The sequence below is a fragment of the Paraclostridium sp. MRS3W1 genome, from assembly GCF_032465715.1.
Classification (GTDB): domain Bacteria; phylum Bacillota; class Clostridia; order Peptostreptococcales; family Peptostreptococcaceae; genus Paraclostridium; species Paraclostridium dentum.
The window spans coordinates 1-50370 of sequence record NZ_JAWDJM010000194.1 but is presented as its reverse complement, the minus strand read 5'-3'; the positions used below and the strand labels follow the sequence as shown (position 1 = coordinate 50370).

At 29.4% G+C, this 50370-nt stretch carries 52 protein-coding genes and 2 riboswitches; of the genes, 48 read left to right on the top strand and 4 right to left on the bottom strand.

From position 1 onward, the window contains the following. A partial coding sequence (locus RWY47_RS17440) for a 2-oxoacid:acceptor oxidoreductase family protein (protein WP_316030380.1) occupies positions 1-218 on the top strand: 218 nt, incomplete at its 5' end. Positions 219-221: 3 nt separating this feature from the next. Beyond that, positions 222-1313 carry a butyrate kinase gene (gene buk / locus RWY47_RS17435; protein WP_150843252.1) on the top strand — a complete coding sequence of 364 codons (1092 nt, stop codon included), beginning with the start codon at positions 222-224 and terminating at the stop codon, positions 1311-1313. 165 nt (positions 1314-1478) lie between these two features. Here buk and RWY47_RS17430 read toward each other — a convergent pair whose 3' ends face one another. Both RWY47_RS17430 and RWY47_RS17425 read right to left on the bottom strand, forming a co-directional pair. After that, entirely contained in the window at positions 1479-1784 is a 306-nt protein-coding gene (locus tag RWY47_RS17430) for a DUF1540 domain-containing protein (RefSeq protein ID WP_150843251.1), read from the bottom strand. Between the two features lie 91 nt (positions 1785-1875). Then, positions 1876-2304: a hypothetical protein gene (locus tag RWY47_RS17425; RefSeq protein ID WP_021429669.1), complete on the bottom strand. Its 429-nt coding sequence runs from the start codon at positions 2302-2304 to the stop codon at positions 1876-1878. Between the two features lie 155 nt (positions 2305-2459). Here RWY47_RS17425 and RWY47_RS17420 point away from each other — a divergent pair, with 155 nt between their 5' ends. From RWY47_RS17420 to RWY47_RS17370, 11 genes are all read left to right on the top strand, one after another. After that, positions 2460-3458, top strand: coding sequence for an ion channel (locus RWY47_RS17420; protein ID WP_021429612.1), 999 nt, complete (start codon positions 2460-2462; stop codon positions 3456-3458). A gap of 148 nt (positions 3459-3606) precedes the next feature. Further along, positions 3607-3861 (top strand): thioredoxin-like (seleno)protein SaoT, encoded by a 255-nt coding sequence (gene saoT, locus RWY47_RS17415; RefSeq protein WP_257439636.1) that lies wholly within the window; start codon positions 3607-3609, stop codon positions 3859-3861. A gap of 11 nt (positions 3862-3872) precedes the next feature. After that, on the top strand, positions 3873-4952 hold the full coding sequence (gene saoE / locus RWY47_RS17410; RefSeq protein ID WP_150843249.1) for an efflux transporter SaoE: 1080 nt from the start codon (positions 3873-3875) through the stop codon (positions 4950-4952). After that, the gene (gene saoC, locus RWY47_RS17405) at positions 4942-5406 is read left to right on the top strand and encodes a Cys-Cys-COOH (seleno)protein SaoC (protein WP_224170668.1); all 465 of its coding nucleotides are present in this window, start codon (positions 4942-4944) and stop codon (positions 5404-5406) included. Before saoE ends, saoC begins: the two co-directional genes overlap by 11 nt. A gap of 29 nt (positions 5407-5435) precedes the next feature. Further along, complete coding sequence (gene saoX / locus RWY47_RS17400; protein ID WP_150843247.1) at positions 5436-6548, top strand: ABC transporter substrate-binding subunit SaoX; 1113 nt, start codon at positions 5436-5438, stop codon at positions 6546-6548. Beyond that, the gene (gene saoB, locus RWY47_RS17395; protein WP_264319128.1) at positions 6535-7329 is read left to right on the top strand and encodes an ABC transporter substrate-binding (seleno)protein SaoB; all 795 of its coding nucleotides are present in this window, start codon (positions 6535-6537) and stop codon (positions 7327-7329) included. The genes saoX and saoB overlap by 14 nt, the downstream gene beginning before the upstream one ends. Continuing rightward, positions 7296-8102: an ABC transporter permease subunit SaoP gene (saoP, locus tag RWY47_RS17390; protein WP_416389362.1), complete on the top strand. Its 807-nt coding sequence runs from the start codon at positions 7296-7298 to the stop codon at positions 8100-8102. The genes saoB and saoP overlap by 34 nt, the downstream gene beginning before the upstream one ends. After that, complete coding sequence (saoA, locus tag RWY47_RS17385) at positions 8102-8854, top strand: ABC transporter ATP-binding protein SaoA (protein WP_021429742.1); 753 nt, start codon at positions 8102-8104, stop codon at positions 8852-8854. The genes saoP and saoA overlap by 1 nt, the downstream gene beginning before the upstream one ends. A gap of 7 nt (positions 8855-8861) precedes the next feature. After that, positions 8862-9488: a MerB-like organometallic lyase SaoL gene (gene saoL, locus RWY47_RS17380; protein WP_264319129.1), complete on the top strand. Its 627-nt coding sequence runs from the start codon at positions 8862-8864 to the stop codon at positions 9486-9488. A 173-nt stretch (positions 9489-9661) separates the two neighbouring features. Then, complete coding sequence (locus tag RWY47_RS17375; protein ID WP_021433753.1) at positions 9662-10189, top strand: VanZ family protein; 528 nt, start codon at positions 9662-9664, stop codon at positions 10187-10189. Positions 10190-10442: 253 nt separating this feature from the next. Further along, positions 10443-11252, top strand: a complete 810-nt coding sequence (locus RWY47_RS17370; protein WP_168930433.1) for a chemotaxis protein CheW — start codon at positions 10443-10445, stop codon at positions 11250-11252. An 82-nt stretch (positions 11253-11334) separates the two neighbouring features. Here RWY47_RS17370 and RWY47_RS17365 read toward each other — a convergent pair whose 3' ends face one another. Then, positions 11335-11901: a CD3073 family putative ECF transporter S component gene (locus RWY47_RS17365; protein ID WP_150843239.1), complete on the bottom strand. Its 567-nt coding sequence runs from the start codon at positions 11899-11901 to the stop codon at positions 11335-11337. 176 nt (positions 11902-12077) lie between these two features. Here RWY47_RS17365 and RWY47_RS17360 point away from each other — a divergent pair, with 176 nt between their 5' ends. Continuing rightward, positions 12078-12611, top strand: a complete 534-nt coding sequence (locus tag RWY47_RS17360; protein ID WP_150843238.1) for a CD3072 family TudS-related putative desulfidase — start codon at positions 12078-12080, stop codon at positions 12609-12611. 89 nt (positions 12612-12700) lie between these two features. Here RWY47_RS17360 and yidA read toward each other — a convergent pair whose 3' ends face one another. Then, positions 12701-13510, bottom strand: coding sequence for a sugar-phosphatase (gene yidA, locus RWY47_RS17355; protein ID WP_142729838.1), 810 nt, complete (start codon positions 13508-13510; stop codon positions 12701-12703). Between the two features lie 235 nt (positions 13511-13745). On the opposite strand from yidA, the gene RWY47_RS17350 reads away from it, so the two are divergent. From RWY47_RS17350 to RWY47_RS17185, 34 genes are all read left to right on the top strand, one after another. Beyond that, on the top strand, positions 13746-15440 hold the full coding sequence (locus tag RWY47_RS17350; protein ID WP_168930435.1) for a M3 family oligoendopeptidase: 1695 nt from the start codon (positions 13746-13748) through the stop codon (positions 15438-15440). Positions 15441-15677: 237 nt separating this feature from the next. Beyond that, positions 15678-16616, top strand: coding sequence for an iron-hydroxamate ABC transporter substrate-binding protein (locus RWY47_RS17345; RefSeq protein ID WP_150843236.1), 939 nt, complete (start codon positions 15678-15680; stop codon positions 16614-16616). A gap of 81 nt (positions 16617-16697) precedes the next feature. Next, a complete protein-coding gene (locus tag RWY47_RS17340) occupies positions 16698-17708 on the top strand; it encodes a FecCD family ABC transporter permease (RefSeq protein ID WP_150843235.1) in 1011 nt (336 codons plus the stop codon). 1 nt (position 17709) lies between these two features. Then, positions 17710-18726: a FecCD family ABC transporter permease gene (locus RWY47_RS17335; protein ID WP_224170671.1), complete on the top strand. Its 1017-nt coding sequence runs from the start codon at positions 17710-17712 to the stop codon at positions 18724-18726. A gap of 15 nt (positions 18727-18741) precedes the next feature. Continuing rightward, positions 18742-19533, top strand: coding sequence for an ABC transporter ATP-binding protein (locus tag RWY47_RS17330; RefSeq protein ID WP_150843233.1), 792 nt, complete (start codon positions 18742-18744; stop codon positions 19531-19533). A 267-nt stretch (positions 19534-19800) separates the two neighbouring features. Continuing rightward, positions 19801-19921, top strand: a riboswitch (glycine riboswitch). Positions 19922-20016: 95 nt separating this feature from the next. Continuing rightward, on the top strand, positions 20017-20388 hold the full coding sequence (locus tag RWY47_RS17325; RefSeq protein WP_021429544.1) for a GrdX family protein: 372 nt from the start codon (positions 20017-20019) through the stop codon (positions 20386-20388). A gap of 42 nt (positions 20389-20430) precedes the next feature. Continuing rightward, positions 20431-21393: a thioredoxin-disulfide reductase gene (gene trxB / locus RWY47_RS17320; RefSeq protein ID WP_021433742.1), complete on the top strand. Its 963-nt coding sequence runs from the start codon at positions 20431-20433 to the stop codon at positions 21391-21393. A gap of 144 nt (positions 21394-21537) precedes the next feature. Next, entirely contained in the window at positions 21538-21855 is a 318-nt protein-coding gene (trxA, locus tag RWY47_RS17315) for a thioredoxin TrxA (protein WP_021429589.1), read from the top strand. Positions 21856-21920: 65 nt separating this feature from the next. After that, a complete protein-coding gene (locus tag RWY47_RS17310; protein ID WP_021433741.1) occupies positions 21921-23207 on the top strand; it encodes a glycine/sarcosine/betaine reductase component B subunit in 1287 nt (428 codons plus the stop codon). Positions 23208-23449: 242 nt separating this feature from the next. Continuing rightward, positions 23450-23929 carry a glycine/sarcosine/betaine reductase complex selenoprotein A gene (grdA, locus tag RWY47_RS17305; protein ID WP_077175940.1) on the top strand — a complete coding sequence of 160 codons (480 nt, stop codon included), beginning with the start codon at positions 23450-23452 and terminating at the stop codon, positions 23927-23929. A gap of 26 nt (positions 23930-23955) precedes the next feature. After that, a complete protein-coding gene (gene grdB / locus RWY47_RS17300; protein ID WP_168930440.1) occupies positions 23956-25299 on the top strand; it encodes a glycine reductase complex selenoprotein B in 1344 nt (447 codons plus the stop codon). 132 nt (positions 25300-25431) lie between these two features. Beyond that, positions 25432-26967: a glycine/sarcosine/betaine reductase complex component C subunit beta gene (gene grdC / locus RWY47_RS17295; protein WP_021433739.1), complete on the top strand. Its 1536-nt coding sequence runs from the start codon at positions 25432-25434 to the stop codon at positions 26965-26967. 54 nt (positions 26968-27021) lie between these two features. Further along, the gene (gene grdD / locus RWY47_RS17290; RefSeq protein WP_035115250.1) at positions 27022-28170 is read left to right on the top strand and encodes a glycine/sarcosine/betaine reductase complex component C subunit alpha; all 1149 of its coding nucleotides are present in this window, start codon (positions 27022-27024) and stop codon (positions 28168-28170) included. Positions 28171-28672: 502 nt separating this feature from the next. Then, positions 28673-28756: riboswitch (cyclic di-GMP riboswitch) on the top strand. Between the two features lie 138 nt (positions 28757-28894). Continuing rightward, positions 28895-29515, top strand: coding sequence for a BsaA family SipW-dependent biofilm matrix protein (locus RWY47_RS17285; RefSeq protein ID WP_224170672.1), 621 nt, complete (start codon positions 28895-28897; stop codon positions 29513-29515). Positions 29516-29538: 23 nt separating this feature from the next. After that, the gene (locus RWY47_RS17280; protein WP_150843231.1) at positions 29539-30114 is read left to right on the top strand and encodes a signal peptidase I; all 576 of its coding nucleotides are present in this window, start codon (positions 29539-29541) and stop codon (positions 30112-30114) included. Between the two features lie 65 nt (positions 30115-30179). Beyond that, positions 30180-30881, top strand: a complete 702-nt coding sequence (locus RWY47_RS17275) for a BsaA family SipW-dependent biofilm matrix protein (protein ID WP_150843230.1) — start codon at positions 30180-30182, stop codon at positions 30879-30881. Positions 30882-30915: 34 nt separating this feature from the next. Beyond that, on the top strand, positions 30916-31647 hold the full coding sequence (locus tag RWY47_RS17270) for an LPXTG cell wall anchor domain-containing protein (protein ID WP_224170673.1): 732 nt from the start codon (positions 30916-30918) through the stop codon (positions 31645-31647). A gap of 34 nt (positions 31648-31681) precedes the next feature. Beyond that, positions 31682-34078: a vWA domain-containing protein gene (locus RWY47_RS17265; RefSeq protein WP_224170674.1), complete on the top strand. Its 2397-nt coding sequence runs from the start codon at positions 31682-31684 to the stop codon at positions 34076-34078. 336 nt (positions 34079-34414) lie between these two features. Then, on the top strand, positions 34415-35098 hold the full coding sequence (locus RWY47_RS17260) for a PepSY domain-containing protein (protein WP_224170675.1): 684 nt from the start codon (positions 34415-34417) through the stop codon (positions 35096-35098). Between the two features lie 24 nt (positions 35099-35122). After that, positions 35123-35782, top strand: a complete 660-nt coding sequence (locus RWY47_RS17255) for a response regulator transcription factor (RefSeq protein ID WP_220796664.1) — start codon at positions 35123-35125, stop codon at positions 35780-35782. Beyond that, positions 35779-37140: a sensor histidine kinase gene (locus RWY47_RS17250; RefSeq protein WP_224170676.1), complete on the top strand. Its 1362-nt coding sequence runs from the start codon at positions 35779-35781 to the stop codon at positions 37138-37140. Before RWY47_RS17255 ends, RWY47_RS17250 begins: the two co-directional genes overlap by 4 nt. A gap of 121 nt (positions 37141-37261) precedes the next feature. Continuing rightward, a complete protein-coding gene (locus RWY47_RS17245; protein ID WP_035115236.1) occupies positions 37262-38173 on the top strand; it encodes an LCP family protein in 912 nt (303 codons plus the stop codon). A 294-nt stretch (positions 38174-38467) separates the two neighbouring features. Then, positions 38468-39187, top strand: a complete 720-nt coding sequence (locus tag RWY47_RS17240) for a YveK family protein (protein WP_224170677.1) — start codon at positions 38468-38470, stop codon at positions 39185-39187. Then, the gene (locus tag RWY47_RS17235) at positions 39165-39839 is read left to right on the top strand and encodes a CpsD/CapB family tyrosine-protein kinase (protein ID WP_224170678.1); all 675 of its coding nucleotides are present in this window, start codon (positions 39165-39167) and stop codon (positions 39837-39839) included. Before RWY47_RS17240 ends, RWY47_RS17235 begins: the two co-directional genes overlap by 23 nt. A gap of 123 nt (positions 39840-39962) precedes the next feature. Continuing rightward, positions 39963-40664, top strand: coding sequence for a hypothetical protein (locus RWY47_RS17230; RefSeq protein WP_224170679.1), 702 nt, complete (start codon positions 39963-39965; stop codon positions 40662-40664). Between the two features lie 19 nt (positions 40665-40683). Beyond that, positions 40684-41499, top strand: coding sequence for a stalk domain-containing protein (locus RWY47_RS17225; protein ID WP_224170680.1), 816 nt, complete (start codon positions 40684-40686; stop codon positions 41497-41499). 197 nt (positions 41500-41696) lie between these two features. After that, positions 41697-42389: a YveK family protein gene (locus RWY47_RS17220; protein ID WP_224170681.1), complete on the top strand. Its 693-nt coding sequence runs from the start codon at positions 41697-41699 to the stop codon at positions 42387-42389. Continuing rightward, positions 42358-43104 carry a CpsD/CapB family tyrosine-protein kinase gene (locus tag RWY47_RS17215; protein ID WP_224170682.1) on the top strand — a complete coding sequence of 249 codons (747 nt, stop codon included), beginning with the start codon at positions 42358-42360 and terminating at the stop codon, positions 43102-43104. Before RWY47_RS17220 ends, RWY47_RS17215 begins: the two co-directional genes overlap by 32 nt. Before the next feature lie 182 nt (positions 43105-43286). Further along, positions 43287-45191, top strand: coding sequence for a polysaccharide biosynthesis protein (locus tag RWY47_RS17210; RefSeq protein ID WP_224170683.1), 1905 nt, complete (start codon positions 43287-43289; stop codon positions 45189-45191). A 3-nt stretch (positions 45192-45194) separates the two neighbouring features. Further along, entirely contained in the window at positions 45195-46394 is a 1200-nt protein-coding gene (locus RWY47_RS17205; RefSeq protein ID WP_224170684.1) for a DegT/DnrJ/EryC1/StrS family aminotransferase, read from the top strand. Positions 46395-46424: 30 nt separating this feature from the next. Next, positions 46425-47039 carry a sugar transferase gene (locus RWY47_RS17200; protein ID WP_224170685.1) on the top strand — a complete coding sequence of 205 codons (615 nt, stop codon included), beginning with the start codon at positions 46425-46427 and terminating at the stop codon, positions 47037-47039. A gap of 15 nt (positions 47040-47054) precedes the next feature. Further along, positions 47055-47912, top strand: coding sequence for a GNAT family N-acetyltransferase (locus tag RWY47_RS17195; protein ID WP_224170686.1), 858 nt, complete (start codon positions 47055-47057; stop codon positions 47910-47912). Positions 47913-47952: 40 nt separating this feature from the next. Continuing rightward, the gene (locus tag RWY47_RS17190; protein ID WP_224170687.1) at positions 47953-49077 is read left to right on the top strand and encodes a glycosyltransferase family 4 protein; all 1125 of its coding nucleotides are present in this window, start codon (positions 47953-47955) and stop codon (positions 49075-49077) included. Between the two features lie 44 nt (positions 49078-49121). Next, complete coding sequence (locus tag RWY47_RS17185; protein WP_224170688.1) at positions 49122-50153, top strand: glycosyltransferase; 1032 nt, start codon at positions 49122-49124, stop codon at positions 50151-50153. Positions 50154-50370: the final 217 nt, after the last annotated feature.

Here is a 50370-nt window from a genome sequence, read left to right as displayed (position 1 = left end):
TTAGAGTAGGAGCTAAATTGATAAATGCATCAAAGAGTGCTATTGAACTTGGAAACCCAAAAACAATGAATATAATTTTACTTGGAAGCTTAGTTAAATCTATGAACCTTGAACATATTGACTGGAATCAAATTATAAGTGATAATGTAAAAAAGGAGTTTGTAGACATAAATATAGAAGCATTTAAAGTAGGAATGAATTTAGTCAAAGGGGAGTAGTTTATGGGGTATAAAATATTAGCGATTAATCCAGGTTCAACATCTACTAAAATTGCAGTATATGAAGATGAAAATATGCTTTTTTCGAAAAGTATAAATCATAGTGCAAATGAATTAGAAAAGTATAATAGTATAACTGATCAGTTTGAAATGAGAAAAGAAAGCATTTTAAACATCCTCCAGGAAAACGATTTTAAGAAAGAGGAGTTAGATTCTATAGTTGGAAGAGGAGGGATACTTCCGCCTGTAAAATCAGGAGCTTATTTAGTAAATGATGCTATGGTAGATAGGCTAAAGAATAAACCTATAATAGAACATGCATCAAACTTAGGAGCGCTTATTTCTTATGAAATAGCTAAAGAAATAGGAGTAAATGCATATATATACGATAGTGTAGCAGTTGATGAATTAGATGATGTAGCTAGAGTATTAGGGTTTCCAGAAATAAAGAGAAACTGCTTGAGCCATGCATTAAATTCAAGAGCTATGGCTATTAAATTTTCAAAGGAAAACAATAGAGATTATAAAGATATGAATTTAATAGTAGCACATCTTGGAGGAGGAATAACTATAGCTGCACATAAAAATGGGCACATGGTAGATGTAGTATCTGATGACGAGGGTCCATTTTCTCCAGAAAGAAGTGGAAGAATACCTGTTAAAAAGGTTGTAGATATGTGCTTTAGTGGTAAATATACTCAAAAAGAAATGCTGAAAAAAATTAGAGGAAAAGGTGGAATAGTAGGCCATTTAAATACTGTAGACATTAGAGAAGTTGAACAAATGATCGAAAACGGTGATGAAAAAGCTAAATTAATATATGAGGCTTTAATTTACCAAGTTGCAAAGGGAATCGGGGAGTTATCTACAGTTTTAGATGGTGATGTGGATGCAATCATTTTAACTGGAGGAATTGCATACTCTAAAAATTTAACTAAAAAACTAAGTGATAAAGTAAGATTTATTGCACCAGTAACTGTACTAGCAGGAGAAAATGAGTTAGAAGCTCTTTCTTATGGAGCGTTAAGAATTTTAAAAGAGGAAGAGAATTATAGAGAGTATGAAGAACTAATAGAAGATCTAAGTTTTAATTAAAATAAAAAGAGCTGACTAATATATAAAACGCTTAAGATAACTTTGTATGATTTGCTCCATGAAAGCAAAATGCGCTTTCAAAATGTCGCTAAATCATATACAGTTATCATCAGCTATATATTATAATCAGCTCTTTTTTATTTTGTAAATAATATTGTGTAGGGACTATTTAGTTACAAAAGTTTCGCAAGATGCATCATCCATATTTATATGAATAGAGTCAGCATTACAATCTCCACTGTGATTGTACTTACAGTTAGTAGCAGCACAAGATATAGAGCTTGTTTGAGCAACTGTTGAATCTTGAACACTATTAGAGAATGAGCTAGATTCTTTATTCTCATAAGTCGAACAAGTTGTTTCGCAAGTAGTATCAGCTGACTTACCATCAACTTTTATTCCAGATGCGTAACATGCTCCAACTTTATTATAAGTACAACTTGTAGCTGAACAGCTTATAGGATTTGACATATAAATACCTCCAAAATAAAATAAATTCATAGTCAGTTGACTATGAATTTATTATTTGTTTATTTTAAAAAAATATTAGTAGTATATAAATTTAATTTCTTAAACAATTTTCACAAAGCACATTTACATCATCGAAAGTTTCTCGACCGAAGTTATCATTTATATGATAAACATTTAAATTGTCACTACATCCACACTTAGAACATTCATAGTCGTAAAAATCTAAAGTTTTTTCTTTAAATAATTTCCAATGTAGCGAGTTTAAGTAAGATGCATAATCAACTTGAATAGATGACTCTAAAAATTTTAAATATAGCGTATCTAAATCAACATGATTTAAATTAGTATATTCTGGGCTAAAATCATTGCATGAATCTCCATTTAAAGGAGTACTATTTGAAAGCACACATTTTATATCATAAGTAAAATCATCATTAGGACCCTCTAAAGAAAGATGATTACAGTAGGAGCAACATTTTTTCGGTAGTTTTTCCTCTAAAACTTTTATCTTTGTATTCATAAATTTATCCTCCCCCAAATGGTTATTTGTACAAGTATATTAAGAAAAGTAGGACATTATGATAAAAATGATATGACAAAAATTTTATTTCAAAGGATTCTCAAAATATTAAACCGAAATAGTTAATATTATAAAATTATTTTTGGAGAATAAATATGAAAACTATTGAGTTTAATAAATTAAGAAAAGTTGCTAACCACGAAGTTAATAATAGGCTTAATGACAAAAATATAAAAGATATAAGTTCTTATGAATTTAATAAATATATAAAAATAGATGAGATTTTAGATTTAAAAGTTGTTAAAAACACAAAGTTTGAAAGCAGAAAGATAAAGGATATGCAATTTGAAAATATAGAATTTATAAATTGTAGTTTTGAAAATAGTGTATTCATAAATTGTAAATTTAATAAAGTTAGGTTTATAGATTGTAACTTTAAAAATTCAATATTAAGATACACTCAATTAAATAATCTTATAACTGAGCATAGTAACTTTAAAAAAAGTATTTTTATTAATTGTCATATAGATTTTATGACAATTAAGGATTGTGATTTAAAATCATTTAAATTAACTGAATCTTATATATATAATTTGGAATTCGATGATAGCTTAGTTACTAAGTTCAATGAAGATACATTCTTTGACGAATTAAATAATGAAAGTTATGAAAGTTGTTATAAATTTTATAGAACTATAGCTTATAAATTTCAAGAAAATAATTTATTAGCTAAGTATGGAGAATACTTATATATTTATAAAACTATAGAACGAAAAACTTTAAAGGGAATAAAAAGATTTAAATCAGATGCACTTTGGTTAATTTGCGGATATGGAGAAAGACCAACTTATGCACTTATAACATCTTTAGAACTTATATTTTTATTTACTATATTATATCTAATCTTTGGACTTAAAATAGGAAGTGAAATTATATCTTATAAAGAACTATTTTTTACAGAAAAATCAGCAAATGTGATGATAGATGACTTTGTGAGAGCATTTCATTTTAGTATAGTTACATTTACAACAGTTGGATATGGAGATATAACTCCATTTGGATATAGCATATTTTTATCAGGGATAGAAATGTTTTTAGGGGTAACAATGGTTGGTATTTGGACAGCAACGCTTGCAAGAAAAATAAATAGGTAAAAAATTAAATAGAATATATCTATATTGTGACGTTGTTATATAGATATATTCTATTTTACAATGTCTGAAAATTCTATGTATAATAAAAGAGCTTGAGTGTAAAAAAATGTAAATTAAAGGGGAAAAAGGAAAAAATAAAGGAGGAGAAATGTCTAAAGTTTTAGTAGAGTTTATAAATACATGACCTACATGTGATGAGCATGGAATGCTAATAAGAAAGCTAGGGGAACTTTATAAAGAAAAGATTGATATAAAATTATATCAAGCGGGAAAAGATTTTACTTATTTAAAAAAATATGGAATCATAACAAAAGGTACAATGATTATAAACCAAAGAAAAAAATATGATAGGCTTTCAAAGGATATCATAGAAAAAGCAATAACAGACGCTATAAACAATTAGGGGAGAATTAAATGTATATTTTAGATTTTTTCAAAGATGTACTACTAGCATCTATAAGTATATTAAATGGAGCTTCAGGTTGGTTAATAATAAGTTTTATAATAGCAGGTCTACTACATAATCTAATAAGTCCAGAAAAATTTCAAAAATCTCTTGGAAATAAAAAAATATCATCGTTATTAAAGAGTACAGTTTCAGGAATGTTACTACCAATATGTAGTTGTGGAGTTATACCTATAGGAATAAGTATGTACTATTCTGGAGCTTATCTAGGTCCAGTTTTAGCTTTTATGACATCAACTCCAATTATAAATCCAATAGCAGTAGTATTAAGTTTAGGATTATTAGGGCCAGATATAACTATTATTTATGTTATATCGGGATTTGTCGTGCCAATAATAGTAGGACTTTTAGGAAACTACTTAGGTAAAAATGAATTATGTATAAACCAACAAGAGGATGAAGAAATAGCTATTGAGCTAGAAGAAGAAGAGTTAAGCTTTAAAGAAAAAGTGATAGAAGGATTAAAATGGTCATTTTCTGAATTAGCACTTACAATTAGTAAATATGTTGTGATAGGTATGCTTGTTGCAGGATTTATAACAACGGTGTTTCCAAGTAGCATAATTCAAAAATACTTAGGAAATCCAGGTGTACTATCTTTAGGTAGTATAGCAGTACTTGCATGTATTATGTATGTTTGTGCAGTTGGACATATACCATTTATCGCAGCATTAGTAGCAAGTGGGGCATCACCAGGAATTGCTATAACATTTTTAATAGCTGGAGCTGCTACAAACTTACCAGAACTTATAAGTATGTATAAAGTAATAGGAAAGAGAACTGTAGCTATATATTCTATAACACTTACAACTTGCTCGCTAGTTATTGGATATATAACAAATCTCCTTTTAATGGGAAAGGCAACAAATATAAATATCAGCTACAAGCAGGAATCTATAAGCATAGCTAATACTATAATGTTAAATATACCGGATTCAGTAAAATACATATGCTCATTTATAATATTCATATTTTTCATAAAAGCTATAATGCCTAGCTTAAGAAAGGTTGTAAAAAATGAAGCGTAAAAAATTTTTAATAATACTTTCTATAATAGTTTTATTAATAGGAATTGCAGTATATAGCAAAGATAAAAAGAATCAAGAAAGTATCCTTCCAAATGTAAATGAAGAGTATTTAAACTATTTTAAAGAAAATGCCAAATATGAAAAAATACTTACGTACACACAGCACGATATAAATAACGATAAAGTTGATGACTTGCTAGTTGTTTATAAAAAAGGCAAAAATCATAATGAAATGGTTGGAGTTATAAGTGATGATGAAAACGTTTACATGACAGAGCCTATAAGAGCACCTATAGATGACATTTCAATAGAATTTAAAGATATAGATGATAAGAATGAAATGGAACTTATATTATCTGGATCTAAAAATGGAAATGTAGGATATGCAATATATAGATTAGAAAATAAAAAATTAGTAGATTTATTCGGAGAAGGCATGAATGCATGTTGCTAATATAAATTCAACAAAGAGGAGAATTAAAAGTGAAAATTTCAAAGAAGGTAAAGTCATTAGTACTAATAGGTGCAATAAGCACTACAGTTTTAACAGGATGTAGCAGCAAAGAAAACAAGCAAGAAACGGCAACAAAAGGTAGTTCAGATTATGCAATTAAATTAGGTTATTATAATTGTGACCACATGACGGCTGCTCCAGTTGCTGTGGATGCTGGGATTTATAAAGATTTAGGACTTAACGTTCAAGCTGTAGGAAACGGAAAAGTACCAGAAGCTATGGCAGCTGGACAAATGGATGCAGGATATATTGGGACTAAAGGATTAGTTGGAGCTATTCCAAAAGGATCACCAATAGTTGTAGCTGCAAATAACCATAGAGGTGGATCTGAATACTTAGTAGTTGCAAACGATATAAAAGATCCTAAAGAATTAATAGAACAAAAAATAGCTTCAGACCCAGATGGTGATTTACTATGGACTACAGACTACGGCCCAGAAACAGGACTTCCAGTAGACTCATCTAAATATCAAGTTGTAAATATAGACTCTAGCAAAGATGCATACTTAGCATTAAAAACAGGACAAATAAAAGCATTCAGTACATGTGATCCATGGGGATCTGTAGCGGAGAAAGAAGGCGTTGGAAAGATAATTTCATCGACTCAATATAAAGAAAAAAATACAGGAAAAGAATACAACTGTTGTTCATTCTCATTAAATACAAACTTTGTAAAAGAACATCCAGACTTAGCTGAAAAAATGGTTTTAGCACACACAAAAGCTATAGAGTATATATACACAAACCCAGTTAAAGCAGCTAAAATATTTGCTAAAAACTATAGTGTAGATGAAGAAGTAGCATTAATGACTATATATAAAAAGACTGTAGGAGAAGGAAGAACTCTTACATGGAAAATAACTGGAGACGAATATAAAAACAATTTAGATATGTATAAAGACAATAAGGCATTAGAGGAAATACCTGATTATGATAAAGTTGTAAATGATAAGCTTTTAAAATCTTGTGGAGCAGATGATTTTGATAAGTTTATAAAAGAAAAAGTAGATCCAGTATTCCCTAAAGGTATGAGCTATGAAGATTGGAAAGCAAAGGCAATGGAGATAGATGGACAAAACTAAAAATATAATTTTAGGTTTAATTATTATAATAGGAAGCTTAGGAGTATTATTTTTTAATCCTAAGACTGAAAAAATAGATGGAAATATAAGAATAGGGGTATCAGATGATACCTCTGGTTTTATCATTGATTATATGATAAACAAAGATTATTTTACAGATGTTGAAATTGAAAATTTAATAGAGCAATATTCTATAAATGATTGTTGAGCGAGTACTATGCAGTGGGCTCTGAGTTCAGAGCAAATAGATATGGCTATAATTTGTAAGGAAGCGGCGAAAAAATTTGTAGAATATGATAAAAATTTTGAAATTGTAGATAATGTAGTCCAAAACTCTGATGTATTTTTAGTTAAAAACGAAAATATAAAAAAAGTAGGAGTTACACAAAATAGGAATTATCAAATTGATTTAGTAAAAGAGTATTATGAAAGTGCAAAGGAAGTACCTTTTATAAGTGGGGGACTAGCTTATGCATTAGAAAGCGACAAAGTAGATGCTATAGTAATTGATAGTATAAAAGCACTTAGTTTAAATGGGAAAAAATTTTCTACAGCAATAAATAAGGATTATGATACATATGTAATGGTTGTAAATAAATCATTTAAACAAAATAAATTATATACTCAATTTATAAAACTATATAACCAAAGTGTAAAAGAATTAAATGATGAAAACTTGTTTAAAAAAGAACTAGAAAAATATACAGATACAGAGATATCAAAAGAAGTTTGGGGTGAGTTTAAAAAGTGGAATTTAAAGTTTCTGCAAATACAGAAATAAATAAAAAAAGAGGATTAAATAAAAAGTTTTTAGATGTATTTTATAAAATATTATTATTTATAGTGATAATAGGAATATGGCAAATAAGTGCACAAAGAATAGGAAGCTCACTTTTACTTCCTATGCCAATGGATGTGTTTCATGGATTTATAACATGTATAACAGACCCTGAAATTGTAAAAAACGTATTAATTACTATGCAAAGAGTATTAAAGGGATTTATGTATGCTATGGGATTTGGACTTCCTCTAGGGCTGATTATGGGGTTCTCATCAACTTTTGAGAAGGTATTTTCTCCAGTAGTAGATTCAGCAAGACAAGTACCTATAATGGCTTGGGTTCCATTAACTATAGTATGGTTTGGTATAGGAGATGGGCCAACAATATTCTTAATAGCTTTTGCAGGAGTATTTCCTATAATCCTTAATACAATTCAAGGAGTTAGATCTATATCAAAAGATTATTATAACGCAGCAAAAAGTATGGGAGCATCTCCGTTTGTAATATTTACTAATGTAATGCTACCAGCAGCTCTTCCAGATATTTTAACTGGAGCGAGACTTGCAATAAGTACTGGTTGGATGTCTGTAATCTGAGCCGAGTTTATAGCAACGAGTGCCGGTCTCGGTTACTCTATGGTACAAGCTCAAACAATGATGAATACAGAACTTTTAATTGGGCTTATGATATTTGCAGCATTAATAGGATTTATAATAGATAGAATATTAAAATTTATAAACAAGAGCCTTTGCAAATGGAGGTTTGATAATTAATGAAACTAAAAATAGACAATATAAGTAAAACCTTTATAAATAATAAAGTAGAACATAAAGTATTAGAGGATATAAACCTAGATATAAAAGAAGGGGAATTTGTATCATTACTAGGTCCATCTGGTTGTGGTAAAACTACATTATTAACTATAATAGGAGGTTTTCAAACTTGTGAAAACGGTCAAGTTTTACTAGATAATAAAGTAGTAGATAAACCAGGTATAGATAGAGCATTTGTATTTCAAAATTATGCATTATTTCCGTGGAAAACAGTAAAAGGAAATGTTGAATTTCCAATGAAGCAACAAAAAATGTCTAAAAAAGAAAGAGAACAGAGATTAGAAGAACTATTATCAATATCAGATTTAAAGGGAAAAGAAAAGATGTATCCACATCAGCTATCAGGGGGAATGAAGCAAAGGGTCGCTGTTATAAGAGCGCTGGCATGTAACCCAGAAGTTCTTTTAATGGATGAGCCTTTAGGAGCGGTTGATTTTCAAATGAGACAAAATCTTCAAGAAGAACTAGAAAATATTTGGATGAAAAAAAAGATAACTGCAATAATGGTTACTCATGATGTAGATGAGGCGGTATATATGAGCGACAGAGTTGTAGTTATGTCTAGAGATAAAGGACGTATATTAGAAGATTTAAAGATAGATCTAGATAGACCAAGAGAGCGAGAGAGTGAAGAATATCTAGAATATAAAAATAGATTAACAAAAAAATTATCAGCATGTTATGGAGTATAAATTAAAAATGGAAAACAACAAATATAGGAATTTAAATCAAATACAAAAAAATATTAGAGTATCAATCATGGATATGATAATCGAAAAAGAAAGACCTGTAAGCATAGATGAAAGTATAGTTTTTTTAGAAGATAAACTAAACTTAAAAAAAGAATATGTAAAAGAAACTCTAAAATTATTTATAGATAAAAACATAATGGTTGTAGATGATGATGGATACATAAATTTTATATATCCAGTATCAGCACACCCAACTATGCATAGAGTTACATTAGAAGATAAAAGAGAATTTAATGCAATGTGTGCAATAGATGCAATGGGATGGAGATGCACTTTTAATCAAGATATAGATATAAAATCTAGATGTTATGTAACTGGAAATGAAATCAATATATCGATAAAGGACGGTAAGGTAACAAGTTTAAATAATCCTGATTTAAGAGTACTTCATTTAAATTTGGATAAGCACGAAAATTGGGCAGCAAACTGTTGAAACATAATGAATTTCTTCTGGACGAAGAATGAGTTTGATGAATGGGTAAAAGAAAATGGATTTGAAAATGATGAAGATATATACTGCTTAGATATAAATGAAGCTATGGATGCTTCATATGACATATTTTATGTAGGCTAAAAAAGAAGTTACCTTAAACAGGTAGCTTCTTTTGATTCTTCAAATAAAATTCATTTACTATTTTTAGATTTGTAGTATAATAAGTACTTATATAAAAGTGATTTATCACTAAATTAAACTTTTAGGTATATATTAAACTTGTGCCTATATTGTGAAAGACAGGTGATGGAGGTATGAAAAAAATAGTATGCTTACTACTAGTAGTAATGACTATGGGAGGTATGTATTATTTTTCTAGTCAAGAAGGAGATGTATCAAAACAACAATCTGATACAGCTGTTAGTGTAATTGATAAAATTAGATCAGAAGTAACTTTAAAAGATCATAATATAATAAGTGTAAAAGAAAAAGTTTTTGACAAGCTTAAGCAGTATGGAGATAAGGGGTATATAGTTAGAAAAATGGCTCATTTTAGTATATATGCAGGTATAGGATTTTCTATAAGCTTACTTATATATGCGCTTAGTAGAAGAATATACATAGCTAGTATTGTAGCCATGATAGCAAGTATATCATATGCTTATTATGATGAGATGAGACAGTTAGCGGTAGCTGGAAGAGTAGGTAGTATGAAAGATGTTCTTATAGACTCATCAGGAGCTCTTACAGGTATCTTAATACTGTTTGTAATAGTTATAGTGTTTAAAGGTATTAGAGGATTCTTTAACTTTATATTTAAAAGACATAGTAAAGCTGTATAGGTTACTTAGTGGGAGTGTATATAAGTTTCTTACAACAGGCTGGAAAAAAGCCTGAAATGTTTCGAAACTTATATACACTCCCACTTTGCGTAGTAGAAATTAAATGTAAAAGTGAGAAAGATTCTCAAAAGGACTAGAATATTATTGGTAAGATTTGGTATAATTAGAAAGCTAATGATTTGTAATTATAATTTTAATAATAAATTATTAGAATTTATAGGGTTTATATCATTTTAAGGAAGGGAATTTAACGATGATAAGTGAAGAAAGATTACCTCACGTTATATTTAGGGTAGCTGATAATTTATATGCAATTGATAGTAGTGTTACAATTGCATTAACTGAGTTTCCTGATAATATAACTCCAATACAAAAAAGTGAAAAATTTGAATTAGGGGTTATGCAATTAAGAAACCAAATAGTACCAGTTATGAGTATGAGAAGTTTATTTGGATGTAAATCATCTGAAGAAGAATATGAAGATTTTAAAGCTATGATAGATATTAGAAAAAATGATCATATTAAGTGGGTAAATGAATTGAAAAATTCAGTGAATGAAAATAGAGAATTTACTTTAACTACAGATCCACATCAATGTGCATTTGGTAAATGGTATGATAATTTTTCAACTGATATACAAAGTATAAATTTTCATATGAAAAAGATAGATTCACCACATACTTTACTACATGAGATAGCCATAGAAGTTGAGAAATGTAAAAAAGAAAAAAATGAAGAGATTAGGGAAAAAAAATTACTAGATTTGCTTAATAAAGCAGAAAAACAATATATGGAGAAAGTACTTGAATTATTAGATAAAACAAAAGACATTTTTAAAGATCATTATCATGATATGGTAATTGTAATTATGCAAAATAATAGATTTATAGGTCTTGCAGTAGATGAAATTTTAACTGTAGATAATTTTATAAAAAATGAAACTTCAGAAAGCAATTTTATAATTGATCAACCTAAATATATTTCTGCAATTGGAGAAACTAAAGATATCGATGAACATATATTTTTAATTAAAGAAGATAAATTATTTGAGTTATATAAATAGATAGAAGATTACATGAAAAAAGGGTGTCGCAAATATTAATGCGACACCCTTTTTTACAGAGTGCTTTAAAAAGGTTATTATATTATGAAACTTTATAAGTCTGTTTAGAAAACTGAGATATAAAGTTTTTTGGCATTTTACTTAAGAAATAAACCACTAAAATACAAGATAAAGGTTTATCTACTATATTACTAATAATTCTTGGGATAAAAGCAGCTGTAAAAATTTCTTGTCCAGATTGAACTAAAAATCCAACCAATAAGTCTGCTCCACTTCCACTTAAACCTCCAAATAATAGTATTGAAATAGGTGTTCCTATTAAAGGGCAAACTACAGCTAATAATAATCCTGTAAGTATAGCCTCTTTGTAACCAAATGATTTTTTTCTAGCTATAAATCCAACTATAACACCTAGTGATATATTAACTAAAGCAAATGGTATATTTGTAGGGTCGGATATTACACCAAGGACTAAATTTGTTCCTCCCCCTATAAGTGCTCCCCATAAAGGGCCAAGGACAACAGCCCCAAGTACTGTTCCAACGGTATCTAAAAATAGTAATGGAATGTTTAACATACCGACAAACATACCGAAAACTATATTTACTAATATACACATTGCGCTAAATGTTATTTTTTTTGTATTCATGATTACGATTTCCTCCGCAATTAAATTATTAGTACATAATTAATAATAATACAAAACTATCAATTTTTGAAATCGGAAATATTTATAAGTAAATTGTCTAAAATAGTAAAAATCTATAACACACCAATTATTTACTGTGATACTATGAAAATATTAATAAAATTAAGGAGATATATATGGAAAGAAAAAGGGAAATAGTAGCTGTTTGCCACTGTATATTAAATTGTAACTCTAAAGTGGAAGGGCTATCTAATGATAAAGGGTCACATAATGTTTCTTTACAAATTTTAAGTAGTGGGTATGGAATAATTCAATTACCTTGTCCTGAGATGGTTATGTATGGAATTAAAAGGTGGGGACATGTAAAAGAACAATTTGATAATTTATTTTATAGAAATCAATGTAAGATTATGCTAGATCCATACATAAAACAATTTGAAAACTATATTACAAGTAATTATAAAATTAAAGCTATAATAGCTATAGATGGAAGTCCTAGTTGTGGATATAATAAAACTTGTAGTTCTAATAATTGGTTTGGAGAGTTAAGTGGATGTAATAATTTATCTGAAAAATTAAGTGATATAAAAATGATAGATGGAAAAGGAATATTTATTGAAGAACTAGAAAAATCATTAAAGGAAAATAATTTAGAAATACCAATTATAGGTCTAGATGAAAGTGTTGGATTAGATATAAATACAATTTAAATGGATATTAACTATAATGAAAAGGTGAACTAAATTACTGCTGAATTAAGCATTAATATAGTTCACCAATATTAAAATAAATTTAAAATCTATAATATAAAGTCAGATATAACCTTAGCAACACCGTGGTTATTATTAGTTTCAGTAACATGATTAGCTATTTCTTTTATACTATCTCTAGCATTACCCATAGCAACTCCAAGTCCTGCAAACTCAATCATATGTCTGTCATTTTCTTCATCTCCAACAGCTATAACTTCAGACGGATCTATGCCTAACTTATCACATAGAGCTTGTAATCCTGAACCTTTGTTAACCTTTTTATTTAAAAATTCTAAGAAAAATGGAGCTGAACGAACTATAGTGTATTTATCATGGAACTCTTGTGGAATTTTAGTTATGATATCTTCTATAACTTCAGGTTCATCAACTAGCATAACTTTACAGAATGTTAAATCTGAATTAATTTCCTTTTCATCCATACAAATAACAGGAATGTTATTAAGTGTAGATTCATGAACACTGTATTTAGGAACTTCTGTATAAGGAACAACTAAAGAATCTGGAGTGTTTATATGAATTTTTATATCATGTTTTTTAGCTAATTCATTATATATATAATCGAAATCTTCATGACTCATTTCTATATTAGAAATAACATCTTGAGAAGTAATTTCTTGAACAAGTCCACCATTAAATGTAACAACATAATTTTCTTCATCATTAAGTTTTAATTCTTTTAATAAAGTTTGAACCCCTGGAAGTGGTCTGCCAGTTGATAATACAACTTTAACACCTTTTTCTTTTGCATTTTGTATTGCATCAAAAACCTCTTGTGTAACTTTTTTTTCACTATTTAGTAATGTACCGTCTATGTCTAATGCGATTAGTTTATACATAAATTCCTCCCAATAAATCAATTTAATTTGTTAAGTACAGTTTATATTATAGTCAAAATTTTATCAATAGTTTAGGATGCAGTAAAATACAAAAACTAAATGAATAGAGGGTTAATTGACTTTAAATTATACGTATAGTAAAGTAAGTTTAAAGATATAAATTAGTAAAAATTTACATAAATTATAGCTTTTAACATAAGCTAAAACTACAAATAATATATAACGAGGTGATAAAATGAAATTTAAGGATTTTAAATACAAAAGACCTAATTATGAAAAAATAAAAGATGAATTTAAAAATCTAGTAAAAAACATGGAAACTAGTACAAATTATGATGAGCTTAGAAAACATATAGATGATATTAATAAACTAAGAAATCATATAGATAGCATGGCAACGCTAGTTTCTATAAGATACAGTATAAATACTGAAGATGAATTTTATGCAAAAGAAAAAGAGTATTGGGATGAAAATGGGCCTCATTATGAAGAGCTAAATTCATTATTTTATAAAGCTCTAGTGAATTCAAAATTTAAAGATAAACTTACACAAGAGTTAGGAAAGCAATTTATGTCTATAGCAGACTATTCTCTACAGGCATTTTCTAAAGAAATAATAGCTGAGTTACAAGAAGAGAACAAATTAGCATCAGAATATACTAAACTTTTAGCATCTGCAAAAATACCTTTTGATGGAGAAGAAAGAAACCTTTCAGGACTAGGGCCTTATATGACATCTCCATTTAGAGATGAAAGGGAAAAATCATCACAAGCATATTATGGATTCTTTGAAGCAAATGAGAAAAAATTTGATGATTTATTCGATAAACTAGTAAAAGTAAGAGATAAAATGGCTAAAAAACTAGGTTTTGAAAATTTCGTAGAACTTGGCTACATAAGAATGTTAAGAACTGATTATAATGCAGAAATGGTTGAAAACTTTAGAAAACAAGTTAGTGAGTATATAGTACCTGTTGCAAATAAATTATATAAAAGACAAAAGGAAAGATTAGGACTTCAACAATTTAGATACTTTGATGAAAACTTTGAGTTTAATAGTGGAAATGCAAAACCTAAAGGAGACTCTGATTTTATAATGAAAAATGGTATTTTAATGTACTCAGAGCTTTCTAAGGAAACTGATGAGTTCTTTAAATATATGATGGATCATGAATTAATGGACTTAGAAACTAAAAAAGGAAAAGGTGCTGGAGGATATTGTACATATATACCAGAATATAAGGCTCCTTTTATATTCTCAAACTTTAATTCAACAGCAGATGATATAGATGTTTTAACTCATGAAGCTGGACATGCATTCCAAGTTTATATGTCAAGATGGATTGAAATTCCAGATATAAACTTCCCAACATACGAAAGTTGTGAAATACATTCTATGAGTATGGAATTTATAACTTGGCCTTGGATGGAACTTTTCTTTAAAGAAGATACTGATAAATATAAATTTGTTCATTTAGGTAGTGCTATTAAATTTATACCTTATGGAGTTTTAGTAGATGAGTTCCAACATATAATATATGAAAATCCAAACATGACAAAAGATGAAAGAAAATTAGTTTGGAGAGATTTAGAAAAGAAATATCAACCACATAAGGATTATGAAGGCAATGACTTCTTAGAAAGAGGTGGATGGTGGTTTAAGCAAGGCCACATATTTAAAAATCCATTTTATTATATAGATTATACATTAGCTCAAATTTGTGCACTTCAATTCTGGAAGAAGATGCAAGTTGATAGAGTTAAAGGATGGCAAGATTATCTAAATATTTGTAGAATAGGTGGAACTAAGTCTTTCTTAGATATTGTTAAGTATGCTAATTTAATATCTCCTTTTGAAAAAGGTTGTGTAAGTAGTGTTATTGAAAGTATTGATGAATATTTACAATCTATAAATGATAAGAATATGTAGGTTATGCAGCTAGGGTGGTAGTTATTATTTTCTCCATACCAAGTCTTTCAGACTTGAAGTATTACGAAAATAACAACTACCACCCTTTGCTATTTTAAAACCATAAAAAACATTTTAAGAAAATAATGGAAAATTATAAAAGTAATTGACTATTATTCTCAATGTTGCTATAATGGGAACAAATAAAAGTGATAATTAATTTCAAATAGTAATTAAAAATAATTGGGAGGTTTATTCATGAAAAAACGAAAGTCATTAGTATTGCTTGCAGCAGTAGTAGCCACGTTAGGGTTAGTTACTGGGTGTGCAGGCGGTAATTCATCAAATAAAGAAAGTAATGAAAAAAGAACGGTTCAATCAGTAAAAGGAGATGTTGAAATACCAGCAGATCCAAAACGAATAGTAGATATTTCAGGAAGCAGTGAAGAACTTTTAATTTTAGGACACACACCAGTTGCTACAGCTAATGTAGACTCTTATGAAACTACTAAAGTACCTTCATACATAGAAGATAAATTAAAAGATACTAAAGTTGTAGGACATTCAATGATGGATACTATGGATGTTGAAGCAATTTTAGGAACAAATCCAGACTTAATAATAATGAGTCAAAGACAAGAAAAAATATATGATCAATTAAAAGAAATTGCTCCAGTAGTTATGATAAAAGACTATGCAAATGATTGGAGAAGTAAATTAGTAGATGTTTCAAAGTTATTTAACCAAGAAGATAAAGCTAAAGAGTGGTTAAGCAATTATGATAAAAAAGCTGAAGAACTTGGAAAAGAAGTTATAGCTAAAAATGGAGATCAAACGTACTTAACAGTTTTAGCAACTCAAGGTCAATTTATGGTATTTAGTGATGCGGGTATAGGAACTATTGTAAATGATGACATGAAACTAGCTAGACCTAAAAATATGCCAAAGCAAGATGGTATAACATTACCAACAGTTAGTATGGAAGGTTTAACTGAAATAGATGCAGATCACATTATTGTTATAGCTACGGATTCTGATAAAAAAGATTTAGAAAATAGTTCAGTATGGTCACAAATTAGAGCGGTAAAAGATGGAAATGTAACAATCTTAGATGCTTCACCATACTTTACTCAATCATATAACCCTATAGGTAGAGAGTTATTATTAGAATCAGTTAAAAATGAATTAATAAAGTAATTTAGTATAGCAGGTGTGTATAATGGATTTCATTTTCACACCTGTTTTTAATCATAGAAATATAGAAAGGTATGTTTAGACATGAAATTAAGTAAAAAGAGTTCGGCTTATTTATTAATTATAATTGGAATAGCAATTCTTTTTATTGGTATTTTTATATCGGTATCAATGGGACCTAAGGATATAAGCTTAAATACCATGATAAATAGTTTTATATCCAATTCAAGTGATGTAGATACAAAAATAATTAGAGATGTTAGAATGCCAAGAGCTATAGCGGCAGCATTAGTTGGAGGTTTCTTAGCTGTATCGGGGGCTATAATGCAAGGTATTACGAGAAACCCTATAGCAGATCCATCTGTAATGGGTATAACACAAGGAGCTACATTTACTATAGCTATAGCTTTAGTTTTACAAAAGGTAGTACCAGGGTTTGCACCAGGAAGTTTTGGGCTTATGATATTTTCTTTTTTAGGAGCAAGTATAAGTGGATTGCTAGTTTACTTTATAAGTTCTAGAACGAGAAAAAAAGTTGATCCAGTAAAATTAGCATTAGCAGGAACAGCATTAGGTACATTATTAGTGTCACTAGCTATGGCGTTTGCTATGTACTTTAATTTATCTCAGCAACTAAGCTTTTGGATTTCTGGAGGACTAGTAAGTGCTAAATGGGAAGGCGTAAAGCTTTTATTAATTATCGGAGGTATAGGTTTTATAGTAGCTATGATAATGGCTCCGAGAATTACAATATTAAGCTTAGGTGAAGAAGTTGCTATAGGACTTGGACAAAAAACTAATTTAGTAAGATTTATATCGTTAGTAGTAGTAGTTTTAATGACAGGAGCAAGTGTGTCTGTTGCTGGAAATATTGTATTTGTAGGTCTGGTAGTACCTCAAATTGCAAAAGGAATAGTTGGAGCAGATTATAAATATATAATACCTAGTTCTTTAGTTTTAGGGTCTTTGTTATTAGTTTACAGTGATATCTTATCAAGAATGATAAATCCACCGTATGAAACACCAGTAGGTTCAATAACTGCACTTATTGGAGTACCGGTCTTTATATATCTTGTAAGAAAGGAAACTAGATAAAATGAAAACTAATAATAAAAAGTCTAAAATTATATTAATAGCATCGATTTTATTAGCACTTATATTTATTACTGTGTTGATAAGTTTAAATATGGGATCGTTTAAAATTCTACCTATAGATGTATTAAAAACATTTATAGGACAAGGACAGAAAAATTATGAAATAGCAATTTTTAAATTAAGACTACCTAGAATAGTTATTGCAATATTAGTAGGAAGTGCATTAGCAACAGCAGGGGCTATACTTCAGGGAGTTACTAAAAATGATTTAGCAGATTCAGGAATATTAGGTATAAACTCGGGAGCTGCATTGTTTGTTGTAGTATATATATATTTAATGAATGGAAATGTGTATGATGGAGTAAGTAACTTAACTATATTTACAATGCCTATAGTTGCATTACTGGGGGCATTATTCGGAGCCTTCTTAATATATGTATTAGCATTTAAAAATGGCATTAGCTCTCAAAGATTACTTTTAATAGGAATAGGTATAAATATAGCATTTACATCTATAATGACGATTTTCCAATTGAAATTTACTACTCAAGAATTTAATAGAGTAATGGCATGGACATCAGGAAGTATATGGGGTAGTAACTGGAAGTATGTACTAGCAATACTACCTTTTATAATAGTATTTATGTTTCTTGTAATATATAAATCAAGATATCTAGATGCATTAAATTTAGGAGATGAAATATCTACAGGGCTTGGTGTTAATGTAGAAAAGGAAAGAAAAAAGCTAATAACCTATGCAGTTATATTAGCAGGAGTTGCAACATCAGTAGCTGGAAGTATTTCATTTTTAGGATTAGTTTCACCTCACATTGCTAGAAAGCTTGTTGGACCTAAACATAAAAGGTTAGTACCTATATCAGCATTAATAGGAATATTACTTATATTAGCAGCTGATACTGTATCTAGAAATTTACTAGCACCAATAGAAATACCAGTAGGAATAGTTATATCTATAATAGGTGTACCTTACTTTATATATTTAATGTTAGCAGATTAGAAAGAGGTAAAAATTATGAATTCAATAATAACTAAGGACTTAAACATATCTTATGGAAATATAGATATTGTAAAAAACTTAAATTTAAATATACCAAAAGGAAAAATAACTACAATAATAGGGGCTAACGGATGTGGGAAATCTACTATTTTAAAAACTATAGGAAGAATAATAAATCCAAAGAGCGGAAGTATTTATATAAATGGTAAAAATCTTCATGAGGAAAATCCAATAGATATCGCAAAAGAAATGGCAGTACTTCCACAAAATCCACAAGCTCCAAGCGGACTTACTGTAGAGGAATTAATATCTTATGGTAGATTTCCTCATCAAAAGGGATTTGGAAAGATGAATAAAGAAGATAAGGATATTGTAAGTTGGGCTATGGAAGTTACAAAAATATCTGAATTTAGAGATAGAAATATTGATGATTTATCTGGTGGACAAAGACAAAGGGCATGGATAGCAATGGCTCTTGCACAAGAAACAGATATATTATTACTAGATGAACCTACAACATATTTAGATTTAGCTCATCAATTAGAAATTTTACAGTTATTAGATGAATTAAATAAAAATGAAAAACGAACTATTGTAATGGTTATCCATGAGTTAAACAATGCATCTAGATTTGCAGATCATATGATAGGAATTAAAAAAGGTAAAATTGTATGTGAAGGTGAAGCTCATGATGTTATGACAAAAGAAAATCTAAAAGAAATTTTTAATATTGATGCAGAAATTGTTGAAGATCCACGAACAAAAAAACCTGTTTGTTTAACATATGATATGGTTAAAAAAAATTAAAAAATAAAGGCATAAAAAAGGAATACTTAAAAGAAATTAGAATAAATATAAATTGAAAGTTAGAAAATTAACTTAATAGATAAAATCTATGGAAAGAAGTTAATAAAAAGATTATAGCTATACCAACGGGTTGACAAAAAATGGACAATATCAACAAAAAAACATAAAAAAATATTTGAAAAAGTATTGTATATATTTACCAAGCTAGATATAATGTAATTAAGAAAAGCACCTAAGGGGCAAAGACAAAACTAAAAATTAAACCGTTTGAAGGTTAAAGGAGACGGTCTCTAATTTGGGGAAATTAGAGATGACCGAAGGGACAAATTTAAATTCATCCCAAAAGGATTTAAATGAAATTCTCAGGTGAAAGGACTTTAACTGGACGGATCTCTGAAAGACATTTTGACAGGGAACTAAGTGGGGACTTAGTTTCCTGTTTTTTAGTTTAACAAAAGAAATTTTGAAAGTGAGTGTAGACAAATGTTAATAATCACTAACAATCCTATGATTCAGGAAAACGTTACTGACAAAGAAGTTATAATGTTAGACACTGACTATATAGGAACATTAAAGGAATGTAGGGATTTAGTTCATAAGGGGTATGAATTATTATCACATCCGCTATATGGGAGCGTAAAACCCAATGAGACACCATATCGTACAGTCATAATTAAAAAGGGGAAATCTCTAGACACAAATTCATTAAACTTAATAGAAGAAGCCATAGAAACAGCAGAAAAATTTAAAAACAACAAGTTAACTCCTATGTGGACTGAAAAAGTTTTAGACGATTTCAGAGTAATTGATTTTGATATAATGAGAAATACAATCCAAAGAATGCAATATGTATAAACTTTGGTGTATATATATTAATAAAAATAGGGGGTCGAGATAATGGAAAATTTATATGACATAGTCATAATAGGTTGTGGACCTGCAGGTCTTGCAGCTGGTCTTTACGGCGCAAGAGCTAAAATGAAGACTTTAATACTTGAAAAAGGAAAAACTGGTGGACAAATAGTTATAACTCATGAAGTTGCTAACTATCCAGGATCAGTTGAAAATGCTACTGGACCAAGCTTAATAGCTAGAATGGTAGAGCAATGTAAAGAATTCGGTGCTGAAATAGTTAGAGACTCTATAGTAGACACTGAATTAGAAGGAAACATAAAAGTATTAAAAGGTGAAAAAGGTGAGTACAGAGCTAAAACTGTTATAATAGCTACTGGAGCTACTCCTAAAAAATTAGGATGCCCAGGAGAAAAAGAATTAACAGGTAAAGGAGTTTCTTACTGTGCTACATGTGACGCTGACTTCTTCGAAGATTTCGAAGTATTTGTAGTTGGAGGAGGAGATAGTGCTATAGAAGAAGCATTATACTTAACTAAGTTTGCTAGAAAAGTTACTATAGTTCATAGAAGACAAGGTTTAAGATGTGCTAGATCTATAGAAGATAAAGCAAGAGCTAATGAAAGAATAGAATTCTTATTAGATACAGTTATAGATGAAATAAAAGGTGATGGATTAGTTGAATCAGTAGTATTTAGAAATACTCAAACAGGTGAAACTAATGAATACTTCGCTGATGAAGAAGATGGAACTATGGGAATATTCATATTCGTAGGATTTGATTCTCAAACAGAGTTATTCAAAGGTAAAGTAGATATGGATGACTATGGATACATCAAAACAGATGACAATATGTTAACAAATATACCAGGTGTATTTGCTGCAGGAGATTGTAGAGTTAAATCATTAAGACAAGTTGTTACAGCAACAGCTGATGGAGCTATAGCTGCAGTAACAGCTGAAAGATATGTAGAAGCAAACTTCGAAGAAGAAGTTACTAATTGCTAATAAAAAAGTACTTTTAACAAGGTTATCGGGGGATGATGTTTATCAAATTAAACATTACTTAGTGAACGGTACTTAAATTAAAATAGCTATTAATATATTAAAAATATATTAAAATATATAAATTCCAATAAGGGGGATACTGAAATGATAGCATTAGAAAAAAATACATTCGATCCAGAAGTATTAGAAGCAGAAGGGCTAGTATTAGTTGATTTCTGGAGTCAAGGTTGTGAGCCTTGTAAAGCATTACTTCCAGATATAGAAAAATTTGCAGAAGCATATGGGGAAAACATAAAGTTCTGTAAATTCGATATAACTAAAGCTAGAAGAGTTGCTATAAAAGAGAAGGTTTTAGGTCTTCCAACTATAGCTATATACAAAGATGGAGCTAAAATAGATGAAGTAACGAAAGATGATGCTACAGTTTCTAATATAGAAGCTATGATAAAGAAGCACTTATAAGTAATTAATGGGGATTCAATTCCCCGTTAAAATAAATTAAGTTCAAAAAATTAGGGGGTGCCAATATGCGTCTTGAGTTAGGGAAAATCTTTATAAAAGATGTACAATTTGGAGCAGTAACAGAAGTTAAAGATTCAGTATTATACATCAACAAAGAAGAGATGTTAAAAGAAATTGGTGGAGATGAACATATAAAATCAATAGATTTAGATATAGTTCGTCCAGGGGAAAGCGTTAGAATAATACCAGTTAAAGACGTTATAGAACCGAGAGTAAAAGTTGATGGTAATGGAGGAATATTCCCAGGAGTTATATCAAAAGTTGACACTGTTGGAGAAGGTAGAACTCATGCACTTAAAAATGTTGGAGTTGTAACAACTGGTAAAATAGTTGGTTTCCAAGAAGGTATAATAGATATGACTGGTCCTGGAGCTGAATATACACCATTCTCTAAGTTAAACAACGTTGTTGTTATAGCTGAACCAATAGATGGTTTAAAGCAATACGATCACGAAAGAGCTGTTAGAATGATAGGATTCAAAGCTGCTACATACTTAGGAGAAGTTGCTAGAAACTTAACTCCAGATGAAGTTGTAGAGTACGAAACTAAGCCATTATTAGAGTCAGTAGCAGAGTATCCAGAACTTCCTAAAGTAGGATATGTATACATGCTTCAAACTCAAGGATTATTACATGACACATATGTTTACGGAGTTGACGCTAAGCAAATAGTACCAACATTATTATACCCAACTGAATTAATGGACGGAGCTATAGTAAGTGGTAACTGTGTTTCTGCTTGTGATAAAAACCCAAGTTATGTACACATGAATAACTCAGTAGTTGAAGATTTATATCTACAACACGGAAAAGAAATAAACTTTGTAGGAGTTATTATAACTAATGAAAACGTATACTTAGCGGATAAAGAAAGATCTTCTAACTGGACTGCTAAATTATGTAAACAATTAGGCTTAGATGCTGTAATAGTATCTCAAGAAGGATTTGGTAACCCAGATACAGACCTTATAATGAACTGCAAGAAAATAGAAGGTCAAGGTGTTAAAACTGTTATAGTTACAGATGAATATGCTGGTAGAGATGGAGCATCTCAATCATTAGCTGATGCTGATGTTAAAGCTAACGCTGTTGTAACTGGTGGAAATGCTAACCAAGTTGTTGTATTACCTAAGATGGATAGAGTTATAGGACACGTTGAAGTTGCTGATGTTATAGCTGGTGGAGCTGCTGGATCTTTAAGAGAAGATGGATCTATAGAAGCTGAGATACAAGTAATAACTGGAGCTACTAATGAAACAGGATTCGGATTCTTAACAGCTAAGGGGTATTAGAAACTGTAATACGATTAGGTCGCTTCGTGACATTTAATATTGTTTCCTTTACACAAAGTCCTTCGGACTTTAAGTGTTTCGTCAACAATATATAAATATCACTACACTACATTCGTAAATACAAGTGTTTCATAATATAGCTGAGAAGAATATATTTAAACAAAAATAGATTTTTAAAGAGTGTGAATTTAAAAAGGTATTAAAATGACAATATTAAAATAAATGGGAAAAGGAGATATATTATGAGCTTATTAAGTAATAAAAAGATCATAATCATAGGTGACCGTGACGGAATTCCGGGACCTGCGATAGAAGAGTGTGTAAACACTGTAGAAAATACTGAAATAGTTTTTGCTTCAACAGAATGTTTTGTCTGAACTGCTGCTGGGGCTATGGACTTAGAAAACCAAAACAGAGTTAAAGATGCTACTGAAAAATTCGGTGCTGAAAATGTTGTGGTTTTACTAGGTGCTGCTGAAGCCGAAGCTGCAGGTCTTGCAGCTGAAACAGTAACTGCTGGAGATCCAACTTTCGCTGGACCACTTGCTGGTGTTGAGTTAGGATTAGCTGTTTATCATGTTGTTGAACCAGAAGTGAAAGAATTATTTGATGAGTCAGTTTACGAAGATCAAATAAGTATGATGGAAATGGTTCTTGAAGTTGATGAAATAGTTGAAGAAATGAGCGATATAAGAGGTCAATTCTGCAAATATAATGCCTAATTAAATCAAAAGGGGTTGAGATAAAGATGGAAAAGATAAAAGTAGTTCACTACGTAAACCAATTCTTCGCAGGAATTGGAGGGGAAGAAAAAGCTGATACGAAACCACATATAGCTGAAAAATTACCTCCAATAAGTTTACAATTAAACAAGTTATTAGGGGATGAAATAGAAATAGTTGGAACTGTAGTTTGTGGAGATAGCTATTTCGGAGAAAACATGGAGTCTGCTAGCCAAGAAGTATTAGGAATGGTTAAGAGCTTCGAACCACAATTATTCATAGCTGGACCAGCGTTCAATGCAGGAAGATACGGGGTTGCTGCAGGAACAATAACTAAATTCGTAAAAGACGAATTAAATATACCAGCTTTAACAGGAATGTACATTGAAAATCCAGGAGCAGATATGTTCAAAAAAGATTTATATATAGTATCAACATCTGACTCTGCTGCTGGTATGAGAAAGGCTCTTCCAAAAATAGCTACATTAGCTAAGAAATTAGCTAGTGGAGAAGAAATAGGATCTCCAGCTGAAGAAGGTTATATAGAAAGAGGAGTAAGAGTTAACTACTTCGCTAAAGAAAGAGGTTCTAAGAGAGCTGTAGATATGTTATTAAAGAAAATAAAAGGTGAGGATTTCGTAACTGAATATCCAATGCCAAACTTTGATAGAGTTGATCCACAACCAGCTATAAAAGATTTATCTAAAGCTAAAATAGCTCTAGTTACTTCTGGTGGTATAGTTCCTAAAGGAAATCCAGATAGAATAGAATCTTCTTCTGCATCTAAATACGGTGAATATTCTATAGCAGGAGTTGACGATTTAACTGAAGAAACTTACGAAACTGCTCATGGTGGATTCGACCCAGTTTATTGTAACTTAGACTCAGATAGAGTTTTACCAGTAGATGTTTTAAGAGACTTAGAAAGAGAAGGAGCTATAGGTTCTTTACATGAGTTCTTCTATACAACTACAGGTAACGGAACTGCTGTTGCAAGTTCTAAGAAGTTTGCTGCTGAATACGCTCAAAAGTTAATAGCTGCAGGAGTTGACGCTGTAATACTAACATCTACTTGAGGTACTTGTACTCGTTGCGGTGCAACGATGGTAAAAGAGATAGAAAGAGCTGGTCTTCCAGTTGTTCATATCTGTACAGTAGTACCTATATCTTTAACTGTTGGAGCTAACAGAATAGTTCCAGCTATAGCTATACCTCATCCTCTTGGAAACCCTAAGTTAGATCCAGCTGAGGAAAAAGCTTTAAGAAGAAAATTAGTTGAAAAATGCTTAGTTGCATTAGCTACTGAAGTTGATGGTCAAACAGTATTTGAAAAAGATATAACTTTAAAGGATATAATGGCTAACGCTTAATATTGAATTAAATAAAGTTAAAACTAAATAGGTGGGTTATTTTCCCACCTATTTTTTATAAAGTCATCCAGTCTTTTATCATAATAGAATTCAAGTAAAAATAATAACATATATACATTGGGGGTAAATATTATGACATTTCCAGTTTTAAAAGGTGCTAGTTATATTTTAGTTCACACACCAGATATGATAGTTAAAAATGGTACTACTTGTGCTGTTGAGAGAGAAACACATCCAGAATCAGAATTTTTAAAAGAAGTTACTAATCATATAAGAAGTTATGAAGAAGTAGTAAATTATATACCAAACCAAGTTTACATAGGAAACAACAGACCAGAAGAATTAAGAGAAATAGCTCTTCCATGGTGCGAATACAAAATGGAAGGAAAAAGAGATGGTAAGCGTGGAGAAATAATGCCACAAGATGAGTTTTTAGCAATGATGCAAATATGCGATGCTTTTGACTTAGTTAAATTAAAAGAAGATTTCGTTAATAATATAAGACCTAACTTTGAAAAGAACTACCCAGAGCTAGCTCCATTCTTTGGAAAGCTTAAAGGTGATAATATAGATGATGCAAATGAATTAATAGATTCACACCATGCTGAAGGATTATACCATAATGATCAATTAGTTGGATATGTTAAGAGAGCTCATGATGTTGACGTTAACTTAAACGCACATACAATGTTTGAAAACTTAGTTGTAAAAGCTTCAGGAGTTGTTGCTGCAGTACAATTAATAAGAAAAGAAAATGTTAATCCATTGGATATAGATTATGTAATAGAATGTTCAGAAGAAGCTTGTGGAGATATGAACCAAAGAGGTGGAGGAAACTTCGCTAAGGCTATAGCTGAAATGGCTGGACTTCAAAATGCTTCAGGATCAGATACAAGAGGTTTCTGTGCTGGACCTACTCATGCTTTAATAAATGCTGCTGCACTTGTTAAATCAGGAATATATAAAAACGTTATGGTAGTTGCAGGTGGAGCTAGTGCTAAACTTGGAATGAATGCTAAAGACCATGTTAAAAAAGGTCTTCCAGTATTAGAAGACGTTGTTGGAGGATTCGCTGTTTTAGTTTCTGAAAACGATGGAGTTAACCCAATAATAAGAACTGATTTAACAGGAAAACATAGTGTTGGAACTGGATCTTCTCCACAAGCGGTTATGACTGCATTAATAACTAGTGGACTTGATAGAGCTAACTTAAAAATAACTGATGTTGATGTTTACTCAGTTGAAATGCAAAACCCAGATATAACTAAGCCTGCTGGAGCTGGGGATGTTCCAGAAGCTAACTATAAAATGATAGGTGCTCTTGCTGTTAAGCGTGGAGACTTAGAAAAGAAAGAATTAAAGAACTTTGTAAGCGAAAAAGGTATACCAGGTTGGGCTCCAACTCAAGGACATATACCTTCAGGAGTTCCATATATAGGATTTGGTATAGATGATTTAACTTCTGGAGATAAAAACAGAGCTATGGTAGTTGGTAAGGGAAGTTTATTCTTAGGAAGAATGACTAACTTATTCGACGGAGTTTCTTTCATAGTTGAGAGAAATCAAGGTGTAGAGGAAGAAGCAGCTGCAGTTTCTAAAGAAGAAATCAAGAAAATTATAGCTGAATCTATGAAAAAATTAGCTCAAGATATGTTAATAGAAGAGTAGGAATAGAAGACGTATAGAATTTTATAAAAATTCATTTTGAGGGGAGATCTGGTTATGCCTAAAAAGATTATAGCCGAAACTTTTTTAGATATAGCAAATGCTATTGAAAGCGGCGAATTTGGTAAAAAAGTTAGAATTGGTTTGACTACATTAGGTAGTGAGCATGGAACTGAAAATTTAGTTAAAGGTGCTCACCTAGCTAAGTCAAATTTATTTGATATAGTTTTAATAGGACCTAAAGTTGAAACTGAACTTGAGGTTGTTGAAGTTAATGAAGAAAGCGAAATGCATTCTAAAATGGAAGAATTATTAGATTCAGGTTACATAGATGCTTGTGTAACTATGCATTACAACTTCCCTATCGGAGTTTCTACAGTTGGTAGAGTTATAACTCCAGGTAGAGGAAAAGAAATGATACTTGCTACTACTACAGGAACAAGTGCTACAAACAGAATAGAAGCTATGGTTAGAAATGCTGTTTATGGTATATCTACAGCTAAGTCTATAGGAATCAAAAACCCTACTGTTGGTATATTAAATGTTGACGGTGCTAGACAAGTAGAAAAAGCTTTAAAAGATTTACAAGCAAATGGATATGATATATCTTTTGCTGAATCAGTTAGAGCAGATGGTGGTTGCGTAATGAGAGGAAATGACTTATTATGTGGGGCTCCAGATGTTATGGTTACTGATACTTTAAGTGGAAATATATTTATGAAAGTATTCTCTTCATTTACTACTGGTGGAGATTATGAAGCTCAAGGATTTGGATATGGTCCTGGTGTAGGTGAAGACTATGATAGAAAGATATTAATATTATCTAGAGCATCTGGTTCTCCAGTTGTTGCAAATGCGTTAAAATACGCTTATGATGTTGTTAAAGGTGATGTTACTAAGGTATCAAAAGATGAATTTAAAAATGTTAAAAATGCTAAATATGACGATATTATAGCTGCTTTAACTAAGAAAGAAGTTAAAAAAGATAATGATGAGGAAGTAGCTATGCCGGCCAAAGAAGTTGTTACTCATCAAATATCTGGTGTAGATATAATGGATTTAGAAGATGCGGTTAAAGTTTTATGGAAAAATGGAATTTATGCAGAAAGTGGTATGGGATGTACGGGGCCTATAGTTCTTGTTGCTGACGGAAAAGGAGAAGCGTGTGTTAAGATGCTTCTAGATGCAGGTTATACTGCTAAATAATTAAAAAACGAATCCTTGCCATGGAAGTAGTTTAAAGACTGAGTTATTAGGGGGTGTAGGATTTGTGGTATGTTTTGCTCCATACAAGCTGAGAAGATGCTTGTAAATGTCGCTGCAACATACTCACAAATCCTACACTTAACTGATAACTCAGTCTTTTTTTGATAAGATAAAAGATAAATGTCGCTGTAACATACACACAAATCCCACACTTAACTGATAACTCAGTCTTTTTTGGATATTTTTTCAAAATTACAATAAATTAAAATGAATATCAGTTTATCAATTTGTATCAAAAAAATAGCGAAAATGTCGTAATAATGCATAATTTAATTTTTAAAATTAATAATACTTAAAATATAAATTAAAAAATTTGAAAAACAATGTAAGTAAGAAATTAATTAAATAAAATGTAAAAAAATGGAAAACGATTTAGGGTGTTTTAGGGAATATTTTTCAGTATAATAAAAAAGAAGAATAAATTAATAAGGAATCTAATAGGTTTAAATATAGAAGCTATGAAATATGTTTTGTATATGGGCACTTGAAACATATGGAGCTAATAGTGCAACCGGCTATTTAAAGATATAAGTAAAAAATTACTTTTATCATTTAAATAGCCTTTTTTATGCTAAAAATGTTGTATTTACTAAGAATTTGTGGACAATCTACACAATAAAGCAAAGTGAATTTTTAGTTATTATGAAAAATTAAGGAGAGTTAAATGAGTAGAAAAAGAATTAAAGTTGGAGCAGTATCTATACTTTTATTAATATGTATCGTCACCGTTCAAAAGATATCATATGCAAGTTTGACATCCAAAGATAAAGTGACCAATACATTGAATTTAGGGGATATAAATATAGAAGTAAGTGAGAATTTTACACCATCTAAAGATTGGGATGGAGATGAATATAGCAAAGAAGTAAAAATAAAAAATAATAGTACATCACCGGCACTTATAAGAGTATCGATAATTCCTAGATGGGTAGATGAAAAAGGAAATGCATGGCCAGGAGATAATAATTTAGTAACTTTAAACTATGAAACTAATAATATAATAGCAAATCAAAATACAATAAAAAATAATAAATGGATCTATGGCAACGACAATTATTATTACTATAACACAATAGTTGCAAAGGGCAAAGAAACAGAACAAATATTAAAATCAGTAAGCGCAAACATTCCGGAAGAATTACAAGAAAGATATAAAAATAAGACTTTAATAGTAGATGTAAAAGCAGAGGCTGTACAGGCTACAAAAGATGCATATAAAAGAACTTGGAACAATATTGAAAATCAAGGAATACATAAAATGCTAGAAAATTTATGTACTAGGTAAAAAAATTTCAGGGAGAATATACTATGGAAAACAAAGTAATGTTAAAAAAATTAGGGAATATACTTTTTTATGTAGTTCTAATATCTTTATTATCCATATCATTTATCATGGTAAAGTCTGTAAAAGATGGAAAACAGCCAACGATAATGGGATATAAATTTTTTACAGTAATGACAGGAAGTATGCAACCTTCAATAATGGTTGGAGATTTAGTAATAGCTAAAGAACTACCGCCTGAACAAGTAAATGTAGGAGATGTAATAACATTTAAAAGTCAAAATTCAGGAAATATAACAACACATAGAGTAAAAGAAATTAAAAAAGATGAAGCAGGAATAAAATACATAACACAAGGTGATGCAAATAATGTACAGGATCAAAATCCAGTAGAATCAAACGCAGTTATAGGTAAAGTTGTTAAATGTATACCGAAGGTTGGAATGGCTATGTCATGGATGAAGTCACACCTATCACTAATTATAGTAGGAATATTTGCAATAACAGCATTAAGTGCTATAGGTAGTAACCTTAGAAAAAAACTAAAATCTATAAATGAAGAAGAAAGACAAAATAAAGAAAAAGAAAAAGCGGATGCATAAAACAACTGTAACAGTAAGTGCTGATTACATAGATTGAGTAAATATTTAATTTTGGAGGGAAGAAAATGAATAAGAAAGTTCAAGCGTTAGTAGTATCAGGAGTACTGACAGTAGGTGTAATAGGTGGAACACTTGCATGGTTTACATCTCAAGATAAAGCAACAAATACTTTTAACACAGCATCAAATAACGGAGAAAATGGTAAGGGAATAAAAATAGTTGAGGAATTTGAAAAACCTGAAAATATGCTTCCAGGTGATAATGTAAATAAAGATGTACAAGTAAGTAATACTGCAACATATGACCAGTTTATAAGAGTTAAATTCATACCTAGATTTGTAGAATTAGGAAAGGATAGCAATGGAAAAGAAGTTAGAACACCAATAACAGAAAGAAAAGCATCTGATGGAACAATGCACCAATTGGATACTACGAAAATAATATTAAACTTCACTGAAAACCTAAAAACGGATGGATCTAATGGATCGTGGATTAAAGGGAATGATGGGTACTATTACTATATGGGTAAAGTAGCTCCAGAAAAATGGACTAATACATTACTTGATTCTGTAACATTAGATAAGAACTCAGGAAATGATTATATAGGATTAGGATTTGATATAGACGTTGAAGCAGATTCTACTCAAGCTTCAAATGATGCGCATAAAGATTGGGCTAAAGATAGTGGCTTAATTGAAAAATTAGATAAATTACAAGCTCAAGGTGTTGTAAATCCAAGAGACGCTATAGAGAAAAATCAAAAATAATTAAAATTAAAAAATCTAATAAAGGAGTGAGAATGTGAAAAGCTGTCTAAGAAAAATTTTAGTAGTCACTTCACTTCTTTCAATAATAAAAACTATAAAGGTGGATGCAGATACATTGGCTCCACCTAATGTTGAATTATTGGGAAATGCGAATGAATTAGTGTACATACCTGATGATGATTTATTTCTACAACATCCTAACATGATTCCAGGAGATTATATAAGAAGAACTTTAGAAATTAAAAATAAGCATAAATACCCATACGAACTTTTCTTAAGGGCAGAGCGAGTAAGCCCAAAAGAAGAATATGATCTTTTAGATAAACTAGATTTAAAAATTTCATATAAAGATGAAGTCATATATGATGAAGCAGTTAATGGAGAAGATAAATTAACAAAAGGTATTAGTTTAGGAGTATTTAATCCAGGGCAGGAAGAAAATCTTATTGCGGAAGTTAAATTAGATGGAGCATCTACTGGAAATGAATATAAAAATAAGTCTGCTCAGATAGATTGGATATTTACAGCAGTTAGAAGTGAAGATGAAAGCCATGATAATGATAAAGAAACTTTAGATAAATCAGATAAAGTTGATAACAAAGATAAAACAGATCAATCTCCAAATGATTTAGAATCAGATGAAGATGATATGTGGAGCGAATCACCAAAAACAGGAGAAGATGGGATTTTTATATATGTAATATTAGGGATAACTAGTATTTTACTTTTATTAATTAGCAGAAAAAACAAGAACTCTAAAAAGTAAATATGTTTAGGCAAGGAGTGTGGAGGAACATTAAATGAAAAAAAATAGATTAGTATCTTGTGTAATGGTACTAACAATGTTAATTATATCAAGCTTAGGAAATATTGAAGGTAAATCTACTTCATATGCTCAAGAAACAAACAATTTAACTATTAAGGAAGTAGCAAGCGAAAATCCAATACATACATTGGATAATAAACTTTTGTTAGAACAAAGTACTGAAAAAATATCAGATACACAGTTGAAAGTAAATTTAAAAATAAAAGGGAATGAACAAGATGTAAATATTAAAAATACATCTTTTGAAAATAAAATATCTGACAACTTTGAAATAAACTCAGATAATATTTCTGTAAATGGAATTAAAGAAAAGGAAAATATAAAAAGTGAAGTAACAAACTCTAAAGATAGTATAAGCGTTAATTTAGGAGATATATATTCAAAAGAAGTAGAATTATCTTTTGAAGCAAAAATAAAAGATAATGCCCAAAAATGTGAAAATGAATCTTTAAATTTAAAATCAGAGATTAGATATAAATTAGAAAACAGTGAACAAGAAGTACTAGAAAAATTCCCTAATGCTAAAGTTACTTTGGACAAAGGAGTAGAAAAATTAAATACAGAAGCTATACAAACAGAATATAAATCAGAACCACAAACAATACAAAGTACTCAAAGATGTCAAGGTAATAAAAATTTAGAAATAAATAAAAGTGCTAAAGTAAATGAAAATGGAACATATAATATAACCTTAGAAGCAAAAGGGGAAGGATCAATTGAAAACTCTAAAAAAGCTGATATAGTGCTTGTAATAGATTCGTCAGGAAGTATGAATGATAAAATAGATAAAGTACAAGATGCAGCTAAAAATTTAAGTCAAAATATTTTAAATGGAAGTAATGATGACCAAGTTAGAATATCTGTAGCTGATTTTTCATATAACAATAACCGTAATCAATATTATAAACCAGGAGCAAGTTCTAAAGTTCAAACAAACTTTACATCAAATTTAAATAAAATAAATAAAGCTATTGATAAGATAGATTCAGGTGGGGGAACAAATACTCAAGATGGTATATGGAGAGCACAAAACCTTTTAGAAGATTCAAGGGATGAGGCTAATAAATATGTAGTGTTTTTTTCAGATGGATTACCATGGAACTCTAGAGACTATTGGGGATTTACAGGATTTGATATACACGTTAAGAGTGCACAAAGAGAATATTATAGTTACTTTACAGGGTACGGAGCTCCTACAAAAGTTAATATCGGAGGAATTGCATATCAACCACGTCCAGAGACTATACAAGTAAATAACAATCCTAGATATAAAGATGCTAAATTTTATAGTGTAGGATTATTTACTAATGCTAGTGAAAGCGAAAAAAGTCAAGCTGTTAATTTTTTAAAAACTATTCAAAATGTAATTGACCCGAGTGAATATGCAGGTAAATATTACACTCAAGATTTAAATAGTATAGATGGAATATTTAATGATATAAGTAATGAAATAAAAGAAAATATTAATGCTTCAGTAGCTAAAGAATCTGTTATACATGATGTAGTCTCAAAAGAGTTTAATATAGTAGATAAAAGCTGGAAGATAACAGATTTGGATGGAAATGAAATACAGATACCACCTGAAAATATTGTTGTATCAAAAAACTCAAAAGGTGAAGATGAAATAACGTTTAAAATAGGTAATATTATTGCAAATAAAAAAGCTGGAAATGGAAAACTTACAGGGGGAGTTAAAGTAAGCTTTGATATTTCTACTAAAGATCCATACTTTGGGGGTGAGAAAATTCCCACAAATGCAAATGCAGAAATTAAATATAAAGATCCTATAAATGGAAGCGATAAAGAACAAGTATTTAATAAGCCTGTAGTTGATATACCTTATCAAACGGGAAAGGTAACTATAAAAAAAGAAATCATAAAGAAAGATAAAAATGGAAACTGGACGGTAGCTAAAGATGTTGATGTAAATCGCAATGATAGATTTTCTATATCAATACTTGGTAACTCAGGTAGCCAAAATCATAAATATACAGTTGATTTAAATGGAAACACAGAAACGTCTATGCCTTTTTATTTAAGAGGTGAAAAAACTGATATATCTAGTAATAAGGATTTTTCTATGAACTATTTTACAGAAGGTTTATATGATGTAGAAGAAATTGTACCTATGAATTATGAAAAAGTTCAGGTATGGATAGATGGAGATCCTACAGATAGTGGGACTAAATGGGTTGGATTTGAAGAGTATGTAAATGATAAAGAGAATATTGAAAAAGGAAAAGTAAGAGATGGGAAGTTATTTATAGGTAAAGATAACAATAATATTAATATAAAAGTAAGTAATACTTTAGTGAATGATATGTTTTGGCAAGATAAAGCATATGTAGAAAATAAACTTAAGTATGATTAGAGACTGGGTTAATGGTGGGCTCGGGATTGAATTTATGTTTTGCTCCATACAAGCTGGGGAGATGCTTGTAAATGTCACAGCAACATAAAATTCAATCCCTCGCCCCAAGTATAGCCCAGTCTTTTTGTATGGAGAGAGATAAATGTCGCGGCAACATACAGCACAAATCCCTCGCCAAAAACATAAAACCAGTCTTTTTTTGTGGTATGAAAAATGGATTATTAAAAAATTTTAATATTATTTTTATGTTAAGTTAATGCCTGTTTAAAGTAGTTTTCATGATGGCTGTATATAATAAGTTCATAGAAAAAATTAAAACTTTATGGAGGTATGATTATGAAAAAGGAAGATGTAATAAATAAGATAGAAAATCTAAAGGGTTATAAAGGAAAGTTTAAGAAATTTGCAGTTTTAACAATAAGTGGAGCTATTGGATTGAGTGTTTTAGGTACAGGTGCAGCTTATGCTTATGTAAAGTCGAATGAAAATTATTCACAAGCACAATTAGAAAAGGTAGCTTTAAAGCAAATTCCAGGAGATGTTGTTGGAGTTAAAAAAGATTTAGATGATGATAGTATGTCTGTAGTATATGAGTTTAAAATAAAAGATAAAAACAACATGTTAAATGAAATAGAGTTGGACTCAAAGACTGGTGCTATAATAGATATGGAAAATCATAATGAAAAAGATGATAAAGATTATGACAGTGATGATGAAAAAAGCTATAATTATAATGAAATAAAATCTAAGAGTAAATACTCAGAAGAAGAGTTGAAAAATATTGCATTAAAAAAGGTACAAGGTGAAGTTATTGGGGTAGATAAAGAAATAGATGATGATAGCATGTCTATAGTGTATGAGTTTAAAATAAAAGATAAAAATAATATAATAAAAGAAGTAGAGGTTGACTCAGTGAGTGGGAAAGTAGTAGATATAGAAAATTATGATTCTAGCTCAGATAAAAATAATGAAACTATAGATAATGAAAATGTAAAACAAGGTACAAGTAATATGGATTAATAAATAAATGAGAAGGTGAGTTTTTTGTACAAAGTATTAATAGTAGAAGATGAAGAAAATATAGCATCATTTATAAACATGGAATTATCACATGAAGGATATGAAACTGAAATGTGTAATGATGGAAAAGAAGGCTTAGAAAAGGCTCTAGAAAAAGATTATGATATGATTATATTAGATTTAATGTTACCAACTTTAAACGGGCTAGAAGTCTGTAGACGTTTAAGGAAATCAAAAAACACACCTATAATAATGCTAACAGCAAGAGATAATGTTATGGATAAAGTTTCTGGACTTCAAATGGGGGCCGATGATTATATTGTAAAGCCATTTGCAATAGAGGAACTTTTAGCAAGGATAGAAACGATATTAAGAAGAGTTAATTTGAGCAACAACACAAGTACTTTGAAATTTAAAGATATAACTATAGATATAGAAGCTAGGATAGTCAAGTGTGGAGATGAAGTAGTAAACTTAACTACAACAGAATACGAACTGTTACTTCAATTAATAAGACACGAAAATAAAGTACTAACTAGAGACTACTTATTAGAACATGTATGGGGATATGATTACGATGCAGAAACTAATGTAGTAGATGTTTATATAAGGCATTTAAGATCAAAATTAAAAAATGATGATTATATACATACTGTTCGTGGCGTAGGATATGTCTTAAGATGATTATAAAGAAACTGAAATCTTTATCGACATTTTGGAGAATGACCCTTATATCGTTTATATCTATAGTAGTAATATTTTTAATAACTTATATATCTCAATTTATAGTATTTAGAGTTTGGACTATAAAATATGAAAAAGAAGAAATTCAATCAAGAGCCAATGAATTAGAAATTTTACTTAATAACAACAGCTCGGATGAAGTGCAAAAAGAAATTTTAGAATCTATGAACTTAAACGCTATTATATATAACTCAGATAACAAAGAAATTTTAAATACAATGGATGAAAAACCTAAACATTTCAATTATCAAAAACCAAGTTCATATATTATAGATACATCTTTGAGCGTAAACAACGACAAGGTAAGCTTAATAACTCCTGTGCATATAGGTGATCAAAAATACTATATGTATTTAGAGCGAGAAAGCGAATTATATGATGATTTCCTGGAAAATACAATCCTTATAATTGTTTTTATGTTGATAATAGGATTAATAATAAGTTTAATAGCAGGAATATATATATCAAGACAGTTTATAAAAAAATTAAACAACTTAAGTAACACTATGAAAGAAGTACAAGAAAAAGGAATAACAAGTAGAGTATATATACAAAACCCAAAAGATGAGTTTGATAAAGTTAATATAATATTTAATGAAATGATGGACTCAGTTGAACACTCATTTGGAGTACAAAGACAGTTTGTTCAAGACGCATCACACGAACTTAGAACCCCTCTAACGATATTAAAAGGTCATTTAAAGATGTTAGATAGATGGGGTAAAAATGATCCTGAAACACTAAATAAATCGCTTAAAATAAGTTTAGATGAAGTTGATAGATTAACAAAACTTGTAAATGATTTATTAGAACTTGGAAAATTAGACAACAAAACAATAGTTGATGAAGAAATAGAAAAAATAAACTTAGAAGCTTCAATAGATCAAATTATATATGACTTTGAGGTCATAAGAAAAGATGTTGATTTTAAATTTGAGTGTGAAAAAGATGCTTATATTTATATGAACAAGAAACATTTTAAGCAACTTTTCATAATATTTATAGATAATGCTATAAAGTACTGTGAAAAAGATGAAAAGAAAATACAAATAAAAGTGTACAGAGAAAAAAGAAAAATGTACATATCTATAAAGGATAATGGAATAGGAATAGAAAAAGAAGAAATTCCAAAGATAACAGATAAATTCTACAGAGTTGATAAATCAAGAAAATATAACAATAGCTTTGGAATAGGACTATCTATTGCAGCTCAAATAATTAATTTATACAACTATAAATTGAAAATTAAAAGTGAAGTTGGAATAGGAACAGAGATACTTATAGAATGTAATCAATAAACCAAGGATGAAAAGTAAATCCTTGGTTTTACTTTTTGCTAAAGAAAAATAAGTAGCAACCGATATTTATATGTGCTAATATATGGATATCTAAATTAATAATTAGTATAGGGAGGATTTTATGAGTACTTTCAAAAAAATAGTCATAGGATTAGTTATTTTCATTGTAGCTGTTCCGATGGTGGCTTTTGGATATTTTTATTTTAAGCTAAACTCTATATATGATAGTAGTGCAGCTAAAGATGTAAAAGAAAAGGTTGAAAAAGCTGATGATAAAGATGGTATAACTAATATATTATTAGCTGGAGTTGATGGAAACAATTTAGACAAGGGAAATAGATCTGATTCTATGATGGTGTTAACTATCGATGAAAAAAATAATGATATTAGAATAACTTCTCTTGCACGTGATACTTATGTTCAAATTCCAGGTTATGGAGAAGAAAAATTAACGCATGCTTACGCTTATGGAGGGCCTGCACTTTTACTTCAAACTATAGATAAAAACTTTGGACTTAAAATTGATAAGTATGCTGTTGTAAGTTTTAGCTCTTTTGAAAAAATTATAGATGCTTTAGGTGGAGTTGAAATAGATGTATTACCTAAAGAAGTAAGTTATATTCCAGGTGTAAATAGTGCTGGTAAACAAACTTTAAATGGAGCAGAAGCTCTAGCATACAGTAGAATAAGATATGCAGATGATGCTTATCAAAGAGATAACAGACAAAGAACTGTTATGCAAGCTGCATATAACAAATTATCAAGTAATCCAGGAGATCTTATGGAAATAGGAAACACTATATTAGGATATACAAAAACTAATATACCTCCAATGGAAATATTTAAATTAGCTAATAAAGTTATAAAAATGAACTTTACAGAATTCCCACAACTTGAATTCCCACTTGAAGGACATAGAGATGGAAAAATAGTAAGTAAAGAAAAAGGATGGGTAATCCTTTGGGATAAAGAATATAATAACGAACAACTTAAAAAATTCATATTTGATTATAAAAATTACACTCAACAATAGGTGAGGTAAAATAAAGCTATCTAAAATTTATAGTGGATATGAATAGGAAATATTAAAGTTTTGCTTCCAAAGCTGAAATGATGCTTTAAAGGTCGCTGCAATTTTAATATTTCCTATTCAATTTGATATTTACTATATTTTAGATAGCTTTTTTATAGTATAAGAGGGATGGGGATTTTAATTTTGGCGAAACGTGTAAAAAAATTGAAAAATTTAGCTAAAAGGTGTAAAGTTTTATAACAAGGGGTCGATACATAAACTGTATGGGGAAAACACATTAAATAGGAGGGCCACATGGAAGAAACGATAGACTTAAGGGAATATTTCCAAATAATTAAAAAACGAGCGTGGATAATCGCACTAATAACTATAATAGCAATGATAGTAAGCGGACTTATAAGTTTTTTTGTATTAAAACCAGAGTATCAAGCAAGTACAACTTTAATAGTTAATGCAGAACAAAGTGCTGCAACTAATAACATGATAACAGGAGACCAGTTAAATGTTACTCAAAAGTTAACGTTAACATATGGTGAAATAATAAAATCAAAATCAGTACTAAATTCAGTAATAAATAAATTAGATTTAAACATGACTTATGATGAGTTACTTAAGAGTTTGAAAGTAGAACCAGTTAAGGACACTCAAATATTATCTATAAGCGTAACAAACACAAGTCCAAGTAGAGCAATGAAAATAGCTAATGCTATACCTACAATATTTTCTAAAGAAGCAAAAAGAATAACAAATGCAAACAGTGTTGAAGTAATAGACAAGGCAAGAGTACCTGAAAAACCAGTAAAACCTAATAAGGTTATGAACGTAGCAATAGCTGGAGTTTTAGGGTTTATGATAGGACTATTCATCGTATTCTTATTAGAATTTATGGATAGAAAAATGAAAACAACTCAAGATATCGAAAAATATCTAAACTTACCTACACTAGGAGTAGTACCTAACGAAAATATAGAAAAGAAAGGTAGAAAAAAGCATGCTAAAAAAACTAATAACTAAAAGAAATCCAAAATCACCAATATCAGAAGCATACAGAACTATAAGAACTAATATAGAATATTCAAATGTAGATAAAGAAATAAAATCAATATTAGTAACAAGCTCTCAGCAAAATGAAGGTAAAAGTACAGTAATAGCTAATTTAGCAGTAAGCTTTGCTGCTATGGAAGGTAAAAAAATACTAGTAGTTGAGGGAGACTTAAGAAACCCAACAGTACATAGAATGTTTAATATAAGCAACACTCATGGAATTACAGATGTTTTAACAGGACAAAAATCATTTGATGAATGTGTTAATAAAACAGAAGTAAATGGATTAGACGTATTAACTTGCGGTAAAATACCTCCAAACCCAGCAGAGATGTTAGCATCGAAAAAAATGAAAATATTCTTAGAATCTTTAAAAGATTATTATGACTACGTATTTATAGATGCACCACCAATAGGAATAATAACTGATGCAGGAATACTATCTACATATACAGACGGAAGTATATTAGTAGTTGCATCAAAAGAAGTAGATATAGAAATGGCACAAATAGCAAAAGAAAGATTAGATAAAGTAGGTGCTAACATACTAGGCGTTGTACTTAACAAGTTTGAAGACACTAATGGATCTTACGGATACTATAACTATTACTATGGAGCATAAAACTTTAAAAAAGTTACCTATTTTGAGGTAACTTTTTTATATTGAATTCGACAAGTTTAGGCAAAAAAATAAATAAGTAAATGTTATATTATAGCAGAGAGTGAAAATTAGGAGGAAATAATGATGAAGTATAAGAAAAATGAAAAACTTGTTATAGCTATAGCATGCTCTTTAACTGCAGTTGTAGTAGTAGGTTTTACACTCATGGGAGGATCATTTAAATCAAAAGAAGAACATTATGTATCTAGAGTATCTAGTTCTAAATCAGAAATAAACATATCTAAATCAGACTATGAAATTATAAAACAAGAAGAGAGAGATGGAATAAACACATTTGTAGTTTTAGAAAAAAAGAACTTTAATAAAGAGGAAATGGGACAACTTTCAAAAAATATAATAAAGGATATGAATAAAAACTTTAATATCTATATATTCGATGATAAAGAAAAAGCACAAAATTTCAACTACGAAGCAGATAAAACTCAAACTCTTATAAAAGCAGTAGATCAACAACAAGTAGAAATCCAAACATATCATACAATAAAAGAAGAGCCTAAAAGCATACCACAGTATTATGCGGTGGAATCTATAAAAGAGGTAGATGGGAAAACTCAAATATCACTAAGTCTTGAAAGTATAAAAGAACCTGAAAAAGCATTAAGTCAAATGAAGTTTTTAGGAGAAACAATAAAAAATCTAAACAAAGATAAAAAAATTGAAAAATTAGAAATAAAAGCATATAGCAAAAATGAGCAAGCTCCAAATTGGGAGTATAAATCAGAAAATAAAAGCTTAATTATACAAAATGAATTAGTAGAAATATAGAATTAGAAAGGAGTACACTATGAAAAATAAAAAAATACTAGCATTAACAACAGTAATAGCATTATCTACAACAACACTTGCATTTGCAAATGAAATAAAAATAGTTGAAAAAAATGGACACGATTATGTTCCTTTTAAAACATTAGTAAAAAAACTAGGTGGAGAAGTGAAAGAATCTAAAGAAGAATTAAAAGTAAATGTAAATTCAAAAGAAGTAACAATTCAAAATAAATCATCTTTTGCGAAAGTAGATGAAAATTATTATCCATTAGAAGAAAAACAAATAAACGGATATAAAGTTCCAATAGATACAAAACCAATATACGAAAACAAAGAGTTATATGTATCTCCAGAGTTTTTAAAAAGTGCTAATTTGTTAAATTTTGATATTGAAGATGGAAAACTAATAATAAATAACAAAGTTGAAAAAGAAATATCTTCAACAGTAAAGGAAGAACCTAAAAAAGAAGTACCTCAAAGTAGTTCTGAAGTAAAAAAAGAAGAACCTAAAAAAGAAACTCAAGAAAAACCTCAAACTACAACAAAGCCTAGTAAGCCAAATAAACCAAACAATAATCACAATAATAGTAATAATAATTCAAATAACAATACTACTAATAAACCGGATAACAACAATAATTCAAACAATAACTCAAACAACAATAATAGTAGTAACAATAATAACTCAAATAATAATAATACTGATTCAAATAATGGATCTAGTGAAGATAGCAATAATAACACTGAAAATAATAACGGAAGCAATACAAATGGAGGAAATACTAGTACTGATAACTCACAAAATAACGATTCTCAAACTAGTAATGTAGAGTAAAAATTAATAAATAATAAGAAATGTCGAAAAAACGCTAAAGAATATTCTGAAAAAGTCGATATATGTAAAATAAAGGGAGCCTTTGTAGAAACTATATACAAACATGGATGAAAGTGCTAACATATAGCACGTAAAATAGATCGAAATAGGCAGAAAACGAAGAAAACAAGCAGAAAAATAAGAAAATGGAGGGAAAAATGGAAGAGACTATCGACTTAAAAGAGTATTTTCAGATTATCAGAAAAAGAGCATGGATAATAGTTTTAATGACATCTATAGCAGTAATCATAAGTGCAATTATAAGCTTTTTTGTATTAAGTCCAGTGTATGAATCAAATACAACAATTTTGGTAAATAGCGATAAAGCACCTGGAACAGATATCATAACAACTGACCAGATAAACGTTTCTCAAAAGTTAGCAGTAACATATGGAGAGATAATAAAATCAAAGGCAGTATTAGATGAAGTAACAACGTCGCTAGGTATAAAAGGTGGTTATGAAGAAATAACCGATAAAATAAACGTCTCGTCAGTTAATGACACTCAGATAATTTCAGTATCAGTCCAAGATACAAATCCTCAAAGAGCAGCTGATATAGCAAACGCTATACCGAAAGCATTCACTAAGGAAGTTAAGCGAATAACAAAAGCTAACAGTGTAAAGGTGATAGACAAAGGTATTGTTCCCAAAACGCCTATAAAACCGAATAAAGTAATGAATGTTGCAATAGCTGCAGTACTAGGGATAATGATATCTTTATTTGTTATATTCTTACTTGAGTATCTAGACAATAAAATAAAAGTACCTCAAGATATAGAAAAACATTTAGGATTACCACTACTAGGAGTAGTACCTCATGAAAATAAAGGTAAGAAAGGTGGTAAATAAGATGATAAATATAACAGCGTTTAATGATCCCAAATCACCAATAGCTGAAGCCTATAGAAGTATTAGAACAAATATACAGTTTTCAAGGATTGATAATGAAATGAAAACAATAGTGATAACAAGTTCTAAACAAGATGAAGGCAAAACAACTGTTACTTCTAATTTAGCTGTAAGCTTTGCTTCTTTAGAAGGAAAAAGGGTTTTATTAATAGATGCAGATCTTAGAAACCCAAGTGTTCATAAAATGTTTAGTAAACCTAATGCATTAGGTTTAACTGATGTATTAACAGGAAAAAAAGAGTTAAAACAATGTGTTCAAAACACAGAGTTAGAAAATTTACAAATTATAACAGCAGGTACAATTCCTCCAAATCCAGCAGAGATATTAGAATCAAAAAAAATGAGAGAATTTATAAATGGATTAAGAGATTGTTATGATTATATTTTTATAGATACACCACCAATAGGGATTATTATGGATGCAGGGGTCTTAGCTAATTACTCAGATGGAACGATTTTAGTAGTTGGAGCTAAAGATGTAGAGACAGAAAGAGCAAAAATAGCAAAAGAAAGACTAGAAAAAGTTAAAGCTAATGTAATTGGTGCCGTACTTAATAAATATATAGAAAAAAATGGTTCGTATGGTTACTATAGCTATTATTATGAACAAAGTGATTCAAGCAGAGTTTCTAAAAAGAAAAAGAAGAAAAGCTAAAAATTTATGCACTAAAATCGGCGAAAATTTTAGTGCACCAAACAAGTTTAACATTATGAAAATTTGAAAAATTATTGCTTAGGGGTTATGGTAGCACCCTTGTAAATATATATTACGGATGCTACCTAAGAAACTTTATATTAAAATTAAAAAAATTTATATTAAAAAGGGGGATTAGTTTTATGGAGACTGAAATCGCAGCCCCAGAGAAAGAAAGTGTATTAGAAAATTTATTAGGTAAGTACAGAATGAGACAACTAATTTTAGTTGGAACAGATATAGCATGTATAGTGTTATCATTTATAGTTTCTACTTGGATAATCTACTCACAATACTATTTGGAACATATAGCTATGGGTGCAATCTTAGTTTATGTATTTGTAAGTATAGTAACTTTATCACTTTGTAGATGTTACCACAGCTTATGGAGATATGCAGGAGAAGAAGAACTAATTGCAATAGTATTTGCGTGTACATTATCAGTAATAACAACTTATTTAATACACCTATTTATGGGAATACAATTTTCAATAACTTTTTACATTTTAAACACGATATTAACTATATCATTAACAGGAGGAACAAGACTTCTTTATAGAACGGGTAGAAGAGTTTTAATAAGAAGTGGTTTGAAAGAGAAATCTTCAAATGTACTTATTGTAGGAGCAGGAAGTGCAGGAGAGATGGTGATTCAAGAACTTAAAAACAATCCTCAACTTTTAAAAAAACCTATAGGAATATTAGATGATGACGTAAGTAAAAAAGGTAGAAGAATACATAATATACCTATTTTAGGAAATATAAAAGACGTACATGACCTAGTAGAAAAACATGATATCGATGAAATCATAATAGCAATCGCTAAAATAAGTAAACATGACAAGAAACATATTATAGAAATTTGTAAACAGACAAAATGTAAATTAAGAACAATACCTGGTGTATACGAAATTATTGATGGAAAAGTAGATATAAAAAAAATCAGGGATGTTCAAATTGAGGACTTATTAGGAAGAGAAACAATAAAAGTAAATTTAGCTGAAATGAGTGAATATCTACAAAATAAAGTGGTTTTAGTAACAGGTGGAGGAGGAAGTATTGGAAGTGAGCTATGTAGACAAGTAGCAAGTTTTAATCCAAAACAACTTATAATACTTGATAACTACGAAAATAACGCATACGCAATTCAACAAGAGTTAATAAGAAAATACGGTAGCAGCTTAAATCTTAAAACTATAATAGCATCAATTAGAGAAGAAAAGCGTATGGATGAAATATTTAATAAGTATAGACCTGATGCAGTATTCCATGCAGCAGCGCATAAGCATGTTCCTCTTATGGAAAAAAGCCCAAGTGAGGCTATAAAAAATAACATATTTGGAACAAGAAACGTAGCAACACTTGCAGATAAATATAAAGTTAAAAGATTTGTACTTATATCTACTGACAAAGCTGTTAACCCAACTAATATAATGGGTGCAACTAAAAGAGCAGCAGAAATGATAATACAAACTATGAATGAAAAAAGTGAAACAGAGTTTGTAGCAGTTAGATTCGGGAATGTACTTGGAAGTAACGGAAGTGTTATTCCATTATTTAAAAAGCAAATTGAAGAAGGTGGACCAGTAACTATAACTCACCCAGATATTATACGATACTTTATGACAATACCAGAAGCTGTTCAACTTGTTATACAAGCAGGAGCTATGGCTAAAGGTGGAGAGATATTTGTACTTGATATGGGAGATCCAGTTAAAATAGTTGATTTAGCAGACAACTTAATTAGACTTAGCGGGTTTGAACCAAATGTAGATATAAAGATTAAGTTTACTGGACTTAGACCAGGAGAAAAATTATATGAAGAGTTACTTATGTCAGAAGAAGGTTTAACTAATACTGATCATAAGAAGATATTTATTGGTAAACCGATAGATTTTGATTCTGAAAGATGCAAGATGCATTTAGAGATTTTAAAGTCTATAGTTGATAAAGAAGAAGTAGATCTAATTGATAGTGCTATGAGAGAATTAGTTACTACTTATATAAGACCTGAAGAAGCAAACGATAAATCACTTAAGGGGGCATAAAATATGAATATTCCATTTTCACCACCAGATATAACGGATGTTGAAATAAATAATGTGGTAGAAGTATTAAAATCAGGATGGATTACAACAGGTCCAAAGACTAAGGAATTTGAAAGAAAGATAGCTGATTACTGCACAACAAACAGAGCTATATGTTTAAACTCTGCCACTGCAGGAATGGAAATGACATTAAGAGTTTTAGGAATAGGACCAGGAGATGAAGTTATAACAAGTGCTTATACATATACTGCATCGGCAAGTGTTATACATCATGTTGGGGCAAAGATAGTTTTAGTTGATACAGCAGAAGGTTCATACCAAATGGATTATGAAAAATTAAGAGAAGCTATAACAGAAAAAACAAAGGCTGTTATATGTGTTGATTTAGCAGGAGTACCTTGTGATTATGACGAGATTTTTGAAGTTGTTAATAGTAAAAAAGACTTATTTAAAGCAAACAATGAAATACAAAAGTCTATAGGAAGAGTAACTGTAATAGCTGATGGAGCACACTCATTTGGTGCAAGTTACAAGGGTAGAATGAGTGGAAGCATGGCTGATTTTACAAGTTTTTCTTTCCATGCTGTTAAGAACCTTACTACAGCAGAAGGTGGAGCTGTTACGTGGAAGAATATTGATGGAATTGATAATGAAGTAATATACAAAAAATATAATTGCTTATCACTTCATGGACAGACAAAAGATGCATTAGCTAAGACTAAGATAGGATCTTGGGAGTATGACATAATCGAGCCTGCATATAAATGCAATATGACAGATATAATGGCAGCGATAGGATTAGGTCAATTAAGTAGGTATGAAGAGCTACTTAATTACAGAAAAGCAATTATAAATAAATATGATGAACTATTAAATGAAATTGATGGAGTGGAAGTACTTAAACATTTTACTGATGAGTATGAATCTAGTGGTCATTTATATTTAATTAGATTAACAGGAAAAGATGAAGTATTTAGGAATGAAGTTATAGTGAAAATGGCTGAGGCCGGTATTTCAACTAATGTTCATTATAAACCACTACCATTATTAACAGCTTATAAAAATTTAGGGTTTGATATAGAAAATTATCCTAAGGCTTTTAATATGTATAAAAATGAAATAACATTGCCACTTAATAGTGTATTAACTCTAGAACAAGTTGAGTATATAGTAAATACACTAGACAAAATATTGGAGCAATAAAAAAAGAAAAAGATTTTATGGAGGATTTTAATGTTTATTAAAAATGTTTTAGATAAAGTTTTTGGTTTAATACTATTAATTTTATTAGCTCCAATATTATTAATTATCGCATTTGCTATAAAACTTGATAGTAGAGGACCTATTATATTCAAACAAAAAAGACTTGGGAAGAATGGAAATATATTTGAAATATATAAATTTAGAACTATGTATGTAGATGCACCTGATATAAGGAATGAAGATGGGTCTACATTCAATAGTGATAATGATCCTAGAGTTACTAGGGTTGGTAATGTTTTACGAAAAACGAGCCTGGATGAATTGACACAAATATTTAACATATTAAAAGGAGAAATGAGCTTTATAGGACCGAGACCTGATTTGCCAGATCACTATGAGCTATATACAGATTTTGACAAAAGAAAGTTATTAGTTAAACCTGGAGTTACAGGCTATGCCCAGTGTAATGGCAGAAATAATATTGAGTGGAAAAATAGAATAGAGATGGATATATTTTATATTGAAAATTATTCTATATTACTAGATGTTCAAATATTAATTAAGACGGCTCTTTCTGTTTTAAAAAGTGAAGGTGTAAACAAATCTGTAGAACATGAAGAAGTTGAAGAAGCTAAAAATATTTAAAGTATGAGGTAAAAAATGATAAATATAAGAAGTGGAAAAGAAAGTAAAATGCTTTTACTTGAATACATAAATTATATAGAAGAAGATTCAATTTATTTTATTGAAAACAGTAATGGAAATATTAAATCAATAGCGAAGATTAAAAACCTTAAATGGGATAGTGAAATTTTTAATAAAAAAATAGGTTCGATGGAATTATGTTATGGTGATTTAACAGATAGTATAGTAACTAAGATAGATGAGGTAGCTAAAGTAGAAAACTACGATTGTTTATTTACTAAGGTAAAAACAGACTTATATTCTAGTATGCATATTTTAGAAGAAAATAGATACAATTTAATGGACTGTATAATAACATTAAAGAAAAATATTGATGATAATATTTCAATTGATAGTAGTAAAGATTATGATTTTAGCGTTTTAAGTGAAACAAATTTAGAAGAGGTATTATATATTATTGACAATTTATATAAACATGGTAGATTTTTTCAAGATCCTAACTTGAGAAATGAAGATGCAAATACACTATATAAGAAATGGATAGAAAATGAAATAAGAAGTAAGTCTGTTGATGTTATAGGAGTTACATATAAAGATAAATTAATAGGGTTTATAAGTTGTATATATAGGAATAGAATTAGTGACAGAGAATTAGATGGAGTTATAAGTTTAGTAGGAATTAATAAAGACTATCAAGGTTTAGGGATTGGAAAAAAGCTGATCAACTATGCACTTATGAATTTTAATAAGAAAAATATTAAGAATGTTTTTGTGGGAACTCAGATTGATAATTTAGGAGCTTTGAATTTTTATATATCAAATGGTTTCAGAGTAGAAAGCTCAATAAATAGTTTTCATAAGAAAGTTAGATAATAAATTATTTTTTAATAAGTAAGAATGGGAGCGTTTTAGTATGGCTAAAGTTTTAGTTACGGCACACCTAGGTAGGCACTTTAGAATATTTGGACAGAGTGACTATAAAGTGTTGTTAAATATGGGACATGAAGTTCACATAGCTGCAAATTTTAATGAAGAGATAGACAAATTTGATAACCCAAATGTAATAAAACATCAAATAGATTTTGATAGAAATCCATTTAGTATTCAAAATTTAAAAGCTTTAAAACAATTAAAAAAATTATTTAGAAAAGAAGATTTTGAATTAATTCATTGTCAGTCTCCATCAGGAGGTGCTATAACAAGATTAGCATCAAAAGAAACAAGAAAAAGAGGAACAAAGGTACTATACACAGCTCATGGATTACATTTTTTTGAGGGAGCTCCGAAGAAAAATTGGATAATGTACTATAATTTTGAAAAATTTTTTGGTAAATATACAGATTGTATTATAACTATTAATAATGAAGATTTTTATTTAGCGAAAAATAAATTAAAGATAAACAATGTAGAACATGTTCATGGGGTAGGTATAGATTTAAATAAATTTAAACCTCAAACAAAAAATCGTAAATTAGAGTTAAGAAATAAATATGGATATAATGAGAATGAATATATATTAATCTATGTGGGTGAGTTAAGTTATAGAAAAAACCAAGATATGATTATAGAGGCTATGAAAAGATTGAATAGTAAAATAAATAATATAAAATTACTTTTAGTTGGAAATGGAATATTAGAGAGTAAATACAAAGAAAAAGTTATCAAATATGGATTAGAGCAACAAATAGACTTTTTAGGATATAGAAAAGATATAGTAGATTTAATGGCATTGTCAGATTTAGCGATATCTACATCTAAGCAAGAAGGATTGCCTGTTAATATAATGGAAGCAATGGCAACAGGTTTACCATTGGTAGTAACTAACTGCAGAGGAAATAGAGATTTGATAAAACATAAGCAAAATGGGTATGTTGTAGAAATTAATGATTTAAGTAGCTTTGAAAAGTATATTGAAGATATACAAGAATCTAAAGAAATAACAAGTAAATTTAGTACAAATAATTTAGAAGATATAAAGAATTATTCTACACAAAATATTGAGATAGAGATGACTGCTATATATAGCAAATATTTATAAAGAAAATTTTATGGGAAAATAATGAAGGTCAGAAGGGAAAATTTATGAAAAAAAAAGTATTACATTTACTTTCTAGTAATTCACTTTCAGGAGCCGAACGTGTAGCTATAAATATAATTAACTCATTAAAAGAAGATTACGATTTTGTATATGTATCACCAAAGGGCCCTATTGAAGAGACATTAAAAGAATATAATATAAAGCATATTTCAATAGATAATATAAATCCATATACATTAAATAAATTATTTAGGTTATGGAAACCAGATATAGTACACGCGCATGATTTTAGGGCAAGTATAAAAAGTGCCATTAGCTTATATAAATGTAAAAAAATATCACATATACACCAAAATCCATTGTGGATAAAATCTATAAATAAGTATTCTATTGCGTATGCTATGTCTTGTCCTATTTATTCCAATATAATTACGGTGTCAAATGAAATAAAAGATGAAGCTATTTTTTCTAAAATATCAAGTAAAAAAATACATGTATTAGAAAATTATATTGATAAAAAATTAGTTGAAGATATGTCTAATATAAATGAAACAAATAAAATGTATGACTTGTTGTATGTAGGAAGACTAGAGGATGAAAAAAATCCTTTATTATTTATAAATTTAGTAAAACAAATACAGCAAAGTTATAATGTAAAAGCTTGTATAGTAGGAGATGGGAGTTTATTTTTTGAATGTAATAAATTAATAAGTGAATACAAGTTGAATGAACATATAGAACTTTTAGGTTATAAAAGTAATCCATTTAATATAATGAAAAATTCGAAGGTCTTGGTCATAACATCAAAATGGGAAGGGTTTGGGTTAGTAGCAGCAGAAGCTATGATTTTAGGTAAGCCTGTTGTTGCAAATTCTGTTGGAGGATTAAAAAGCATTATAACAAATCAATCGGGTAAGTTATGTGAATCTGAAAGTGATTATTTAAATGAGTTGGAAGCTCTAATTGAAAATAGTAGTTACTACAATTCAAAATCAAAAAAATCATTAGAAAATGCTAAGAGATATACAGATGTAGATAAATTTAAAAGTATACTGAAGAAAATATATAACTCATAACGTATAAAGTGAAAAGTTTGCAATCAGTATAATATAGGAGTATAAATAGATATGAAAAAAATATTTACAGTTTTAATAGCTTTATTTCCCGTATTATCGGTATATTCTGCATACATACCAAGTGTATCAATTGCAGATTTAGGTTTAATTATAACAACACTATTTATTATAATTGAAAAGTTTTGTATAAAAAAGAAGTTAAAGTTTAATTTAAATA

Coding starts and splice junctions, on each gene's coding strand:
- trxB (WP_021433742.1), top strand. CDS start 20,431: ATGGAAAATTTATATGACATAGTCATAATAGGTTGTGGACCTGCAGGT.
- RWY47_RS17425 (WP_021429669.1), bottom strand. CDS start 2,304: ATGAATACAAAGATAAAAGTTTTAGAGGAAAAACTACCGAAAAAATGT.
- RWY47_RS17185 (WP_224170688.1), top strand. CDS start 49,122: ATGAAAAAAAAAGTATTACATTTACTTTCTAGTAATTCACTTTCAGGA.
- grdD (WP_035115250.1), top strand. CDS start 27,022: ATGCCTAAAAAGATTATAGCCGAAACTTTTTTAGATATAGCAAATGCT.
- RWY47_RS17280 (WP_150843231.1), top strand. CDS start 29,539: ATGGAAAACAAAGTAATGTTAAAAAAATTAGGGAATATACTTTTTTAT.
- RWY47_RS17360 (WP_150843238.1), top strand. CDS start 12,078: ATGGAAAGAAAAAGGGAAATAGTAGCTGTTTGCCACTGTATATTAAAT.
- RWY47_RS17265 (WP_224170674.1), top strand. CDS start 31,682: ATGAAAAAAAATAGATTAGTATCTTGTGTAATGGTACTAACAATGTTA.
- RWY47_RS17225 (WP_224170680.1), top strand. CDS start 40,684: ATGAAAAATAAAAAAATACTAGCATTAACAACAGTAATAGCATTATCT.
- RWY47_RS17340 (WP_150843235.1), top strand. CDS start 16,698: ATGAAATTAAGTAAAAAGAGTTCGGCTTATTTATTAATTATAATTGGA.
- RWY47_RS17210 (WP_224170683.1), top strand. CDS start 43,287: ATGGAGACTGAAATCGCAGCCCCAGAGAAAGAAAGTGTATTAGAAAAT.
- saoE (WP_150843249.1), top strand. CDS start 3,873: ATGTATATTTTAGATTTTTTCAAAGATGTACTACTAGCATCTATAAGT.
- RWY47_RS17335 (WP_224170671.1), top strand. CDS start 17,710: ATGAAAACTAATAATAAAAAGTCTAAAATTATATTAATAGCATCGATT.
- yidA (WP_142729838.1), bottom strand. CDS start 13,510: ATGTATAAACTAATCGCATTAGACATAGACGGTACATTACTAAATAGT.
- trxA (WP_021429589.1), top strand. CDS start 21,538: ATGATAGCATTAGAAAAAAATACATTCGATCCAGAAGTATTAGAAGCA.
- RWY47_RS17375 (WP_021433753.1), top strand. CDS start 9,662: ATGAAAAAAATAGTATGCTTACTACTAGTAGTAATGACTATGGGAGGT.
- RWY47_RS17245 (WP_035115236.1), top strand. CDS start 37,262: ATGAGTACTTTCAAAAAAATAGTCATAGGATTAGTTATTTTCATTGTA.
- RWY47_RS17260 (WP_224170675.1), top strand. CDS start 34,415: ATGAAAAAGGAAGATGTAATAAATAAGATAGAAAATCTAAAGGGTTAT.
- RWY47_RS17325 (WP_021429544.1), top strand. CDS start 20,017: ATGTTAATAATCACTAACAATCCTATGATTCAGGAAAACGTTACTGAC.
- RWY47_RS17200 (WP_224170685.1), top strand. CDS start 46,425: ATGTTTATTAAAAATGTTTTAGATAAAGTTTTTGGTTTAATACTATTA.
- saoC (WP_224170668.1), top strand. CDS start 4,942: ATGAAGCGTAAAAAATTTTTAATAATACTTTCTATAATAGTTTTATTA.
- RWY47_RS17370 (WP_168930433.1), top strand. CDS start 10,443: ATGATAAGTGAAGAAAGATTACCTCACGTTATATTTAGGGTAGCTGAT.
- RWY47_RS17275 (WP_150843230.1), top strand. CDS start 30,180: ATGAATAAGAAAGTTCAAGCGTTAGTAGTATCAGGAGTACTGACAGTA.
- buk (WP_150843252.1), top strand. CDS start 222: ATGGGGTATAAAATATTAGCGATTAATCCAGGTTCAACATCTACTAAA.
- RWY47_RS17205 (WP_224170684.1), top strand. CDS start 45,195: ATGAATATTCCATTTTCACCACCAGATATAACGGATGTTGAAATAAAT.
- RWY47_RS17350 (WP_168930435.1), top strand. CDS start 13,746: ATGAAATTTAAGGATTTTAAATACAAAAGACCTAATTATGAAAAAATA.
- RWY47_RS17215 (WP_224170682.1), top strand. CDS start 42,358: ATGAAAATAAAGGTAAGAAAGGTGGTAAATAAGATGATAAATATAACA.
- RWY47_RS17430 (WP_150843251.1), bottom strand. CDS start 1,784: ATGTCAAATCCTATAAGCTGTTCAGCTACAAGTTGTACTTATAATAAA.
- RWY47_RS17420 (WP_021429612.1), top strand. CDS start 2,460: ATGAAAACTATTGAGTTTAATAAATTAAGAAAAGTTGCTAACCACGAA.
- grdC (WP_021433739.1), top strand. CDS start 25,432: ATGACATTTCCAGTTTTAAAAGGTGCTAGTTATATTTTAGTTCACACA.
- RWY47_RS17240 (WP_224170677.1), top strand. CDS start 38,468: ATGGAAGAAACGATAGACTTAAGGGAATATTTCCAAATAATTAAAAAA.
- RWY47_RS17195 (WP_224170686.1), top strand. CDS start 47,055: ATGATAAATATAAGAAGTGGAAAAGAAAGTAAAATGCTTTTACTTGAA.
- RWY47_RS17285 (WP_224170672.1), top strand. CDS start 28,895: ATGAGTAGAAAAAGAATTAAAGTTGGAGCAGTATCTATACTTTTATTA.
- RWY47_RS17365 (WP_150843239.1), bottom strand. CDS start 11,901: ATGAATACAAAAAAAATAACATTTAGCGCAATGTGTATATTAGTAAAT.
- RWY47_RS17190 (WP_224170687.1), top strand. CDS start 47,953: ATGGCTAAAGTTTTAGTTACGGCACACCTAGGTAGGCACTTTAGAATA.
- RWY47_RS17220 (WP_224170681.1), top strand. CDS start 41,697: ATGGAAGAGACTATCGACTTAAAAGAGTATTTTCAGATTATCAGAAAA.
- RWY47_RS17345 (WP_150843236.1), top strand. CDS start 15,678: ATGAAAAAACGAAAGTCATTAGTATTGCTTGCAGCAGTAGTAGCCACG.
- RWY47_RS17250 (WP_224170676.1), top strand. CDS start 35,779: ATGATTATAAAGAAACTGAAATCTTTATCGACATTTTGGAGAATGACC.
- RWY47_RS17330 (WP_150843233.1), top strand. CDS start 18,742: ATGAATTCAATAATAACTAAGGACTTAAACATATCTTATGGAAATATA.
- RWY47_RS17230 (WP_224170679.1), top strand. CDS start 39,963: ATGAAGTATAAGAAAAATGAAAAACTTGTTATAGCTATAGCATGCTCT.
- RWY47_RS17310 (WP_021433741.1), top strand. CDS start 21,921: ATGCGTCTTGAGTTAGGGAAAATCTTTATAAAAGATGTACAATTTGGA.
- saoA (WP_021429742.1), top strand. CDS start 8,102: ATGAAACTAAAAATAGACAATATAAGTAAAACCTTTATAAATAATAAA.
- RWY47_RS17235 (WP_224170678.1), top strand. CDS start 39,165: ATGCTAAAAAAACTAATAACTAAAAGAAATCCAAAATCACCAATATCA.